The sequence below is a fragment of the Streptomyces sp. NPDC127117 genome (assembly GCF_042677325.1).
Lineage (GTDB): Bacteria > Actinomycetota > Actinomycetes > Streptomycetales > Streptomycetaceae > Streptomyces.
In genome coordinates, this window is sequence record NZ_JBHXTM010000038.1 from 15,341 (window position 1) to 73,011 (window position 57,671).

The following is a 57,671-nucleotide window of genomic DNA, read 5'->3' on the forward strand; positions in this document are numbered from 1 at the left end:
CCCAGGGGCCCCTGGCCTAGGGGATTGGGGCGCCGGGGGGGGGCAACGTGGGGCTGACTGGGCAAGCCGTACCAGGCGGGGGGGCCCTAACCGGTTGGTTTCCCCCCCCCGCCTCTTCGTATGTCTTCGCCTCTTCGATGTCTTCCGGGCCCGTCTTCCGGCACCCGTACGGCGCCGTGACCCGCCGGTGGCGTTCCGGCCTCAGATACGGACCTGAACGGCGCGGGCCAGCCGGTCGTGCAGGCCGCGGCCGTCGCGGTCCCAGACCAGGGCCGGGATCGCCAGGCACAGCAGCACGCTCCGGACGATCACCCGCCCGAGCGTCAGCCGGCCACCGCTCTCGGCGACGACCCTGATGCCCAGGATTCGCTTGCCCGGCGTACAGCCGATGGTCCCGACGGTGAGCACGCTCAGTACGAGGAAGATGCCCACGGCCCAGTTGCCGGCCGCCTGCTGGTCACCGTGGGCGAACAGCCCGTATGCGATCAGGAGGCACAGGGCCCAGTCGATGAAGATCGCGCCGAAGCGCCGGCCGAGCGGCGCCACCGAACCCGGCCCGTTCTCGGGCAGGCCGAGTCGCTTGCCCCGGTAGCCGAAGTCGGCCCCCATCTCCTCGGCGGCCGCGCGCGGCCCGGAGAGCCACGATCCGATTGCTTGCCTGTTGTCCACCCGAACACGGTACTGCGCCCGCCGGGACGGGCTGCCGGGCGGGGGCCGCTACGGGCCCCCGGAGCGGCCGGGACACGGGTTCTCAACCGGCCACGAGGTGCCCGTCACACCCGGCTCGGTTAACTTCTGCGAAACAAATGGGTCATGCTTGAGAAATCCGGTCTGCCTATGGTCGGGTCCAGCGTGTGCCACCGCACTGGCCGCACCACGAGCTACAACCCCGTCCCTCCCGGGCCGGGAGTAGGAGGAGTTGGATGTTCCAGAACGCCGACGACGCGAAGAAGTACATCGCCGACAATGACGTCAAGTTCATCGATGTCCGGTTCTGTGACCTGCCCGGTGTGATGCAGCACGTCACCGTCCCGGCGGCGACCTTCGACCCGGCCGACGAGCTTGCCTTCGACGGCTCGTCGATCCGCGGCTTCCAGGCCATCCACGAGTCCGACATGGCGCTGCGCGCGGACCTGTCGACCGCCCGTGTCGACCCCTTCCGGCGCGACAAGACCGTCAACATCAACTTCTTCATCCACGACCCGATCACCGGCGAGCAGTACAGCCGTGACCCGCGGAACGTGGCCAAGAAGGCCGAGGCGTACCTCGCCTCCACCGGCATCGCCGACACCGCGTACTTCGGCCCCGAGGCCGAGTTCTACGTCTTCGACAACGTCCGTTTCCAGACGTCGGCGAACGAGAGCTTCTACCACATCGACTCCGAGGCAGGCGCCTGGAACACCGGTGCGGTCGAGAACAACCGCGGCTACAAGGTCCGCTACAAGGGCGGCTACTTCCCGGTCCCGCCGGTCGACCACTTCGCCGACCTGCGTGCCGAGATGTCCCTGGAGCTGGAGAACAGCGGCCTCCAGATCGAGCGCCAGCACCACGAGGTCGGCACCGCCGGCCAGGCCGAGATCAACTACAAGTTCAACACGCTGCTCGCCGCGGCCGACGACCTGATGCTCTTCAAGTACATCGTGAAGAACGTCGCCTGGCGCAACGGCAAGACCGCGACCTTCATGCCGAAGCCGATCTTCGGCGACAACGGCTCGGGCATGCACGTCCACCAGTCCCTGTGGGCCGGCGGCGACCCGCTGTTCTACGACGAGCAGGGTTACGCGGGCCTGTCGGACATGGCCCGCTACTACATCGGCGGCATCCTCAAGCACGCCCCGTCGCTGCTGGCGTTCACCAACCCGACGGTGAACTCCTACCACCGTCTGGTCCCGGGCTTCGAGGCCCCGGTCAACATGGTGTACTCGCAGCGCAACCGTTCGGCCGCGATGCGCATCCCGATCACGGGCTCCAACCCGAAGGCCAAGCGCGTCGAGTTCCGCGCCCCGGACCCGTCGTCCAACCCGTACCTGGCCTTCTCCGCGCTGCTGATGGCCGGCCTCGACGGCATCAAGAACAAGATCGAGCCCGCCGAGCCGATCGACAAGGACCTGTACGAGCTGGCTCCCGAGGAGCACGCGAACGTCCAGCAGGTCCCGACCTCCCTCCCGGCCGTCCTGGACGCGCTGGAGGCGGACAACGAGTACCTCCAGGCCGGCGGCGTCTTCACGTCCGACCTGATCGAGACCTGGATCGACTACAAGCGAACCAACGAGATCGCCCCGATCCAGCTGCGTCCGCACCCGCACGAGTTCGAGCTGTACTTCGACCTCTAAAGGACGGGGTCGGGCGACCTGGACCCTGGAGCGAAGCTCCGGAAACTGGCCGTGACCTGCGAGGGCCGCTACCCCATGACTGGGGTGGCGGCCCTCGCCGTGCCTGTGGGGCTGGGGCTACAGCTGCTGCTGTTGCTGCTGTTGCTGCTGCTGGCCCTGCTGCTGCTGTTGCTGCTGTTGCTGCTGTTGCTGTTGCTGTTGCTGCTGCTGTTGCTGCTGTTGCTGTTGTTGCTGCTGTTGGCCCTGCTGTTGCTGCTGCTGCTGTTGCTGCTGTTGCTGCTGCTGCTGTTGCTGCTGTTGCTGTTGCTGCTGTTGCTGCTGCTGTTGCTGTTGCTGCTGCTGCTGCTGCTGTTGCTGTTGCTGCTGTTGCTGTTGCTGCTGTTGCTGTTGTTGCTGTACCAGCCGCTGCTGCGGCACCAGGAACGTGGTGGTCCTACACGGGCACGCCCGCTGCGCGGCATTGAAGCCTGCCGTGAACGACGGGTCGACATTTACCTGAGGTGCTTTCGCTGGAGCCGATGCCACCACGGCAGTTGGAGGCGTGGCACCGAATGCTTCCCCGGCGTATCCCGCGGGGAGCGCCAGAGCGGCGATCAGCACCGGGCTGAGCCTGACGAGGAATCGCTTTCCGCGCATGATTTCGTCCCTTCGACTGCTGGACCGAAACATGGTCGCTCGTTGATGAACGGCCGTCTCCAGCAGGATCACACGCAGCACAGCACGTATCAAGAAACCAACTATCCTAGGAGTGTGACTACCTGACACGTCAGCCGAAAGGGTAGACATTCCCCCGCGCGGCCTCTGAATGCCCAGAATTCTGATGCGACAGTCCGGTTCACTCCTAGCCTTTGGGCTGATGAGAATGAAGAAGCCAATCTTGCGGAACATCGGTGTCGCAACGGCAGCCACCTTCTGTTTGACTGCCGGCGTACTGACCACATCAGCGAGTGACTCCGTTGCCACGCCACGGAATTCGCAAGCCACGCCGTCGGAACTCAAGTGCTATACGACCACCGGAAATCCGGACGAGGTCGTGTGCTACCGGGTTTCGAAGCGGGTCCTGAACGCGGGGGACGGCCGACTCACGTTCGTGCCCTTCCTCATTCAGGTGCCCACGCCCTCCGATCCCCCGACGCCGTCCGTCGTGAACGTTCTGCCGTCGTGAGGTTTTCTCGTCGTCGAGCGTCGTCGAGCGCGTAACCCGCATCGTGCCGCGGGTTACGCGCTCGTGGTGGCGGCATGTTGACCGCCGGACAGTCCCGTCAGCCAGTGGCAGCACCGCCGATGCCTGCACCACCGGTCACGTCACCGGCACCAGCACCACCGGTGGCCTCGCCACCGATGCCTGCACCACCGGTCACATCACCGGCACCAGTACCACCAGTGGCCTCGCCACCAGTACCCGCACCACCGGTCACATCACCGGCACCAGTACCACCAGTGGCCTCGCCACCAGTACCCGCACCACCAGTCACATCACCGGCACCAGTACCACCAGTGGCGGCACCACCAGTACCCGCACCACCGGTCACATCACCGGCACCAGTACCACCGGTCGCGGCACCACCAGTACCCGCACCACCGGTCACATCACCGGGCGCAGGAGTACCAGGCACCGGAGTACCAGGCACCGGAGTACCGGGCACAGGAGTACCGGGCACAGGAGTGCCAGGCACCGGAGTACCGGGCACAGGAGTACCGGGCACCGGAGTACCGGGCACCGGATTATTCGTAGCCGTACCGCCGGTGGCGTTACCGCCGGTGGCGTTGACGTTAAGCAGCAGGTTCTGGATCTGCTGCTGTTGCTGCTGTTGTTGCTGTCGCTGCTGCTGTTGTTGCTGCTGCTGCTGTTGCAGCCGCTGCGGCGCGAACCCGGGCCTGCACTCCGCCTTGAACCCGACGCCGTAGCCCGCTATGAACGCCGACTGCTGGTTCAGCGGGAACTGCGGCAGATAGCTGCTGGCCCTGTTCACGCACAGCCGGCCGTCGGCCTGGCCGCGAACCACGCCGACGCCGAATCCGGGATCTCCAGGTCCGACCAAGGGTGCTTTCGAGGGTGCTGCAGACACAGCAGCTGTCGGTGTTGAAGCACCCAACGCGTCTCCGGCGAGACCCACGGGTACCGCCAGGGAGGCGATGAGCACTGGGCTGAGTCGGACTAGGTACCGCTTGCCACGCATGATTTTCTCCCTTCGGCCACTGGAACGGAAGGGCATTCGTTCAGGAAGGTGTTCCTTCCCAGCGCCTGGTAACGGCCGGACGCCACTTCCAGCAGCAGCTTCACACGTGACTCAGCACACAACCAGAAAGCGACTATCCTAGGAGTGGAAGTCCCCCGGTAATGGCCATCCGTAATAGTCGTCCAGCAGAGGGATCGGCGGATGAATTACGACCAACGGCGAGCGGAGCTCGCGGACTTCCTCAGAACACGACGGGTGGCTCTTCAACCGGAAGAAGTCGGCCTGCCGACAAGGACGTCGCGACGCACCCCGGGCCTCCGGCGCGAGGACGTCGCCGACCTGGCCGGCATCAGTGCCTGCTGGTACACGCGGCTGGAGCAGGCGCGGGACATCCGGGTCTCGGACCATGTGCTCAATTCGCTGGCCGAGGCCCTGCGTCTCAATGCCGAAGAACGTGGTCACCTGCTGGCGCTGGCGAGCGAGGACGCGCGTTCCAGTGCACACGTCCCCACGGACGGTGTTCCTCCGGCTCTCCAGCGCATTCTGGACAGCCAGCATCCGCATCCGGCATTCGCCCTCGGTCCTCGTTTCAACATTCTTGCCTGGAATCAGGCACGGACCGATGTCTACGGCGATCTGAACGAGATTCCCGCCGAGCACCGCCATATACTGTGGCTTTTCTTCGGCGGTTACATGCGTGAGCTGATCCAGAACTGGGAGCAGTGCGCCCGATCCGTGCTGGCCGAGTTCCGCGCGGCCACCGGACTGTACGTCCACGAGCCCTGGTTCACCTCGCTGGTCCGCGAACTGAGCCGGAACAGCACGGAGTTCCGCAGTTGGTGGCGGCAGCACGAGATCGAGGGACACCATGTGGCCGCCCGGGAGCTGAGACACCCGTCCGTCGGCCGCATGGTCCTGGAGGAGTGTGCGCTCATCGTCGACGACTGCTCTGACCGGCGGATCGTCCTGGAGATTCCCCAGCCCGGCACCGGCACCGAGAACAAGCTGGCGGAGCTGTCCTGCCGCTCCCGCTCCCGGGCCCAGTCCCAGTGGGCGCGGAACGCGCCGATGCGGGCTCCGACGCACGGGCCGCAACGGCCGGCCTCGTGGGAGCAGCGCCGCCACCGCTTCTGACAGCGGTCAGTGGCGCAGCGCCGCGCCCACGTCGGCCTTGACGTCGCCGGACAGCTTGCGGTTGCTGCGGGCCGTGGCGTCCTTGGACGAACCGGCACCGACGTCGTCGACCGTCACCACCGTCGTGTCGAGCAGATTGCCGTTCCCGTCACGGAAGTTGACCTGTACCGCGTACGACTTCTTCGAGTCGGCGCTGTTGGTCACGGTGACCTTCGCGGTGGCGCGGCCGTCGCTGTCGGTGCTCGGTTTGCCCAGTTCGACATCGCCCTTGGCGTTCACGCCGTTCTTGAAGTTCTTCATCTTCTCGCCCGCGGCGGCCGTCGCCGAGGCCACCACATCGGATCCCCTGGATGCCACCGATGCCGCGGCGGACGCGGCCTTGGAGGCCGTGCTGGAGGCGCTGCCGCCGTCGTCGGAACAGGCCACGGCGGTCGACATCACGGCCGTCGTCAGCAGTACGGCCCACAGGCCTCGCGCGGTTCTCGTCGTCATCGTGCCTCCCAGCACTCGCCCCTCGCCAGTCAAAGGGGCCGCGGCCCGGCCCGCATGCTGTGTACGCCGGACGGGTGGGTGGCCCGGTGGGCCCCCGGGACACCGAAAGGGGCCGGCGCCGGGTCGCGGCATGGCGGAGGGCGGACGAGGCTGAGAGGCATGAGCGATCAGGACCCGGGTGGCGCCCCCGAGGCGTTGCGGCACCGTCGGCGGCGGCTGTGGCCGTGGGTGCTGCTCCTGGCCGTGCTCGTGCCGGCCGGTGCTGCCGCCGTGGCCGTCGAGGTGGTCTCCGGTGAGCTGTCCAGGGAAGGGGAACGGCCGCTGCGGATCACGTACGAGGTCACCGGCACCGCCGAGGATGTCACCATCACCTATCCCACCTGGCAGAACGGCTATCTCTCGACCGCGCGGCTGACTCCGCGGACCCTGCCGTGGGCCGGGGAGACGCGGACCAGGGGCTTCATGAGCGGCGGCTCCTTCGCCGTCACCATCGGCGCAGCGGGCGGCGAGGTCGCCTGTGCCGTGACGGTGGACGACGGGACCGTCCGGACCGCCACGGCCTCCGGCGCCTTCGCCACGGCCACCTGCGACGGGTTCTGATCCGGCCCGACGCGACCCGGCCCGAGGCGACCCGGACGTGCGCGCGTGGCCGTGCCCCCTGCCCCGTAGGGCTCGGGGGCACAGCCATCGGCTGCGTCGGCCGTCAGCGGCCGTAGCGGATCAGGGCGCGGACCATGCGGCAGGTGGTGTCGGACGGCGGGTGGATTCCGACGCGCTCCGCGGTCGTGCGTATCTTGTCGTTGGTCGCGGTCGAGGGGTAGTAGACGCCCGTGTCGAGCAGGGCGATCGCCAGGCGCATGGCCTTCAGGCGGCGGTTGTGGGAGACGTACCACTCGCGGGGCCGGCCCGCGGGGAGCGGCTTCTTCTGCAGGGGCTTGTGGAGCGGCTTGGTCGTGACTGCGGCAACGGCCATGGGCAACCTCCTGGCACGATCGTGGAACCCTCACGAACTGCCTCCATTTTACTGCCCGGCACTGACAATCGCCGCTGGCCAGAAGGGCTTTCGGGGATCCCTCGCGTACCTTTGGCCCCATGGAGATCTGGATCAATCCCGCGTGTTCGAAGTGCCGCAGCGCGGTGCAGCTGCTCGACGCGGAGGGCGCCGAGTACACCGTCCGCCGCTACCTGGAGGATGTGCCCTCGCCGGACGAGATCCGGGCCGTGCTCGACCGGCTCCGGCTGGAGCCGTGGGACATCACCCGGACGCAGGAGGCCGACGCCAAGGAGCTCGGCCTCAAGGAGTGGCCGCGCGAGGCCGGTTCGCGTGAGCGGTGGATCTCGGCCCTCGCCGAGCACCCCAAGCTCATCCAGCGGCCGATCATCACCGCGGACGACGGGACCGCCGTCGTGGGGCGCACGGACGAGGCGGTACGCGACGCGCTGGGGCGTTGAGCATCCGCGGGCGGCCCGCGCGACAGCCCGTACGACGGCCCGTCACCCGATGAGGTCCCCGCTTTCGGCCTCGCCGGGGTCCGCACCTGGATCCGCGATGAAGTCCGCGATCCCGCGGTTCAGTTCGGCGGCCGTCGGTCCGTACAGCGGCAGCGTGTGGTGCGTCGCTCCGGGGATCGTCGCCGTCGTCACGCGCGGGAGCAGCCGGGCCGCCGCGGCGGCGACGCGGGCCGGGTCATGGGCCCGGCCGCGTCCGGCGAGCAGGACCAGGGCCGGTACGTCGAGTCCGCGCAGGGCCTCGGGCGTGGGGCGGGGACCGGTGACCGGGCGGCCGGACGGGAAGCCGGCGGCCGCGTCCCGCAGCCGCAGCCAGGCCGGGTCGAGCGCGGCGCCGCCCGTCTCCCACTCCAGGAAGGCCCGCGTCTGCTTCGCGCTCGGCCGGAGCAGCATCGGCAGGGCGCGCAGCAGGTAGCCGGGCCGGAAGCCGGCGAAGCACTGCGTCGGGTCCACCAGGACCAGCTTCCGGACGCGGTGGGGCGCGTGCAGGGCGTGGTGCAGGGCGATCCAGGCCCCGTAGGAGTGCCCGCCCAGCGCGGTGCGGTCGGCGCCCAGTCCGTCCAGTACCCCGTCGAGCCATGCCGTCAGGTCCGTCACCGTACGGATCGGGCGCTCCCCCGCGACGCTGCGGCCCGGCTCGCCGATCAGGTCGACGGCGTGGACGCGGTGTGCCCGGCCCAGGTGGGCCGCCTGGGCGTACCAGACGGTGGAGGTGGCGCCTCCGCCGGCCAGCAGCACCAGGGGCGGGGCGTCCCCGGGGCCGCAGCTGTTGACGTGAGTGGTGCCGTACGGGGTGGTGACCTGGGAGTACGTCGTTCCGGCGGGCCAGTTGGCCGCCAGGACCTCCTCGTACGCCTCATCGAACGACGTGGCTGTCATGGATGCCTCCCCGGTCGTGACCGCTCCTGTCAGCCCCTGGATATTATCTCGCTCAGCGAGATAATGGACTCGCCGAGGCGGAAGGAGCGTCGATGAGTGAGCAGGGTCCGGAGCTGGAGACCGTCCATCTGCTGCGCAAGGTGACCGTCGAATTCGGGCTGCGCCAGGCCGAGTTCGCGGCCCTTCACCAGATGCACAGCACCGATGTCCGCGCCCTGATCTGTCTGCTGGACGCCGAGCGGGCGGGCACGGACGCCACCGCCGGGTGGCTCGGCGCACAGCTCGGGCTCAACTCCGCGGGCACCACCGCCGTCATCGACCGGCTGGAACGGCTCGGCCACCTCACCCGCGCCCGCGACCCGCGCGACCGGCGGCGCGTGCTGCTGGCGGTCGACGAGCGGGCGGTGGAGCTGGGGTGGTCGTTCTTCGGGCCCCTGATCGACTCCACGGTGGCGGTTCTGCGCGACTTCGACGAGAAGGAGGCGGCAGCCGTCCGGCGCTTCCTGTACGCCGCGCACGAAGCGGTCACCTCGATCCCCTGACCACCTCGTGGCGATCGGCCGGCCCCGGCGTCCGGCGCCGCCCGGCCTTCGGGCCGCTACTTGCCCGCCTGCTTCTCCGCCTCCGCCAGCAGCTCCGTCAGACGCAGCCCGAACCGTACGTCGCACGGGTGCGGATCCCCCGTACGCACCGAATGGATCAGGGCGTCGACCGCCGCCCGGAACGCGCCGGTCGCGTCGCTCCAGCGCGGCAGGGCGGCCGTCCCCTGTTCGCCCCTCAGCTCGATCTCCGTACCGACCGCGCCCACGGGTGCTCCCAGTGCGAGCGTCACCGTGCTGGACGCACCGGAGGTGTGGCGGAGGATGAGGTGGGTGGTGTCGGACGGGCCGCGGGCCGCGGTCAGTCCGGTCACATCGCCCAGCACCGGGATCAGGACCGACAGGACGTGCGGGCCGACGTCCCACAGACCGCCCTTGTCGCGGCGCCACTGCGAGGCGTACTCGTTGGTCGCGCCGGGGGCGAACAGCGCACCGATCCACTCGGCCCGGGCGGTGAACCAGCCGTCCAGGGCGGCCTGTTCGGCGATCCATGCCGACGTCTCGGCCGCGAACCGCAGGGTACAGAAGACGACGGAGGCGACCCCGGTCTGCTCTGCGGCCCGGACGACCTCGCGGGCTCCCGCGACGGTGGTCGCGACCGGTTTGTCCAGCAGCAGATGACGGCCGGTGGCCGCGGCGCGGGCGGCGAGCGGGGCCTGGACGTCCGGCGGCAGGGCGAACGCGACGGCGTCACTGGCGGCGAAGAGCTCGTCGATGCCCGCCTCACCGGTGTATGCCTCGGTGCCGTGCGCGGCGGCCAGCTCCTGAGCGGCCTCGGGGCGGCGGCCCCACACGCCGCTCAGTACGACGCCGGGGTGGGCGGCGAGGGCGGGGGCCTGGGTGTTCCGTGCCCAGGGGCCGGTACCGACGAGGCCGATGCGCATGGGGGTCGCGGGAAGTGTCGTCATGGGGCCAGTCTGCCGGTTTCGCCCGGGCGATCCGGTATTGAGTTGGCGGAGAGTGACCTTCATGGTTACGTTTGCGGGGCCGGCCGCGGGACTCCGGCGCGACTTCCGGGACTTGCCTATGAAGCAATAATTTCGCTGTTCGCGCCCCCATTCCCCGGCCGGCGCTCCGCCCCCGCGTGCGGCGGAGCGCGACACCCACGGGGGAAACCATGACCACCAGCACCGGGACCGACGCCGGCCTCGTCGCGGCCGAGGACGTACTCCTGTTCGTCAACGCGGCGATCACCGCGACCGGGCAGCGCGAGTTCCGCTCGACCGCGTACCAGCAGCAGCTCTCGCTGGACTTCCTCCATGAGTACGTACGGGTCAACTACCGCCGGGTGTACGCCGCCTCGCTCGCCCTCGACATCAACGACCACAACGCGGCGCGCATCGTCCGGGGCCTGCTGGAGCACGCGGCCGACGCGAGCGCCGGGGAGAAGCGCACCGAGGGCCGGCTGATCGCCGCCCGGCTGGAGAAGCTGCCGCCGCAGCGCGTGTACCGGCTGTTCCGGGAGCTGCGCGTGGCCAAGGTGAACAACCGGCGCACCCGCGCGATCATGCGGGACTGGCTGACCGCCCGGCCCGATCCGGCGCACGACGCGGTGAAGTACCGCTCCGGCCTGAAGACCGCGGCCCGCCACGCCCACCTCGGGCTCGACGGTTCCGGCGAGCTCGGGGACTTCCTGTTCCGGCCCCGGCACCGGCCGGGTTACCGGCATCAACTGCTCGACGCCTGGCGGCGCGCCCACTACGCGCAGGGGGCGGCCGAGGAGCTGCCGTTCACGGTCGCCGAGGGCTTCGCCGCCCGGCGCGGGGTGAAGCGCGAGGTGTTCCTGGAGCGGATGGCGCCGCGGATGACGCGGCTGGAGCGGCTGCGGACCCTGACGCAGCGCACCGGCGCCGGCGATGCGCCGCTGCCCGCCGATGTGGACCTGACCGTGATGCCGCTGACCCGGCTCGCCCTGTTCGTGCTGTCGCTCGGCTTCGAGGCGCGGCGGCGCCACCGCGAGGAGCTGACCCGTGCGCTGCGCACGGCGGCCCGTCGCGCGGCGGGCCCGCATGCCGGGAGCTGGGGCCGGGTCGCCGCCGTACTGGACGACAGCTACTCCTCGTCCGGGTCGGGCGAGAAGCGGCGCCGCCCGCTCGCCGTGGCGCTGGCCTGCCACTTCCTGCTGGAGGCGCTGGCCGCGCCGGGTTCGTACACCGCGCTGTGGACTTCGGACCGTACCGATCCGCTGCTGGTCAGGCCGTGGGGGCCGACCCCGCTCGGCTTCCGTGTGCTGGACGCCCTGGAGCACGGCCCCGACCGGCTGGTCATCGTCTCGGACGGCTGGGACAACGCACCGCCCGGACTCGCGGGCGAGGTGCTCCGGGTCTGGCGGGCCCGGCTCGACCCGGACCGGCGTACCGCGGTGGTCCATGTGAACCCCGTATACGACGCGGACGCCTTCGATGTGCGGCGGCTCTCGCCGAGCGTGCCCACGGCGGGAATCCGGGACGCGGAGGACCTGCCGGCGCTGGTGGAGCTCGCGGGGTTCGCCGAGGGACGTACGGGAGCGGCGGCGCTGTACGCCTATCTGGACCGGCAGGTGGCGCGGTTCGTGGGCGACGGAGGGGCGGGAGCAACATCGTGAACAGGCTCGAACTGACCGGGCTCACCACCCGCCCCGCCCAGGTGTGGGGCGGCATCCGGCTGGTGCCGCTGGTGCGCGAGCGGCCGGTCGAGGGGCTGCGGCTGCACGAGGAGCTCTACACGGACCACGGGCACGGCATCGTGGACATCGGGCCGCGCACGCACTACACCTCGGTCATCCCGCACGGCTTCGTCGCCGACTGGTCCGGCGAGGGCGAGCAGTCCGTCGCGTACGGTACGCAGCTCGGCGCCACGGCCGGGGGCCGGCCGCCTCGGACCGCGCGGCTCCAGCGCCACCGTCACCACCGGATGGCGAAGCGCCGGCCGGGCGACCGGCTGCGTTTCCTGCCGCTGCACCTCGCGCTGGAGGGCTATCTCTCACTGCACTTCGGCGGCCCGGCCATCGCCTGGGAGGAGTGGTCGCGCCAGGCGCTGCGCGACGGGCTGTCGCCACGCGCCGAGGACGCGTACATGGGGTGGTCGGTGCGCGGGCTCGGCGCGGCGCTCCGGGTCTTCGAGATCCATCCGAACCAGTGCGGAGTGATGGTGTACGCGGCCGACGCGCTCGCCGCCGCGTTCGTCGTGCCGCACCCGGACGACTACCGGCTGCTGCACCCGTCGCTGGTCGAGGACCTGTACGGCGAGCTGATCCACCAGTACGCGCTGTACGGCGCTCCCGTGCCGGAGTTCGCGGCACGGATACCCGACGGTCCGCACCTCGGGACGCTCGCCGGGCTGCGGGCGGCGGCGCGGGCCCAGGAGCGCGAGTGGGCCGAGGCGCACGACACCCTGTTCGCGGGCGAACTGCTGGACAGCTCGTACGCCTTCGACCGGGTGTACCGGATGGGCCCGTTCACGCTGTGGCGGTTCCTGCCGCCGTTCCTGCCGGGCGGGGCCGGGCAGCACATCGGTGAGACGATCACCGACCACAAGGGGCGGGTCGCGTACCTGAAGACGTTCCGGCTGTCCGAGGCCCAGATCAGGCGCGGCCATCTGCTGCACCGGCTCGCCGACGCGGACTGGCGGCTGCCGCGGGCGGCCGAGGCACTGGGCACCACCGAGGAGGAAGTGGTGCGCCGGATCCGGGCGGCGGGCTTCGAGTCGCTGCTCAGGGCCCGTGCCTGAGACCGGCCGCAACGGACGGAACCTCGGTAACACGGGGTTCACATTCGGGCAACGGACGGGAAATCGCGTCTTGCGAAGCTGCGCTGCGTAGACCGGACCGCAGCACCGCAGCACCCGCAAAGGATGGCTTCCGTGACGTTCAAGGCTGAGTACATCTGGATCGACGGCACCGAGCCGACCGCCAAGCTCCGCTCCAAGACGAAGATCATGGCCGGGAGCCCCGCACGGGACGTCGCGGAGCTGCCGATCTGGGGCTTCGACGGTTCGAGCACCAACCAGGCCCAGGGCCACGCCTCCGACCGGGTGCTGAAGCCGGTCTTCTCCTGCCCTGACCCGATCCGCGGCGGCGACGACATCCTGGTGCTGTGCGAGGTCTTCGACATCGACATGACGCCGCACGCGTCCAACACCCGGGCCGCGCTGCGCCCGGTGGCCGAGCGGTTCGAGGGCCAGCAGCCGATCTTCGGCATCGAGCAGGAGTACACCTTTTTCGACGGCCACCGGCCGCTCGGCTTCCCCGAGGGCGGCTTCCCGGCCGCGCAGGGCGGCTACTACTGCGGGGTCGGCGCCGACGAGATCTTCGGCCGCGAGATCGTCGAGAAGCACCTCGACAACTGCCTGAAGGCGGGTCTCGGCATCTCCGGCATCAACGCCGAGGTCATGCCCGGCCAGTGGGAGTTCCAGGTCGGCCCGCTGTCCCCGCTGGAGGTCTCCGACCAGCTGTGGGTCGCCCGCTGGCTGCTGTACCGCACCGCCGAGGACTTCAACGTCTCCGCGACCCTGGACCCGAAGCCGGTGAAGGGCGACTGGAACGGCGCGGGCGCGCACACCAACTTCTCCACCGAGGCGATGCGCAAGGGGTACGACGCGATCATCACGGCGTGCGAGTCGCTGGGCGAGGGCTCGAAGCCGATGGACCACGTCAAGAACTACGGCGCGGGCATCGACGACCGGCTGACCGGCCTGCACGAGACCGCCCCCTGGAACGAGTACAGCTACGGCGTCTCCGACCGCGGCGCCTCGGTCCGCATCCCGTGGCAGGTCGAGCAGGACCGGAAGGGCTACATCGAGGACCGCCGCCCGAACGCCAACGTCGACCCGTACGTCGTCACCCGCCTGATCGTCGACACCTGCTGCACCGCACTGGAGAAGGCCGGCCAGGTCTGATCCCGCTCCGCCGTCCGTACAGGGGGCGCCCACCCGGCTGGGGTGGGCGCCCCCTCGTCGTGGCGTCACGCGGTGACCGCCGCACCGCTTCCCCGGCCCCGGGCCGTTGTCAGTGGGCCGTGTCAGGGTTGGCGCATGCTCGAAATCAAGGTGGAGACCGAGAACTCCGAGACGTACACCCGCATTTCGGAGCGGGCGCTGAGCGACCTGGTGCACCGGATCGGCTTGAAGGGCGACCGGTTCCTGGTCGTGCAGCGCATACCCGACATCCCGGGGACCTTCGTGCAGGTCTGGTTCGATCACGGTGACGGATACCAGCTGGAGCGCCGCTCCGGTGGCCCCGCCACACACCACCGGGCCGTGATCGGCTCGCCGGAGCGGGTCGCCGGGCTGATGACCCGCTGGGCACGCCAGGAGCCGGAGTGGGACGCGGGCGTGGAGTGGGAGAGCGCCGGGATGCCGGAGGCGGAGCCCGTGCCGGAGATCCCGGCGGAGATCCGGGCGCAGCTGGAGGAGCGGATACGGGTGCTGCTCCGCTGCGGGTACGGGACGGTCCAGGAGCTCTCCCGGGCGGCCGAGGACCACCTGGTGAAGGACGGCATGCATCCGGTGACGGACGCACAGGCGCGGCAGCTGGTCGAGCGGCTGTGGCTGGAGCGGGTCGAGGAGCAGCGGCAGTGGCCGGAGGTGACCGACGCGGACCGGCTGACGCGGGCGTTCGCCCGGCTGGACCAGGGCGGGATCACGGCGAGGGAGCATTTCACCTGCTGCCGGTCGTGCGGTCTCGCCGAGATCCGGGGCGCCGGGCGGCAGGATGCGCGCGGCTTCGTCTTCTTCCACACTCAGGGCACCGAGAGTGCCGCGTCGGGGCACGGTCTGACGCTGTACTACGGCGGGTTCGGCGAGGCGGCGGACGAGACCGCCTTCGTGGGCCGGGAGGTCGTCGAGGCGCTGGGCGATGCGGGGCTGACGGTGGAGTGGGACGGGTCGCCGGACCGGGCGATCGAGCTGACCGGTCTGGACTGGCGCAAGCGGCTGGTGGGTTGAGCCGGTCGCGGGGCGATGCGGAGAACGGCCCGCCGGTTGCGGGGCCGTACGAGACGCCCTGGTGAGGAAGGTAACGCAAAGGGTCCGTATCGACGGGTGGAAGAGGTCTGCTCCGGCGTCCGGTTCTCTGGTTCAATGGGGACATGGCCAGCTTCCAGCACACCTCGACAGGTCGCAGCGACCTCGAACCGTTCTGGCCGTCCCGTCAGCACCATGACTTCGACCGGGTGTGTTGTCGCGCGTTGAACGCGCAGGCCCTCTAAAGCCGCTCACCCCGGCCTTCGGCCCGCGCGCAAGCAAGTCCGTCCACCGACGACTCCTTCGCGCGAAAGAGCTGACCCTCATGGCGAACACCCGTACCTTCTCCGCCGCGACCGCTGCCACCTCAGCGCCCTCGGCGACCGCTGCGGCCACCACCTCCGCCCGCTCCCTCCCGCCCAACCGCCACCGGCTGCGTGCCGTCGACCCCGACGAGGTCGTCCAGCTCGCCGATGTGGCCGAGTTCCTGCCGCCGGGTGCCACCTGGCTGCCCGCACCCCAGCACACCGTTCCGGCGCTGCCGGGCCGGCCCCCGATGGTCGGCTACCTGGTGCTCGTCCCGGCCGACCAGCAGCCCGCCGTCAACGCGGCCACCGCCGCGGCCGCCCAGTTCGTGGTGCCGGCGCCGGTGGCGGACCCGGCCGCGGGGCCGGTGCTCATCGACCCCGTGCAGCGCACCGCCGCGGTGGACGGGAACACGCTCGACCTCACCTACCTGGAGTTCGAGCTGCTCGCCCATCTGGTCGCGCACCCGCACCGGGTGCACACCCGCGACCAGTTGGTGACCACCGTCTGGGGCTACGGGCACGTGGGCGACGGGCGCACCGTCGATGTCCACATCGCCCGGCTGCGCCGCAAGCTGGGCGCCGAGCACCGCCGTTCGATCCAGACGGTGCGGCGCGTCGGCTACAAGTACACGCCCTGACGTGTCGGAAGTCGTGTGAAGCGGCCCTGGTCCGGCGCGTTCCGGACCAGGGCCGCTCCATGTGCCGGGCGGGCCGGCCCGGTCAGCCGGGTCGCCCGGACCCCACCGGCTCCCGCTCCGGCCCGTCGTGCTCCAGGCTCGGCAGCCGGGTCAGGGCGCGCGGGGTGCGCCAGTTCCGCTCGCCCAGCAGGGCCATCACCGAGGGCAGCAGAACCATCCGTACGACCGTGGCGTCCAGCAGCACCGCGACGGCGAGGCCGACGCCCATCTGCTGCATGTCCTGCATCGACAGCGTCCCGAAGACCGCGAAGACCGCGACCATGATCACGGCGGCGCCGGTCACCGCGCCCGCCGTCCGCCGGACGCCCTCGTCGATCGCGGCCCGGGTGGTCAGTCCCCGGTCGCGGGCCTCGCGGATCCGGGAGACCACGAACACGTGGTAGTCCATGGAGAGTCCGAACAGGACGACCAGGACGAAGAGCGGCATCCAGGACTCGATCGCGCCGACCCCCTCCGAGCCGATCAGCGAAGCTCCCCAGCCGTGCTGGAAGACGGCGACCATCACCCCGTAGGCGGCGGCCACGGAGAGCAGATTGAGCACGATCGACGTCACGGCGATGACGTACGAGCGGAAGCAGAACAGCATCAGCAGGAAGGTCACCGCCGTGATGAAGGCGAAGACGGGGACGATGCCGCGCTTGAGCTGTTCGTTGAAGTCGACGGAGCCCGCGGTCTCCCCGGTCACGTACACCTGGGCACCGGTGGCGTCGAACGCGGCGGGCAGCCGCTCCTCGCGGAGTTCCGAGAGCGAGGCCCGCCCGTGCGGGAGCGGTACCTCGATCTCGGCGACGTTCTGCGCCTTGTGGACGGTCACCCGCTCGAAGCCGTCGAGCGCCTTGCGCAGCGCGGGGGCCTCGATGTCGTCGGCCTTGACCACCACGCGGGCCGGATCGGGGCCGCCGGGGAAGCTCTCGCTGATCTCCCGGTAGGCGACCGAGAGCTGTGACTGGGAGCCGAACTGCTTCTCCAGGCCCAGCTCTTCGGTCCTCATGCCGACGGCGGGCGCGGCCAGGGCCAGCAGGACGACGACCGAGGCGACCGCGAAGGTCTTCGGCCTGGACAGCACCGGCCTGAGCACCCTGCCGGCGATCCCGCCGCCGGTGCGGGCGCGCCGGCTCCCTCGCCGGCCGAGGAAGGGCAGCCGCCCCGCTTCGACCCGGTCGCCCAGCCAGGACAGCAGCGCGGGCAGCACCGTCACCGAGCCCAGCACGGCGACGAGGACCACGATGATGGTGGCGAGCGCGAAGCCCTTGAACAGCATCAGGCCGGACAGGAACATGCCGGCCATCGCGACCGTCACGGTGAGCCCGGAGACCAGCACCGCCCGGCCGCTGGTCGCCGCCGCGATCCGCAGGGCCGTCTCCGCGTCGTGTCCCGCCGCCCGCTCGTCGCGCTCGCGCCGCAGATAGAACAGGCAGTAGTCGACGCCGACGGCGAAGCCCATCAGGAACATCACCGAGTACGTGGTCTGGAACAGGTGCAGCCGGTGGCTGGCGAGCGAGAGCAGACCGAAGGCGGCCATGCACGCGGTGAGCGCCAGGCCGACCGGGAGGAGCGCCGCGACGACGGCGCCGAAGGCGACCAGCAGAATGCCGAGGGCCAGGGGGACGGCGGTGAATTCGGCCTTCTTGAAGTCCTCGGAGAGCAGGTCGCCGAGCCATTTCCCGGCGCTGGCCTCGCCGAACTGGTGGATGGTGACGTCCGGGTGGCCGGCCCGGACTCCGTCCACCGCGTCGAGCACGGGCTGCACCCGGTCCGGAGCCGTCGCCGCGTCCCCCTTCAGTTCGAAGGTGATCAGTGCGTCCTTGCCGTCCCGGGAGGGGACCGGTGCTGCCGGGTCCGCCACCTCGCCGGTCCTGCCGAGGGCCGCGGAGAGCTCGCGGGCGGCGCCCTTCCAGTCCCCCGCCCTCGGGGCGGACACCATGACCAGCTCGCCTGCGGGCTGCCCGAGTCCGGCGTCGTCGAGGATCTGCTCGGCCCGCGCCGAATCACCCGCACCGTTCTCCGAGTCGGACATCTCGACCAGTCCGGACGCTCCGCCGATGCCTGTGGCGAGCACGACGAAGAGCAGCCAGCCGAGAATGGCGGTCCTGCGGTGGTGCGCGCTCCACATACCGATGCGTGCCGCGAGGTTGCGCCTCATGGCGTGTTCGCCCCCAGAAGTCAGATGTAGCCGGAAGTACGCGGCTCCGGACACGGCGCCGCGGGTGGACGCCGATGAATCTAGGAACGCGGGGCCGCCCGCCCCAGCCGTCAAAACCCCCTCCCCCGGAGCCGTAGGGCGAGGTCGGCGGGGTGGTGCTGGGTACACCCCGCCCGGGTGGTGAAACGGCTGACGCCCGAGGTCACCACCGGGTGAGACTGTCTGCGGAGCGGGTCCGGCAGGAGGATCCGACGAGGGGAGACGGGCCGGGATGAACGCGATACAGGGACGGACAAGGGCCGCGATGCTGGCCGCCGGGCGCGGACTCGTGCTGTCGGTCGCGAGCCTGGTCACTTCGATCACGCTCTTCGTATGGGCCGTGCTCTCGATCGCCTTCATCCCGCTGGGCGTCGGCCTGTTCACCACCCCTTACGTACTGGAGCTGGTCCGCAAGCACGCCAACCGGCGCCGGTTGCTCGCGGTCACCTGGTCCGACGTCCGCATACCGGTCCCCTACCGCCCCTTCCCGAAGGATCTGCGTACCGGGTTCACCGGGCAGGTGGAGCGGACCACGCTGATGCTGAAGGATCCGGCGACCTGGCGCGACATCGAGTGGCTGCTGGTCGACATGACAGCCGGCTATGTGGTCGCGACCCTGGCCGCCGCGCTGTTCATCTATCCGCTGGAGGGTCTCGTGCTGGCGGCCGGGCTGTGGCGGGTCTTCACCGACGACGGCTACTGGTACGGCTTCGTCCGGGTCTCCAGCCAGGCGACGGGCCTGGCCGCCGCCGCGCTCGGTGCGGCGCTGTTCGCGACCGGGGTGCTGGTCAGCGAGCGGCTGCTGCGGCTGCACTTCGTGATCGCCCGCGCGATGCTGGCCCCCACCCAGGACGAGGAGCTGGTCCGGCGCATCGACCGGCTGACCGAGACCCGGCACGAGGCCGTGGACACCGCCGCCTCCGAACTGCGGCGCATCGAGCGGGATCTGCACGACGGCGCGCAGGCCCGGCTGGTCGCGATGGGTATGAGTCTGGGCACCGTGGAGGCGCTGATCGAGAAGGACCCGGCGCAGGCGAAGAAGCTGCTGGCCATGGCCCGGGAGTCGTCGGCCGAGGCGCTCACGGAGCTGCGCGACCTGGTCCGGGGCATCCACCCGCCGGTCCTCGCCGAGCGCGGACTCGGGGACGCGGTGAGGGCGTTGGCGCTGCGGCTGCCGTTCGAGTCGGAGGTCGGGGCGGAGCTGGGCGGCCGGATGGACGCCGCGGTCGAGTCGGCGGCGTACTTCGCGGTGAGCGAGACGCTGACCAACGCCGCCAAGCATTCGGGGGCGGACCGCGTCTGGGTGGACATCCACCACGAGGACGCCATGCTGCGGATCTCCGTCACCGACAACGGCCGGGGCGGTGCGACGGTCGGCGGCGGATCCGGACTGAGCGGAATCGAACGCCGACTCGGTACATTCGACGGCATCATGGCCGTCAGCAGCCCCGCGGGCGGTCCCACCATGGTGACCATGGAGATCCCTTGCGAGTTGTCCTAGCCGAAGATCTCTTCCTGCTGCGCGACGGCCTGGTCCGCCTGCTGGAGGCGTACGACTTCGAGATCGCGGCAGCCGTCGAGAGCGGGCCCGAACTGACCCGCGCCTTCGCCGAGTCGGAGCCGGACGTCGCGATCGTCGATGTCCGGCTTCCGCCGTCCCACACGGACGAGGGCCTGCAGTGCGCGCTGGCGGCCCGGCAGGCGAAGCCGGGGCTGCCGGTGCTCGTGCTCTCCCAGCACGTGGAGCAGTTGTACGCGCGCGAGCTGCTGGCGGACGGCAACGGCGGCATCGGCTATCTGCTCAAGGACCGGGTCTTCGACGCCGAGCAGTTCGTCGACGCGGTGCGCAGGGTGGCGGCGGGCGGCACCGCGATGGACCCGCAGGTGATCTCGCAGTTGCTGTCGCGACGCTCGCAGGACAGGCCGATGAGCATGCTCACCCCGCGCGAGCTGGAGGTCATGGAGCTGATGGCGCAGGGCCGTTCGAACGTGGCGATCGCCTCGCAGCTGGTGGTCACGGAGCGGGCGGTGGCCAAGCACACCTCGAACATCTTCGGGAAGCTCTCGCTGCCGCCGTCCGACGACGACAACCGCCGGGTCCTCGCGGTCCTCGCCTATCTGGACCGGGGCTGAGCGGCACCCCGGCCGCGCGGCCCCCGGGGCGACGGGGCCGCGCGACCATGGGGTCACGGCGTGGTGCTCAGGTGCAGCGTCGTCGCCCCCAGGTGCGGGGCGGCCCGGGACTCCAGCACCTTCACCCGCACCGAGGTGGCGGTGAGAGGCGAGGCCAGGGACAGGATGCGGCGGTGGCCGATGGTGGTGCCCTCGGCGATCCGCTGCCAGCTCCCGCCGATGCGGGCCTCGACGGCGAACCTCTCCACCCGCTGCCCGTGCCGGATGTCCTCGCGGACGGCGATCCGGTCGAAGGTGTACGGGGCTGGGCCCTGCTTGCGCACATCGGTGCCGTAGATGCGGCGTACGTCGGAGCCGAAGGCGGTCAGTGACGCGATGTCGGCGTCGTCGATCCGGCCGTCCTTGTTCGGCGGGACGTTGAGCAGCAGGGAGGCGTTGCGGCCGACGCTCTTCTCGTACAGGTCCATCAGCTGGGCGGGCGTCTTGGGCTTCTCGTTCCGGTGGTGGAACCAGCCGGGCCTGATCGAGACGTCCGCCTCGGCCGGGTACCACTGCAGATAGTTGACCGTCGGGTCGAGGATTCTGTCGCGGGAGCCGATGTCGGGATCGGTCGAGTCGTTGGGGAGGCTGCCGAGTCCCGTCCACGGGTCCGTGATGTGCGGGGTGACGCTCCACTCGGTCTCGCGGGCGATGCCGTTCTCGTTGCCGACCCAGCGCACGCCCTGCGGGCCCTGGAAGACGACGGTGTTCGGCGAGAGGGCCTTCACCATGTCGAACCACTGCTTGACGTCGTACTTCTGGGTGATGCCGGAGCCGGACCAGGGGTTGGCGCCGTCCAGCCAGAGTTCCTCGATCGGGCCGTACTGGGTGAACAGTTCGTAGAGCTGGTTGAGGTAGTACGTGTCGTAGTCGTCGGCCTTCACCCGGAAGGTGGGCAGCCGGCCGCTCCTGACGGCGGCGGCGCGGTCGTCGCCGGGGACGAGGGTGGGGATCGTGCGCTCGGTGACCGGGCTGCCGTTGCCGAAGCGGCCGGCTCCGGCCGGGGCGCGGTCGCCGTCCTCCAGGGCCATGCGCTCGGGCAGGCTGAGCGGTTTGCCCTCGGCCTGCTTCGCGCGGATCTCGTCGACCCAGCGGGCGTGCCAGGCGTGCGGGAGTTCGGCGCCGTCGGAGGGCGAGAGATAGAGCCCGACCTTGAGGCCCGCCTTACGGGCGGCCTTCACATAGGCGCCGACGACATCGGGGCTGCCGGGGCTGAGCGCGACCGAGTGGTCGGTGTAGCGGCTCGGGTAGAGCACGAAGCCGTCGTGGTGCTTGGCGGTGAGCATGACCTGTTCGACACCGGCGGCCTTGTAGGCGCGCATCCACTGGTCGGCGTCGATGGCCTTGGGGGCGAAGAGCTTCTCGTCCTCCGTTCCCGAGCCCCACTCGCGGCCGGTGAAGGTGTTCATCCCGAAGTGCGTGAAGGCGGTGACCTCCCGCTGCTGCCAGGCCAGTTGGCCGGGCGTGGGCACGATGTTCGCGGCCTTCTCGATGATCCGGTCGGGGCTGTCGCAGGACTCCACCGTCATCTGCGAGGCGGGCTTCACCGGCGCGGTGCACGGCGTGCCCGGTGGCGCCGGCCGCTGGTGCGCGGGCTGCTGCGCGGTCGCCTGTACGGGGACGAGCGCGGCGGCCGCCGCCAGTGCGAGCGCACTGAGCACACGGGTGCGTCGTGCCATGGTTCCCTCCCGTTCCCGACCAGCATTGGTCGGATCTCTTGGGTGCCGACGTGGGCATGCTGCCGCACACATGGACCAACGGGAAGGGTGCGTACGAGATACGTCCTATCTCTCGTACGCAAAGTCCAAGCGCGCCCCGGTGGCGGGCTCAGTCGTTGAACCAGCCCGGCACATCGAGCCGGAAGGCGCCCTCGGGCACCATCGCACGCAGATCCGCCTCCATCGCGCGCACCCGGTCGGCGCCGAGCGCCTCGACCCAGCGGGCGCGCAGCCGGTCGAACCCCTCGGCGGACTTGACCAGGACGTCCACGCCCCGCGCGGTCAGCCGGACCAGCTTGCGCCGGCCGTCGCGGGGGTCGTCGACGCGCTCCACGTACCCGAGCCCTTCGAGCCTCTCCACGGTCTTGCCGGCGGCCTGCTTGGAGACCCCGAGCCGCCGGCCGATCTCACTGGCCGTCGCCCCGTCGCGGCCGACGGCCTGGAGCGCGTAGCCGTACGCCGGGCGGACCTCGGCGTGTCCGCGTTCGGCCAGGTCGCGGTGCAACTCGTCGATGATCGACCGGAATCCGGCGAACAGCAGCAAGGGCAGCTCGAAGCCCGCCGCGTCCGCCCCGGACGCCTCCCCCCGTCGCTCAGCCATTGCAGAACTCGACAACCTGGTTTACCTTTTCGTCAATCACGTTGTCGATTTTAGTCCCTCCAGCCATCAGGAGAGGTCAGTCATGCCCGTTTTCGCGTTCCCCGACCACACCCTCGAATCCGCCCCCGACGCCGCCCGCCGCACCATGGCGGCGGTGGCGGAGAAGCAGGGCCATCTGCCCTCCGCCGTCGCCCGGCTCGCCACCTCGCCGGAGCTGCTCGACGGCTTCCTGAGGAGCAGCGCCCTCTTCGAGTCCACCACCCTGGACCCGCTCTCCCGCGAGGTCGTGATCATGACGATGGCGACCGGCAACGACTGCCACATCTGCGTGGCGATGCACACCGCGAAACTCACCGCGCTCGGCGCGGACCCCGGACTGATCGCCGCCCTGCGCGAGCAGCGGGCGCTGCCGGACGAACGGCTGGAGGGGGTACGGGAGTTCACCCTCACCGTGCTCGCGACGGCCGGCGCCGTGGACGATGCGGCCCTCCGAGCGTTCCTGGCGCACGGATACACCGCCCGCAACGCTCTGGAGGTCGTCCTCGGCATCGGCACGTACACCATGTCCACGCTGGCCAACCGGATGACCGGGGCGCCCGTCGACCCGCAACTGGCCGCCTTCGCCTGACCGCCGCCGCGCGCCCGGTCACCCCGGCGTGCGGCCGAACAGCTGGTTCGGCACGAACCCGCCGTACGCCCCGTTGCCCGCCCCCTCACCCGTCATTAACGTGCGCACCGCACATACCTGTTGTCGCATGCACCACCATGAACAACACCGAGGAGTGCGGAACATGACGGAACCCACCCTGCCCTTCAGCTCCTCCCGGCCGACCAGACGTGCGCTGCTGGGCACCGCCACGGCCATCGGCGCCGCCGCCGTGGTCGGTGCCGCCGCCCCCGCGCACGCCACCGCCGCGCCGTCCGCCCCCGGCCCGGACCTCGCACCCGCGCACCAGGCGCTCCGGCGTCTGCTGCCGGACCACGCGGACCAGTTCCGTCTCCGCGCCCTCCCCCGGGGCGACGGCGCGCAGGCTCCCGACCGCTTCCGTGTCACCGGGACCACCGGGCGGATCGAGATCGCGGCCACCACCCCGGCCGCCGCCCTGACCGGGGCGCACTGGTACCTCAAGTACAGCTGCGACGCGGTCATTTCGTGGGCCGGCGGCCGCACCGCGCTGCCCCGCCGGCTGCCCGCGCCCCGCACCCCCGTCGAGCGCTCCGCGACGGTCCCCCACCGGTTCGCCCTCAACGACACCCACGACGGCTACACCGCCCCGTACGCCGACTGGCCGCGCTGGGAGCGGATGCTCGACGTCCTGGCCCTGCACGGCTGCAACGAGGTCCTGGTCACCGCCGGTCAGGAGGCGGTCTACCACCGGCTGCTCCAGGACTTCGGCTACAGCGACACCGAGGCCCGCACCTGGCTGCCCGCCCCGTCCCACCAGCCGTGGTGGCTGCTCCAGAACATGAGCGGATACGGCGGCCCGCTCGGCCCCGAGCTGATCGCCCGGCGGGCCGGCCTGGGACGCCGCATCGCCGACCGGATGCGGGAGCTGGGCATGGCGCCGGTGTTCCCCGGCTACTTCGGAACGGTCCCGGACGGCTTCACGGACCGCAACCCGGGCGCCCGCACCGTCCCGCAGGGCACCTGGAACGGGCTGCGCCGGCCCGACTGGCTCGACCCGCGCACCCCCGTCTTCGCCGAGATGGCCGCGGCCTTCTACCGGCACCAGGAGGAACTGTTCGGCCCGGCGGACCACTTCAAGATGGATCTGCTGCACGAGGGCGGCACCGCGGGTGACGTCCCGGTGCCCGACGCCGCCCGTGCCGTCGAGTCGGCGCTGCGGACCGCGCGCCCCGGCGCGACCTGGGTGATCCTCGGCTGGCAGGCCAATCCCCGGCCCTCGATGCTGGAGGCGATCGACACCGGCCGGCTGCTGATCGTCGACGGCCTCTCCGATCTGGACACCGTCACCGACCGGGAGAAGGACTGGGGCGGAGCTCCGTACGCCTTCGGCACCATCCCGAACTTCGGCGGCCGTACGACGATCGGGGCCAATACCGACCGCTGGACGCAGAAGTTCACGGCCTGGCGCGACAGACCGGGCAGCGCCCTGGCCGGCACGGCGTACATGCCGGAGGCGGCCGAGCGCGATCCGGCGGCGTTCGAGCTGTTCAGCGAGCTGGCCTGGCGCAGCGAGAAGGTGGACCGCGAGGGGTGGTTCCGGGCGTACCCGAGGTTCCGCTACGGCGGCCGCGACCGCTCGGCGGAGGCGGCGTTCGCCGCGCTGGCCGCCACGGCGTACCGACTGACGAGCACCGACGGCCGCCCCGTCGACTCCCTCTTCTCCCGCAGGCCGAGCATCACCGCCTCGACCGGCTTCGCCTTCGACCCGGCCGGTTTCGACCGGGCGTTCGCGGCGCTCCTCGACGTACGCCCGTCCCTGCGCGACTCGGACACCTACCGCTACGACCTCACGGATCTGGCCCGGCAGGCGCTCGCCGGCCGGTCCCGGATCCTGCTGCCGCAGCTGCGGGCCGCGCAGGCCGACAAGGACGTGGCACGGTTCCGGGCGCTCGCCGCGCTCTGGCTGAAGCTGATGCGGCTGACGGACACCATGTCGGGCTGCCACCGGGCCTTCCTGCTGGGGCCGTGGCTGGAGGACGCCAAGCGGTCGGCGACGAGTCCGGCGGAGGCGGTGCGGCTGGAGTGGACGGCGCGCACCCTGATCACCACCTGGGCGGACCGGACGGCCGCCGACAACCTCAGCAACTACGCCAACCGCGACTGGCACGGGCTGATGAACGGGGTCCATCTCCCGCAGTGGCAGGCGTACTTGGACGAGCTGACCGACGCGCTCGCGGAGGGCCGGGCCGCGAAGCCGTTCGACTGGTACCCGGGCGAGGAGGAGTGGACCCGGCGGACGGACGCCCATCCGGTACGGGCGACGGGCGATGCCCACCGCACCGCGCGGCGGGTGTTCGAGACCCTGTCCACCGCCCCGTACCAGGGCACCGTCACGGTCCTGGCCGATCCGGTGGCGTTCACCCCGGGCAGCACCGGCACGGTGACGGCCGCCTTCCGCAATCTCAACGGCCTGCGGTCCACCGGCCGGATCGACTTCGCGCTCACCGGCCTGGACGCCACCGCGACGGGTGGAACCTTCCTCGACGAGGTCGCGGCCGGCGGCTCCGGTTCGGTGGACTGGCGGGTCACCGCCCCGTCCGAGCCGCTGACCGCGCCGCTGCGGCCGATGCCGTACGAGCTGAGCACCGCGTACGGGCCGCGCGGCGAGGACCGGGTGAGCGATCTTCGGCGCGGCGCGGTGTACCTGGCGGCGCCGCTGGAGCCGGGCTGGCGCACGTACACGGCGAACGCGGCGGTCTTCGGGCAGCTGGACGGGAAGTTCGCGATCAACGGAGCGGGCCAGGACCTGTGGAAGGGCACCAGCCAGTTCGGCACCGCGTACCGGGAGGGGGCGTGGTCCGACGGTGCGGAGGTGACCGTGCGGGTCGACGCGCAGGAGAACACCGGGGGCTGGGCGCGCTCGGGGCTCGTGGTGCGCAACAGCCTCGCGGCGCCGGGCTCCGCCGGGTTCCTGAACCTGGCGGTGACACCGTCCAACGGTGTGGTGCTCTCGTACGACACGAACGGCGACGGCACCCTGGACGCGTACCGGCGGATCACCGGGATCAAGGCCCCGGTGCTGCTGCGGCTGACCCGGACCGGCGACGGGTGCACGGGTTCCTGCTCCACCGACGGCGGGACGACCTGGCGGACGGTGGCCACGGTCGCCGTGCCGGGGACGGCGGCGGCCCAGGACGTGGGGATCTTCATGAGCGCGACGAACGGCGGGAGCGGGCTGCGCGGCACGGTCGAGTTCAGCGGGTGGCAACTCCGTTGAGGGTACGGCCCGTCGCGGTGCGCCGCGACGGGCCGGGGTGACCATCGCACGATTCGCTCGTTCTGCTGAACGTGCGTCCACTGCCAGAAGTACCTTCCACAGCCGTCCCGGCCGACGGGGAGCAGGCCGGGGCGGCGCTCGTCGAGCACTATCCCCGGCTGGTCCGGCTCGGCTATCTCGTGCTGCCGCCGTCGCTCGGCAGCCACCGCCGGGTGCTGAAGGCGCACGCGCTGGCCCAGCGGTGCCTGCTGTCCGGGCGCCGGGCGGGGGCCGGGGCCGGCATCCCGGTGCCGCGCAGACCCGGCGGCGCCGCGGCGGTGGATCCGTCGTACGCGCACGCACGGCGCCGGGTGCTGCGCGCGGCCCTGGCGGCGGGCCGTCCGCGTCTCGGGTCCGGGCGCGCCCGGCTGCCGTCGCTCCTCCCGCTCGTGTGGGGGCTGCGGCTGTTCCCGCACTCCGGCGGATCGGACGGACTCGCCCTGGAGAACGCCCTGTCGGCGCTCTCCGGTCCCGGCCGCGCCGCCCACGCCCTGCGCGGCCTGGAGGGGCTGGCCGACGCGGAGGTCCGGCGGGCGCTCGCGGGCGCCGGGGTCGCGGACCCGTACGCGGCGCTCGCGGAGGCGGCAAGTGTTCCGGCGCCGTACGCGCTCCTCGGCTCCCCGGAATTCGACCCCTGCTCGCTCCAGGCCCGGCCGCCGGATCTGCTGCGCCGCCGCCGGTACGCGAAGGCGGCGCTGGCGGCCGTCGCGGCACTGCTGGTGTGCGGGGCGCTGCTGGGGCTGCCGGGCCAGGGCTGGGGGCGCGGCGCTCCGACCGGGGCGCAGTACACCCGGGCCGCCGTCGCCGAACAGGCCCTGGATCCGGACCGGGTGAGCCGGGTGTCCGCGACGTTCTGGCAGCGTTCACCGCGTACCGACTTCACCTCCTGGCCCACCCGTGGCGACCGTGCCGGGGACACCGGGCTGCTGCGCCGGGCGCTCTCCGTCTGGGCTCACCCGGACGGCACGGTGCGTACCTCGACGACCCCGGACACCCCCGTCGGGCCTCCGATGGGTGCGCCGCAACTGCTGTACGCGGGCGAGGTGGACGGGGTGGCGGTGGTGCTGTTCCACGACGGGCTGCGCGTCGTGCGGTACGCGGAGCCGCTGGACGCCGGCCGGGACGAGGGTGTCGCGCTCGACTTCGCCCGGGTCGACGGCGCGGACCGGGCGTCGGCCGCCGCGCTCATCGTGGCGCGGGCGGGCGACCGGATCCGCTACCTCACCGCGCCCTGGGTGACGGCGGTTTCGGTGCGGGACCTGCTGGCGCCGGGCGGCGCCCCACACCCGCTGCGGCGCGGCCCCGACGGGGTGACCGCCGCGCTGACCAGCCCGGCGACGGCCCGCGACTGCCGTGCCTGGGAGGTGGTCGAGGTCCGCGACGGCCGGTCGGCCCGGCTGATGGCGGACCTCGGCGAACTGGCCCCGGCCCGGCTCACCTCGGGCCCGCCGTCCGCGCCGCACGATGTCACCGGGCGGGCCGAGCGGGACAGCTGGGCGCGGACCGCCTGTCTGCTGCCGGCGGTGCGCTCGCACGGGGTGCGGTCGGTGAACTCCTGGCAGTACGCCGTGCAGTCGCTGCCCGAGGACAACGGCTCCGCGCGCTGGCTCTGCACCCGGGCGGAGACCTGGCGGGGTACCGGCAGCCGGGTCCTCGCCCAGTTCCAGGCCCCGTCGGCGCCGGCCGCCGCGACGGGCGGGCCGCCCGGAGCGGTCGCGGCCAGGGCCGAGGACTCCCCGGCCTGCGGGGCGCGTGATCCCCGGGTGCTGGCCGGGGTGCTGTGGAAGTCGCAGGGCGGGCGCTGGTACGTACTGGCGGCGGGCAGTGCGCAGTTCGCCTCGCTGACCGCGTCGGGCGGGGTGGCGGCGCGCTCCGACGGCCGACTGCTCGCCGCACCGGCGCGGGCGGGCGACCGCGCGCGGCTGAACGGGACGCTGATGGACGGCAGTCGGGCGGGCGCGCTGCGCTGACGGCCCGTTCTCCCGGGCGTCAGGAATTCGCCGCACGCCTCTGTTCCGGCGGCTTACCTCTCAGTACATTGACAATATGTCTAACACGCAGCCGGCGCCGGTCGCCTCGGAGCGGACGCCTCTCAAGGCCCGCAAGGTCTCCTTCGCCTGGGAGAAAACTCCCCTGCACTGGGTTCCGGGCGACCCGTTCACCACGCACACCATCAATGTGCTCCACCTCCTGCTGCCCGCCGGAGAACGCTGGTTCATCCACGTGTACCGGCAGGTGCTGCCGTACATCCACGACGAGCAGCTGCGCCAGGACGTCATCGGCTTCATCGGCCAGGAGGCCGTGCATTCCCAGGCGCACGACGACGTCCTGCCCCGCCTGAAGGAGCTCGGTCTCGACCCGACGCCGTACACCGCGCAGGTCGACTGGTTCTTCGAGAAGCTGCTCGGCGACCGGACGCTGCCGCCCGGCCGGGCGCGCAAGTGGTGGCTGATGGAGCGGGTGGCGCTGATCGCGGCGATCGAGCACTACACCGCATTTCTCGGCGACTGGGTGCTGAACGCCGACGAGCTGGACCGGCGCGGCGCCGATCCGATGATGCTGGACCTGCTGCGCTGGCACGGCGCGGAGGAGGTCGAGCACCGCTCGGTCGCGTTCGAGGTGTTCATGCATGTCGACGGCGGCTACCCGCGCCGGGCCCGCACCTGGGCCACGGCGTTCAGCGCGCTGGTCTTCCTCTGGCAGCGCGGCATCCGCTTCTTCATGGAGAACGATCCGAGCCTGCTGAACGGGAAGGGCTCGTTCAAGGACTTCTACCTCGGCGGCAGGCGCGGCACCCTGCCCGCCACCGGTGATCTGCTGCGCTCGGTACCCCGCTATCTGAGCCGGGACTACCACCCCTCACAGGAGGGCAGCACGGCCCAGGCCATCGACTATCTCGCCCACTCGCCCGCGGCCACCGCCGCCGAGGCCCGTATGACGGGAACCAGCTGACCATGCCGCTCCCCCTGCCCCGCCTGCGCACCGTCGTCCTGGTCGCGGGCGCCGCACTGCTGGCCAAGCGCGCCCTGCACCGCCGGATCCAGGACTCCCCGCTGTGGCCGCTGCCGGCCCTGGAGGAACCGGTCTCGGGCCGGTCCGGGCGACGGACCACGGCCACCCGCCGGCTGCTGATAACCGAGCGGACCGCCCCGGCCGAGGGCGTCGTACAGCTCCGTCTCGAAGGCTCCGCCCTACCGCCGTGGCAGCCCGGCGCGCACCTGGATCTCCTGCTGCCCTCCGGCCTGGTCCGCCAGTACTCGCTGTGCGGCGATCCGGCCGACCCCGACACGTACACCATCGCGACGCGGCTGGTCGAGGACGGCCGGGGCGGCTCCCGCGAGGTCCACGCGCAGCTCCACGAGGGCGAGGAGGTGGAGATCCGCGACCCGCGCAACCGTTTCCCGCTCGCCGACGCCCCGGCGTACCTGTTCGTCGCGGGCGGCATCGGCATCACCCCGATCCTGCCGATGCTGCGGTCCGTCGCCGCCTCGGGCGCCGACTGGCGCCTGCTGTACGGCGGACGGACCCGCGCCTCGATGCCGTTCCTGGACGAGATCGAGAAGCTGGGCGCGGAGGGCGGCCGGGTGACGGTGGTCGCCGAGGACGAGGCGGGCCACCCGGACGCCGCGGCGGCCCTGGCGGAGACGGCGCAGGGCACGGCCGTCTACTGCTGCGGCCCCGAACCCCTGATGGACGCCGTCGCAGCCGCCCTCCCGCCCGGCCGCACCCTCCATCTGGAGCGCTTCACGGCGGCGACCGGCTCGTCGGCCGGCTCCGGCCCGTTCGAGGTCGAGCTGCGCCGCTCCGGCCGCACGGTCCGGGTGGCGGCGGACCAGTCGGTGCTGGCGGCGGTGCGCGAGGAGCTGCCGTACGTCTCGTACTCCTGCGAGCAGGGCTTCTGCGGGACGTGCCAACAGCGCGTCCTGGAGGGCGAGATCGACCACCGCGACGAACTCCTGACGGACTCGGAGCGGGACGGCTCGATGCTGATCTGTGTGTCCCGGTGCCGGGGCGAGCGGCTGGTGCTGGATCTGTAGGAACGGCGGGGCGGCGAGGTCGGGGCCGCCCGCCGCCCCTGCCCCGCCGCCCCACTCGGTACGCTGTTCACCATGACGACCGGGGTGCGGCGCAGGATGGGCGTCGAGGAGCGCAGACAGCAATTGATCGGTGTCGCGCTGGAGTTGTTCAGTCACCGAGCCCCTGACGAGGTGTCGATCGATGAGATCGCGGCCGCCGCGGGCATCTCGCGGCCGTTGGTCTACCACTACTTCCCGGGGAAGCAGAGCCTGTACGAGGCCGCGCTGCGCCGGGCCGCCGACGAGCTGGCGGCCCGGTTCGTGGAACCCCGCGAGGGTCCGCTGGGCACCAGGCTGCTGCGGGTGATGGGGCGGTTCTTCGACTTCGTCGAAGAGCACGGCCCGGGGTTTTCGGCGCTGATGCGGGGCGGCCCCGCGGCGGGGTCCTCGACGGCGAACGCGATGATAGACGGGGTGCGGCAGGCCGCCTGCGAGCAGATCCTGTCCCATCTGGGGGTCGAGGATCCGCCGGCCCGGCTGGAGCTGGTCGTGCGTTCCTGGGTGTCGCTGGCCGAGTCGACGGCGCTGATCTGGCTGGACGGACGACGGATTCCGCGCGAGGAGCTGGAGGTGCAGCTGGTGCACGACTTCGCCGCGCTGGCCGCGGTGAGCGCCGCGTACGACGCGGAGATGGCGGGCATCGTGCTGCGGGTGCTCGGCCAGGAGCCGGCGGACGGTCCCTTCGGGGAGCTGCTGGACCGCCTCTCCGCGCTGGCGCCCGCCGTACCCGCCGTTCCCGCGCAGCGGCTGCCGTAGCGGCTCAGCGCTTGTCGTAGGACGGGTCCAGATCGCGGGTCTCCGCCGACGCGTGGACGGTGACGTCGGGGCCGGGTGCGAGGTGTGCCGCGGCCAACTCCAGTACGGAGGAGGTCAGTCGGGCCTTGGTCTCCGGGCTGCGGCCGGGCAGCATCGCGATCGATATGTGCAGGACCGCGTCACCGGCGGCCGTGTCGCCGGCCACGAAGTCCTGCACGCGCCGGAAGCGGGTCTTGCAGGCGGCGATCTTCGTGGTGACCGTCTCGGCGACCAGCGGGTGCAGGGCGAGCGCGAAGCCGCGGCGGTCGAAGCTGTCGTCGAGCTCGGCTGAGTAGTCGACGGTGATCTGCGGCATCTTGCGCTCCTCGTTGCGGGGCCGAGGGGACGGCCCGTTGTCGGACCTCACACTTACGCTGATCGACGTGTCCGTGCAAGGTGTGCCGGCCGCGCCCTACATGAGCAGTTCGCCCTGGAGTGCGGCCGCCAGGCCGACCTCCGCGTTGTCGGCCCGGCCCCGTTCGAAGGCCCGCTGGTAGGCGGCGTCGCCGACGGCCTCGCGGGCCTGGCGTTCGCATGCCTCGCGCAGCGGGCCCAGTTCGGGGGTGCCGCGTTGTGGCTGGCCGACCATGCGCCAGTACACCTGTCCGGTGCCGTAGACCCGGGCCGCCCGGGCGCCCGCGCCCTGGGCGGCGATCGCCGCGGCCAGGATGTCCAGGCCCAGCGCGATGCCGAAGCGGTCGCGCATGCGGTGCTTGCCCGCGAGCATCGAGCGGGCGTGGGCGGCGGAGGTTTCGGCGTCGCCCTGCAGCAGGGCGATCAGGGCGAGCTGGTAGTCGACGTAGCTGCGGGTCCAGCACTCGTCCTGGGCCACGCAGACCGCGCGCAGGACCGCGGCGGCCTCCGCCGCCTCGTCCAGCCGCCCGAGGCCGGTCAGCGCGAAGACCGTGATGAGCCGGCAGCGCAGCCGGTAGGCCTTTTCGAGCGGGGTGGCGCTTCCGGTCGAGCGCAGGACCCGGTCGACCTCGCGCAGGCCCGCCTCGGGGCGGCCGGTCATCAGATGGGTGAGGCCGCACAGATAGGCGGCGGCGAGGATGCCCTCGTCGGTGCCGTCGCGCGTGGCTTCCCTGGTGCACTCCCGGCCCACCCGGCGGGCAGCCGGGTAGTCGCCCTGGAGCATGACGGTGATGCCCAGCACCCACAGGGCTCGGGTGCGGTGGGGGCCCTCGGCCGGTCCGGCGGCCAGGGCGCGCCGGGCGTACTCGCGGGTCTGCGGGAGATGGCCGCAGCAGCACCAGAAGAAGCCGATCCGTCCCGCCATCTCCTGGGCGGCCGCGGTGTCGTGGGCCAGCAGGTGGTCCAGGGCGGCGCAGAGGTCAGCGTGCGCTTCGGCGATGCGGTGGTACCAGCTGATCTGGTCGTCGCCGGTCCAGCCGGCGTGGGCGTTGCGGGCCAGGCCGAGGAAGCAGGCGGCGTGCCGGTCGGCGGCGGCGCGTTCCTCGCCGAGTTCGGCGAGCCACATCCGCCCGTACTCGCGGATGGTGTCGAGCATGCGGTGCCGTACGCCGTCCCGGCCGACGACGGACTTGGCGACCAGGCCCTTCAGCGCCCTGGTCACACCGGCCGGGGTGAGCGGTCCCCCGGCGCAGACCTCGCGGGCCGCGGCCTCGTCGAAGTCGCCGCGCAGCACGGTCAGCCGGGCCCACAGCAGCCGCTCCAGCGGGGTGCACAGCTCATGGCTCCAGCCGATGGCGGTGCGCAGGGTGCGGTGGCGGGGCGGCCAGATCGAGGCGTCGGCGGGTACGTCGAAGCGGGTTCTGATCCGGGCGGCGACCTGCTGGACGGTGTCCCGGCCGAGGGCCCCGGCCGCGAGTTCGACGGCGAGCGGAATGCCTTCGACGCGGCGGCAGATCTCGGCGGCTGCCTCCGCGTTGCCCGGCTCGTCGAGGGACAGCTCGGGGGCCGCGGCGGATGCCCGGTCCCGGAACAGCGTCAGCGCGTCGGCCGCGCCCTCGACGGGCAGCGGGTCCACCTCGACGACGTGTTCGCCCTTGATGCTCAGGGGCTGGCGGCTGGTGGCGAGCACGGTGAGGCCGGGCGATGTCGTGAGGATCTCGCCGAGCAGGTGTGCGCAGGCGGGGCGCAGATGTTCGCACGAGTCGAGGATCAGCAGCATTTCCTTGTCGACGAGCCATTCGCACAGGGCGTCGATGGGCATGCGCAGGGTGTGGTCGGAGAGCCCGACGGCGTCGGAGACGGTCGCGATGAGCAGTCCGTCGTCGTGCAGCGGTGACAGGTCGGCCCACCACGCGCCGTCGCGGTGTCCGGCCGCCGCCTGCCGGGCGGCGCGGACCGCGAGCCGGGTCTTGCCGACGCCACCGCTGCCGGTGAGCGTGGTCAGCCGGTGCGTGGCGAGGGTGTGTTCGAGCCGGGCAAGTTCGGCTTTCCGTCCGACAAAGCTCGTTGTCTCCTCGGGGATGTTGCTCGCCATGGTCACCGTCGCTGAAACAGGTGGACCGGCCGGTCCCGGACCCTGGTTCCGGTACGGCGCAGGCATGCGGGGACGCCTGCGCCGTCCGGAGAGGGGCCGGGACCGGCCGGGGGGTGGGAGGGCGCGCCGGGGGTGCGGTGCTGCGGCATTCCCCGGCGGCTGCTGCCTCCCAACGTATCCCTGTCCGGGCTCAACTCAGGGAGAACACCGCCACCGTACGTCCCGGGACGGTGAATCTTCCCGAACTCCTGTCATATGTGGACTTCTTGACAGTAAGATCCGCGCCCGCAGCCTGGACGGGGTGCAGCGCGTACTGCTTCCCGGCCAGTTCGGCGACCGTCTGGGTTTCTGTGCCGGGGGCCGCGTTGAGGACGACCACCAGCTTCCCGAGCCGCATGGTGATCACCCCGGGCGTCTCGTCCTTCCCGGAGAGCGGGAAGGACAGGGCGGACTGCACCTGCCCGGTCGTGGCGAGGGAGAAGTCCTGCTCGGTGGAGCGGATGGTGAGCAGATCCCGGTACGCGGCGGACGCGCCGTCGATCTGTGCGCAGCCGGGATTCGGCGCGGCATCGGCCAGCAGCGGCTTCGCGTAGGACCACTTGGACTCGTTGTCGGCGGCCGGCGGCAGCCCGCGGCCGAAGCCGTTGCCGTCGCGGCAGTCCCAGTGCAGGGCGTTGAACCAGTCGCCGCTGTCGTACGAGTTGCGGTCCAGGGACTTGGAGCGCAGCAGGTCGGTGCCCGCCTGGGAGAGCGAGGGCCCCTGCGAGAGGGTGGCCGTCGCCATCGCCAGGACCTGCATGCGGGCCCGGTCGGCCGCCGGGGTGCCCGCCGGGAGCTTGAAGGCGAGCGCGTCGTACAGCGATTCGTTGTCGTGGGCGTCCGCGTAGGCGAGGGCGTCGCCGGGGGCGGCGGCGTATCCGGCGGGGGCTCCGTTGTAGTCGACGCCGGAGCCCTTGACCGTGCGGCCCGAGGAGTCGGTGAAGGTGTAGTCGGCGAGGTTGCCGGTGAGGCCGACCTTGATCAGGTCCTGGTAGTGGAGCAGCCGGGCCTTCTGTTCGGCCTTCGTCCCGTTGGCGGCCGAGGTGTTGGGGTCGGTGTAGAGGCCGGTGGCGAAGCCCTGTACGCCCGGGTCCTCGTCGAAGGGGCTGCCGCCGCGGACGGCGTCGCGGGACCGGTCGGAGAAGGTGGCGATGCCGGTTCCGGCCATGTTCTTCTGGGTGGCCTGGACGAAGCGGGCGTCGTCGGCGATCTCACCGAAGTTCCAGCCCTCCCCGTACAGGATGATCTTCTTCCCGTCGATGCCGTCCTTCGCCACGGTCAGCGCGTCGAGCGCCTTGCGGACCGCGAGGATGTTCGCCCTGGGGTGGTGGCCCATCAGGTCGAAGCGGAAGCCGTCGACCTTGTACTCCTTGGCCCAGGTGACCACCGAGTCGACGACCAGCTTGCCCATCATGGTGTTCTCGGGGGCGGTGTTGGCGCAGCAGGTGGAGGTGGCGACGGTGCCGTCGTCCAGCAGCCGCTGGTAGTAGCCGGGCACGATCCGGTCGAGTACGGACTTGTCGTCCTGGCCGGAGGCGACGGTGTGGTTGTAGACGACGTCCATGACGGTCCTCAGCCCCGCGCCGTTGAGCCCCTGCACCATCTGCCGGAACTCGACGGTGCGCCGGGTGCCGTCGGGGTCGGAGGCGTACGAGCCCTCGGGGACGGTGTAGTGCAGCGGGTCATAGCCCCAGTTGAACCCGTCCTTCGCGGCGGCCTTCGCCACGCAGGCCTGCTGTTCCTCGGAGTCGGGGGCATACACGGAGAGGTCACAGGCCGGCTTCTGCTGAGCGGACTTCTTCTCGGGGATGGTGCCGATGTCGAAGGCGGGCAGCAGATGTACGTAGCTGGTCCCGGAGTCCGCGAGCCGCTTGAGGTGCTTCATCCCGTCGGAGCGGGTGTCGGTGAAGGCGAGGTATTCGCCGGGGTGGGCCGAGGTGCGGTCCGCGATCGAGAAGTCGCGGATGTGCAGCTCCTGGATCTGGGCGTCGCGCAGCGGTACGGCGGCGGGTTTCCGCAGCCCGGACCAGCCCTTCGGCGCGAGGGCCGGGTCGTCCAGGTCGACGACGAGGCTGCGGGCGGAGTCGGTGGTCAGGGCGGTGGAGTACGGGTCGGTGACCTTGTTGGTGACCATCTTCCGGACGGTGGGCGCCCAGACGTCGACCGCGTAACGGTAGGGCTTGCCGGTCCACTTCGCGGTGCCGGTGACGGACCAGACGCCGGTGCGGTCGTCGCGCCGCATCGGGACGCTGCGGCCGTCGAGTTCGAGGGCGACGGTACGGGCGGTGGGCGCCCAGACGGACAGGGTGGGCCGGCCGTGGCGGTCGAAGACCGGGCCGAGCGAGGCGCCGGCCGCGTGTCTGCCGTACAGGTCGTCGAGCACGCCCGCGCTCTGTACGCCGGTGGCCGCGAGCAGGGCGCCGTTGGCGGCGCGCTGGGTGGCGATCAGCTGGCCGCGCAGCGCCTCAGGGACCCGGTCCCGGTCGCGGACGTCGACGGTGAACGCGGGGTGGTCCTTGAGGTGCGGGTACTTCGCCTTCTGCGCGTCGGTCAGCGCGGACGGGGTGAGCCGCAGCCATTGGCCCTCGTCGGAGAGCGCCCCGTCGACGACGGAGATGCCGCCGTTCTTCGCGTAGACGAGCTGCTGGCTGGTGGCCCCGGTGGCCTTCACCTTCCATACGACGGTGTCGGCGTCGATCCACTGCGCCTCGGCCTCGGTGAGGTCGGGTGTGGGTATGCCGCCGGTCTGCGGCAGCAGGTAGCCGGGGGTCGCGCCGAGCATCCAGACCTCGTGCCCGTAGGTGGCGAGGTCGAGCGACTGGTCGCTGGGGAGGTCCTTCTCGTCGCCCTTGTGCAGGATGTAGCTGAGCGAGGTGGCGCCGTCGGTGAGCGGCACCTCGAAGGTGACGCCGGAGGCGTCCTTCTTCACCGGCCGGAGCGGCCTGGCCCAGTCGGTGGGGTCCTCGGCGCCGGTCCAGGTGTGCAGCCCCCAGCCGTCGTAGTCGCCGTCGGGCCGGTAGTAGTGCAGGACGGCCTTGGTGGTGTCCTGCGGCGGGTAGGCGCCGTCGGGGGCCTTGTCGGCCTGGCCGTCCTGGCCCTGCTCGATCCAGACCTGTCCGGTCCTGGCGAGTTCGACGGTGCGCTGCGGCCCGTCGGCGGTGCCGTCCTTCTCGACGGTGTACGGGACGGTGGAGGCGCCCTCGTCGAGCTTCAGCCAGGCGAAGGCCCCGTAGGCGTCGCGCCCGGCGAACTGCGCTGTGCGGTCACCGGACTTGAGTGTCCAGCCCGTGTAGTCGCCGTCCGCGCGTCTGTAGTGGACGACCGCGTGGTCGCGCTCGACGGCCACCGGCTTCTCGGGGGCGGGAGCCTGTCCGGCGGTGGTCCCGGCGAGGGCGCTCGCGGTGCGTCCGGCGCGGTCGACGACGACCGCCTTGTAGCGCAGCGGGGTTCCGGCCGCCACCTTGCCGTCCAGGTGCTGGGTGACCTTGTACGGGGCGTGGTCGGCGGAACCGAGCGTGGCCCACTTCCCGTTGCCGGTCTGCGCGGCGAAGACGACCCGGTTCAGGCCGCCGCCGTCGATGTCGGCGGAGATCTCGACGGTGCCGGTGGCCCCGGCGGCGGGCGCCTTCAGGGTGATGGCCGGCTTGGCGGCCGGGGCACCCATCGGCTTCTCGGCGCGCAGCACGAGGCTGGAGAGCGCGGGGACGGTGACGGTGACCTTCTTGTCGGAGCCGCTCCGAACGACACCCGAACCGCCGTACAGCGTCCGGAAGTTCATGCCGGCGGATGCGGTGGGCAGCTCGACGGTCCGCGGTCCGGTGCCGTTGTTGGTGGCGACGAGGTACTCGTTCGGCTTCCGGGGGTCCGTGCGGGAGAACGCGTAGACGGACCCTTCCGCGTGGCGCTCGGTCTGGACGCCGTCGCGCAGGGCCGGGTTCTTCCGGGTGAGTTCGGAGAGCGCGGCGATGTTCCGGTACAGGGGATGGCCGGGGTCGTACGCGTCGGTGGCGTGGGTACGGTCGGTGCCCAGTTCGTCGTCGTCGAGGTAGTCGGCGGTCTTCGAGGCGAACATGGTCTGGCGGGCGTCCTTGTCGCCGCCCGCGCCGGTGAAGCCCTGCTCGTCGCCGTAGTAGACGACGGGATTGCCCCGGCCCAGGAACATCAGCTCGTTGGCGAGCTCCGCGCGCCGGAGGAGTTCCGCGTCGTCGGCCTTCGGGTTGTCCTGCTTCAGGAAGGTGCCGATGCGGCCCATGTCGTGGTTGCCGAGGAAGGTCACCTGCTCGTAGGCGTTGGCCTTGTCGGTGGTGTAGCGGTAGTCGTCGCCGAAGACGGCGGCGAGCTTCGAGGCCGGGGCGCCCTGGGAGGCGTACTGGCGTGCCGCTTCCTGGAAGGGGAAGTCGAGCGTCGCGTCGAGCCGGCCCCGGGTGACGTAGGGCGAGGTGATGGCGGTGTCGGCGGAGTAGACCTCGCCGAACATGAAGAAGTCCTCGCGTCCGTGCTCGGCCGCGTAGGTGTCCAGGGCGGTCGCCCACCGGGTCCAGAAGTCCAGGTCGACGTGTTTGACGGTGTCGATCCGGAAGCCGTCGATGTCGAAGTCGCGGACCCACTTCTCGTAGATCCTCGCCATGCCGGTCACGACCTCGGGCCGCTCGGTCCACAGATCGTCCAGCCCGGAGAAGTCGCCGTACTCGGCGGACTCGCCGGCGAAGGTCGAGTCGCCCCGGTTGTGGTACATCGTCGGGTCGTTGAGCCAGGCCGGGACCTTGTCGTTCGCGGTGTTGCCCGGCGTGTACGGGAACGAGTCCGCGTCCACCTTCGCCAGGCCCTTGCTGTCGTCGAACGGGCGGCCGTTCTCGTCCAGGTACGGGTAGGCGCCCTTCGGCCGGTAGCCGTATGCCTTCTCGGCGTAGTCGACGGTGTCGGCGGTGTGGTTGGTGATGACGTCGAAGAAGACCTTCATGCCCTTGGCGTGGGCCTTGCCGATCAGCTTCGTCAGATCGGCGTTGGTCCCGAAGTGCGGGTCGACCCGGGTGAAGTCGGTGATCCAGTAGCCGTGGTAGCCGGCCGAGGCGCCCTTGCCGGTGCCCTGGACGGGGCGGTTCTTGAAGATCGGGGCGAGCCAGATGGCGGTGGTGCCGAGGCCCTTGATGTAGTCGAGCCGCTCTGTCAGGCCCTTGAGGTCGCCGCCCTGGTAGAAGCCCTTGTCCGTGGGGTCGTACCCGGTCTTCAGGCGCGAACCGGTGAGCCCGCCGCGGTTGTTGGACGTGTCGCCGTCGGCGAACCGGTCGGGCATGACGAAGTAGAACTGCTCGCGGGTCAGGTCGTGCCGCGCGGGTGCCTGGGCGAGCTTCGCGTCCGAGGGCGGGCCCGGGGGTCTCGGCGCGGCCGATGCGGTGGCCGCCGGGACGACAGGGAGGAGCGCCGCGCAGAGTGCGGCGACGGCTCCCCGCCTGAGGGTGGAACGGGACACGGGCTGGGTCTCCTTGTGTACGGGTGGGGGGCTCGGCCGGTGCGGGACGGGTGCACCGGGAGGGGATGTGTCGGGGCGATCCCCGCAGGGTGACGCAGCAGGTGAGCGCCTTGACCGCGGTGTGCGGCGAGTCCGCGTCACCCGAGGAGACGCCCCGGTGCGGCCCCGGGCCCCGGGTCACCAGGCGGTCCGGGGCCGCACGTGGCGGGTCAGGCGGTCGCGCAGTTCCGGGCGTTCACCTGGAGAGCCACCGCCGTGTTCGCGCCCAGGGTCGCGGTGAACCGGCCGGAGCCGTTCACCGTGACGCCGTTGCCGGACTGGATGTCGCAGTAGTCACCGGCGGGCAGCGAGGTCTGGAACGTACGGGTCAGCGCGGAGCCCTCGTGGTTGATCGCGACGTACGCCTTGGCGCCGCGGCCGAACGCGATCCGGTCGCCTCCGTCGTCCCACCAGTCGGTGACGGCCTCGCCGCGCGCGGTGTTGCGGAAGCCGACCATGGAGGAGATCTCGCGCCAGGCGTGCTGGCACTTCCAGCCGTCGCTGTAACAGGCGTTCACCGTGCCGCCGTTGGGCGGGCCCGCGTCCTTGTCGGACCACTCGTAGCCGGAGTGGACGTCGGGCGAGCCGTACGGCCAGGCCAGCATGAAGACATTGGCGAGGGTGTAGTTCGCGCCGTCCTTGTAGTTCAGCGTGTCGCCGCCGCGCTCGGTGTCGTGGTTGTCGACGAAGACCGCGGCCTTCGACGACGGCATGAAGCCCCAGCCCTCGCCGTAGTTCTTCAGATAGGCGAGGTTCTCGTTGTTGAAGACCTGCTTGAGGCCGCGGGCGTACCGGAATTCCTGGACGTCCCCGGTGCCGGTGTACTCGTCGGGCGAGACCGCCTCGCCCGCGCCGTATATCGCCTCCTGCTTCCAGTGGACGTTCGGGTCGCTCAGCCGTGACTTGATGTTCGCCAGGTCGGCGGCGGGCATGTGTTTGGCGGCGTCGATCCGGAAGCCGTCCACGCCCAGGGAGCGCAGGTCGTCCAGGTAGGCGGCGATCCGGCCGCGCACGTAGTCCTCGCCGGTGTCCAGGTCGGCGAGGCCGACGAGTTCGCAGTTCTGGACGTTGGCGCGGTCCTGGTAGTTGCTGATCTGCGCGGTGCAGTCGTCCATGTCGGCCGCGGAGTAGACGCCGGGGTAGTCGTATTTGGTGTACGAGGAGCCGCCGGTGCCGGTGCCCGATCCGGCCGACATGTGGTTGATGACGGAGTCCGCGACGACCTTGACGCCGGCCGCATGGCAGGTGTTGACCATGGCGGCGAAGGAGGCGCGGTCGCCGAGCCGTCCGGCGACCCTGTAGCTGACCGGCTGGTACGAGGTCCACCACTGGCCGCCCTGGATGTGCTCCTGGGGCGGCGAGACCTGTACGTAGCCGTAGCCGGCCGGGCCGAGGGAGTCCGTGCAGGCCCTGGCCACCGAGTCGAACTTCCACTCGAAGAGGACCGCGGTGACGTCCTTGTCGCCGGGGGCGGCGGCCTGAGCGGTCGTGGTGGGGGCCACGAGGGCGGCGGCGCCTGCTGCCAGGGCGAGCGCCGCGGACAGTGGTCTGCGTGCCATGTTTCCTCCTGCTGTGGGGGGAAATGCGGGTGACGGTGCAGCCTCACGTGGCAACGCGCCCTGCCCTCAAGGCTCCTGAAGGTTCTTGCTGCAAGAATGCAAACCTTGCCGCGGTGGAGACCGTACGAGCCCGTCAGGTTCCGGTCAACCCTTTGGACACGGCCCGCTCACATCCGCGAAACCCAGGAGTTTTCCCCCTGCAAGCACTTACGCAAAACATTGCAGCGCTGTTAAGTTTCTCCCGACTCCGGTCCGGTCGGCCGGGGGTTCCGGCGATCCCGGACCCCACGCGCCCGGCCGGCCGGGCCGGTCAAGGACAAGAGAGGCACCCGGGGTCGCTCACTCCCCGCAGGCCCATCCAGGGCCGACTCCCGGTGCCTCTCCTGTACGCCCGGCCCCGCGGGCCTCAGCAGCCCCGGAGTGCGGCGGTGGATCCCCGTACCACCAGCTCCGGCTGGAACACGTACTCCGTGCGCTGCACCGGGCTGCCGCCGATCTCTTCCAGCAGCGCGCCCACCGCCGCCGCGGCCATCGCCTGCACCGGCTGGCGCACCGTCGTCAGCGGCGGATCGGTGAACGCGATCAGCTGCGAGTCGTCGAAGCCCACCACCGACACGTCGCGCGGCACACCGAGCCCGCGCTCCCGGGCAGCACGCACCACTCCCAGCGCCATCAGGTCGCTGCCGCAGACGATGCCCGTGCACCCCTGGTCGAGCAGCGCACCGGCCGCGACCTGGCCGCCCTCGACGCTGAACAGCGTGGGACAGACGAGGAGTTCGGCCTCGGCGCGGTCCAGGCCCAGCAGGTTCACGACGGCGTCGACGAACCCCTCGCGCTTGCGGCGGGACGGCACATAGCGCTGCGGCCCGATCGCCAGACCGACCCTGCTGTGGCCGAGGTCGGCGAGGTGCCCGACGGCCATCCGCACGGCGGCGGCGTCGTCGGGCGATACGAACGGCGCGCTGATCCGTTCGTTGTAGCCGTTGATCAGGACGAACGGCACACCGCGCTCGGTGAGCGCGGCGTACCTGGCCGGGTCGGCCGACATGTCGGCGTGCAGCCCGGAGATGAAGACGATCCCGCCGACGCCGCGCTCCACCAGCTGCTCGACGAGTTCGTCCTCGGTGGCACCGCCGGGCATCTGGGTGCAGAGCACCGGGGTGTAGCCGTGACCGGCCAGCACCTGCTCGACGGACTGCGCGAACGCCGGGAAGATCGGGTTGGTGAGTTCGGGCGTCACCAGTCCGATCAGCCCGGCGCTGCGCTGCCGCAGCCGTACGGGACGTTCGTAGCCCAGGATGTCCAGCGCCGCGAGCACCCGCTGACGGGTGGTCTCCGAGACGCCCGGTTTCCCGTTGAGCACCCGGCTGACGGTCGCCTCGCTGACCGCTGCCTGGCCGGCGATGTCCGAGAGTCTCGGCGCACCGGCCCCAGGGCCTCTCTTCCGGATCTTGCCGGGTTCACGGGGGTCGGCACGCACATCCGCGGCGCTGTCGTCGGTCACCGACGCCCCGCGTCGGTTCCCTCCTCCGCCTTGCGGCTGCACGCACCGGACCCCGCTCCCTGATCCGGCCTGATCCGGAGGAGAGGCCCTGGGCGGAGGAACCGTCACACCGTCCACCACACCGTGGTGTCCGCGGGGAGCTCGATCTCGGCGCCGTCGGTGACGACCGGGCTGCTGGACAGCAGGACGGTGCCGCGCACGGGGATACGGACCGGGCGGCCCGTCGTGTTGACCGTGCAGACGAAGCCGGGGCGGGCGAAGATCAGCAGCCCCTCGGGGGCCTGGAGCCACTCCACCGAGCTTCCGGCGCCGAGCCCCGGGTGTGCCCGGCGGGCGGCGATCGCGGCCCGGTACAGCTCCAGGGTGGAGCCCGCCACACCGGTCTGCGCCTCCACGGAGAGCTCGCCCCAGCCCGCGGGCTGCGGCAGCCAGCTGCCGCCGTCACCGAAGCCGTACGAGCTGCCCTCGCGGGTCCACGGGATCGGCACCCGGCAGCCGTCGCGGAAGCCGTCCTGGCCCTCGGCGCGGAAGAACGACGGGTCCTGGCGGACCTCGTCGGGCAGGTCGGTGACGTCGGGCAGGCCGAGCTCCTCGCCCTGGTAGATGTAGGCGGAGCCGGGCAGTGCCAGCATCAGCAGGGTGGCGGCGCGGCCCCGGCGCAGGCCCAGCTCGCGGTCGCCGGGGGTGCGGATCTGGGTGCCGAGGCCGGGCGGGTTCGCGAACCGGGTGGTGTGCCGGGTCACGTCGTGGTTGGAGAGCACCCAGGTGGTGGGGGCGCCGACCGGGCGCATCGCGTCGAGCGAGGTGTCGATGACCTTGCGGAGCTCGGCGGCGTCCCAGGAGGTGGAGAGGTACTGGAAGTTGAACGCCTGGTGCATCTCGTCGGGGCGCACGTAGTTGGCGGTGCGCTCGACGGTGGGGGTCCATGCCTCGGCGACGGCGATCCGTTCGCCGGGGTACTCGTCGAGGATGGTGCGCCAGGAGCGGTAGATCTGGTGCACCCCGTCCTGGTCGAAGAAGGGCATGACGTCGTTGCCGAGCAGCTTGAGCTGGTCGTGGCTGCCGAGGTCGGGCAGGCCGGCGGCCTTGACGAGGCCGTGGGCGACGTCGACCCGGAAGCCGTCGACGCCCATGTCGAGCCAGTAGCGCAGGATGGAGCGGAACTCGTCGGCGACGGCCGGGTGTTCCCAGTTGAAGTCGGGCTGCTCGGGCGCGAAGAGGTGGAGGTACCAGTCGCCCGGGGTGCCGTCCGGGTCGGTGGTGCGGGTCCAGGCGGGGCCGCCGAAGACGGACTCCCAGTCGTTGGGCGGCAGTTCACCGTCCGTGCCCTTGCCGGGGCGGAAGTGGTAGCGCTCGCGCAGGGCGGAGCCGGGGCCCTCGGCGAGGGCGCGCCTGAACCACTCGTGCCGGTCCGAGGAGTGGTTGGGCACCAGGTCCACGATGATCCGCAGGCCCAGGTCGTGGGCGTCCCGGATCAGCCCGTCGGCGTCCAGCAGGGTGCCGAACATCGGGTCGATGGCACGGTAGTCGGCGACGTCGTAGCCCGCGTCGGCCTGCGGGGAGGCGTAGAAGGGGCTGAGCCAGACCGCGTCGACGCCGAGGCTCTTGAGGTGCGGGAGTCTGCCGCGTACGCCTGCGAGATCGCCCATGCCGTCGCCGTTGCCGTCGGCGAAGCTCCGCGGATAGACCTGGTAGATCACCGCGTCCCGCCACCAGCCGGTCTGGTGGGCCGGAGCGGCGCCGGACGTGCCGGTGGAGGGGGCAGCGAGGTGCTGGGTCATGTCGTCCCTGGGGTGTCTGGGTGGGGAGCGGCGCCGGAGCCGGGTCGGGATTCCGGCGACCGCCGTGACTGGTGCGTGCGGGTCGTGCTGCGGTCGTGGACCTCAGCCCTTGACGGCTCCGGCGGACATGCCGGTCACGAGGTGCTTCTGCGCGAACAGGAAGACCAGGGCCGCGGGTATCGCGATGAGCACGGACGCGGCGGTCATCGGACCCCACTGGGCTCCGTACTGGTTGACGAAGAGCTGGAGTCCGCCGGCGAGGGTGAGGTTGTCCTCCCCGACCATGAAGGCGGAGGCGTACGCCACCTCGCCCCACGCGGTGATGAAGGAGTAGAACGCGGTGACGGCGAGGCCGGGCTTGGCGAGCGGCAGGATCAGCCGCCAGAACGTGCCGAACGGGGTGAGGCCGTCGACCTGCCCGGACTCGTCGATCTCGCGCGGGATGGTGTCGAAGAAGCCCTTCATCATCCAGGCGCAGAACGGCACCGAGATGGTGAGGTAGGTGATGACGAGACCGGCGGGCTGATTCAGCAGCCCCATGCCCGCCATGATGTTGTAGATCGGCACGATGAGGACGGCGACCGGGAACATCTGGGTGACCAGCAGCGTCCACATCAGCCCGCGCTTGCCGGGGAAGCGGAAGCGGCTGACGGCGTAGCCGGTGGAGGCGGAGACGATGACGCCGAGGAGCGTGGTGAGTCCCGCGATGAGCAGCGAGTTGCCGAACCAGGTGAGGAACTTCGTGTTCTGGATCAGGTTCGTGTAGTTCTCGAACGTGGTCTCTTTGAAGAAGTCCGTGGTGGTCGCGAACGCGGCGGGCTTCAGCGAGGTGAGCAGGACCCACAGCACGGGGAAGACGGCGATCACGGACGCGACGATGAGCGTCAGGTGCAGGCCGGCGGAGGCCAGCGGCGAACGTTCCCCGCGCAGCCGGACCTTGGGCGCGGGGCGGCGCGCGGCGGGGGTGGGTGCGGTGGTGGTCACCAGTCGTCTCCCTGGGTGCGCAGGACTCGCCGGTAGACGGCGGCGAAGATCAGCAGGAGTACGAGGATCAGTACGCCCCAGGTGGAGGACTGCGCGAAGTCGCGCGGGCTGATCTCGAAGGAGAACTTGTACGCCTGGGTGACCAGGATCTGGGTGGCCTCACCGGGTCCGCCGCGGGTCAGCAGGTAGATCACCGGGAACATGTTGAAGGTCCAGATGGTGGAGAGCAGGATCACCGTGGTGGAGACCGGCCGCAGTCCGGGCAGCGTGATGTGGCGGAACCGCTGCCAGGCGGTGGCGCCGTCCATCTCTGCGGCCTCGTAGTGCTCGCTGGGGATCGACTGCAGTCCGCCGAGCAGGGCGACCATCATGAACGGCACGCCGAGCCAGACGTTGACGGCGATGACGGAGAACTTCGCCCAGGTGGGGTCGTTCAGCCACGGGATGCCGTCGATCCCGCCGCCGGAGAGGATCTTGTTGAGCAGCCCGCGGTCCTCGTTGTAGAGGAAGCGCCAGGCGAAGACGGAGACGAAGCCGGGGATGGCCCAGGGCAGGATGAGCGCCATCCGGTACGCGGAGCGGCCGGCGATCCGGCGGTTGAGGATGTTGGCGAGGGCCATGCCGAGGCAGAAGGTGATGGCCACGCAGGAGACCGTCCACACCAGGGTCCAGCCGAGCGTGCCGAGGAACTGTTCGCCGGTGAGCGCCTCGGTGTAGTTGTCCAGCCCCACGAACTTGTACGTGGCGGGCAGGTGGTTGACCCCGATGGACCGCGCGACGTTGCGCTCGTTGGCGTCGGTCAGCGACAGGTAGATGCCGCGGACCAGCGGGTATCCGATGATCACGCCGATCACGACGACGACCGGGGCGACCATGGTCCAGGCGTACCAGTGGGTCGAGAGGGCCCGCCGGAGCCTGCCCGGCGGCGGGGGTGTGCCAGTGCCGCGGCTCCGGCCGCGGGCGACGTCGTCGCCCGCGGCCTTCGCCACCGACTGGCCGGTGTGGACAGCCATCAGCCGGCCTGCCTTCCTGTTACTTCCAGCCCTTGAGGAGCTTGCGGTAGGAGTCGCCGGTCGTGCTGGTGGCCTTCTCCGGGGTGGCCTGGCCGGTGAGGACCTTGGTGTACTCGGTCACGAGCGGGGCGAAGAGGCTGCCGGTCTCGGGGATCCAGGGGCGCTCGACGGCGGTCTCGACGACGGGCTTGAAGAAGCCGACGATCTCGTTGTCGACGACGTCCTGCCGGGCGTAGGCGGAGGTGCGGGTCGGCAGGAGGCTCAGCTCCTTGGTGACCTTGGCCTGGGTCTCGGCCGACGTCATGTAGTCGACGAAGGCGTAGGAGGCGTCGAGGTTCTTGGAGCCCGCGTAGACGGCCAGGTTGTGGCCGCCCTGCGGGGCGCCCTGCGCGGCGGAGCCGGCCGGGACCGGGGCGATGCCCAGGTTGGCCTTGTCCTTGAACTCCTTGCCGGCGTAGGTGTCGGCGACGGCCCACGGGCCGTTGATCATCATGGCGACCTTGCCGTCCTTGAAGGACGCCTGCATGTTCTCCCAGCCGTCCGTGGCATCGGTCTTGGCGGCCCCGGAGTCGACGAGGTCCTTGACGACCTTCATCGCCTTGACGCCCGCGGGGTTGTCGATGGTGACGGACTTGGTGGAGGCGTCGACCATGTCGCCGCCCTCGCCGTACAGGAAGGAGAGGAACCAGTACGCGTCGTCGCCGCGCAGGTACATGCCGGTCTTGCCGGTCTTGTCCTTGATCTTCTTGGAGACGGTCTTCAGCTCGTCGACGGTCTTGGGGACCTCGACGCCGGCCTCCTTGAAGATCTTCTTGTTGTAGAAGATGCCCATGGAGTCGATGACCTGCGGCACCGCGTACGTCTTGTCCTTGTACTTGGTGGACGCGGCGGCCTGCTTGAGGAAGTCGTCCGGCTTCGTCAGCGCGGTGGTGCCGTCGAGCGGGGCGAGGTAGCCGAGGTCGGCGAACTCGGGGGTCCAGGCGACCTCGGAGCGGATGACGTCGGGGGCGTCGGAGCCGGACTGCGCCGCGTTCTTGAACTTGTTCTGCGCGTCGCCGAAGGGGACGTTGACGTACTTGACCTGGACCTTCGGGTGCTTCTTGGTGAAGTCCTCGGCGATCTTCCTGAAGACCTTGTCCTCACTGCCCGCGGTGGAGGTGTCCCACCACGTCACCGTGCCGGAGAGCTCGCCCGAGCTCTTGCCCGTGCCGTCGGACTCGCTGTCGCTGCCGCAGGCGGTCGCCGCGAGGGCCAGGGCCGCGACCAGGGCGGTGGCCGTTATGCCACGTCGCATCTGAACTCCTTCAACTGCCGTACCGCTCCGTCGCGGCGCCGGGTCGACGAGAACGTAACAAGGATGAAAGAACGCCGAAAGAGTTTGCGGAAGATTTCTGCAAGCGCCGACGATCGTTACATTCGCGTGTCCTCACGGTTGCCGTCAAGACCCTTGACGCCCGGCATCACAACCGGACAGTGGCAGGCCACAGCCCGCGGGCCATGCGGTGCGACGATCCGACCGGAGCCCGCAGACCCGGCTCGCAAGACCTTGCAAGATATTGCCGGTAAACCCTCGCGAACCGGCGCACGGAGGCAGTCGTCCGATTCATGCCCATGGTGGGCAATCCGACATACGCCCGGTACAGTCCACTTCCATGACCGCACGGCTTGCCGATATCGCAACTCAGGCGGGGGTCAGCGAAGCGACGGTCAGCCGTGTACTGAACGGCAAGCCCGGTGTTGCTGCGGCCACCCGTGAATCCGTTCTCGCCGCGCTCGACGTCCTCGGCTACGAACGGCCCGTACGGCTGCGCAGGCGCAGCGCGGGACTGGTCGGCCTGATCACGCCCGAGCTGGAGAACCCCATCTTCCCCGCCCTGGCCCAGGTCATCGGCCAGGCGCTGACGCGGCAGGGCTACACGCCGGTGCTCGCCACCCAGAGCCCCGGCGGCTCCACCGAGGACGAGTTGACCGAAATGCTGGTCGACCGCGGCGTCTCGGGCATCATCTTCGTCTCCGGGCTGCACGCCGACACCTCGGCCGATATGCAGCGCTACGAGCAACTGCGCGCCAAGGGTGTCCCGTTCGTCCTGGTCAACGGCTTCTCGCCCAAGGTCCAGGCGCCGTTCATCTCGCCGGACGACCGGGCCGCGATGCGGCTCGCGGTGACGCATCTGGTGTCACTGGGCCATCAGCGGATCGGGCTGGCGGTCGGCCCGAAGCGGTTCGTGCCGGTGCTGCGCAAGATCGAGGGCTTCCACGCCACCATGCGCGACCAGTTGGGCCTCGCTCCGGACGCGGTGGAGGAGCTGATCCAGCATTCGCTGTTCACTCTTGAGGGTGGACAGGCCGCGGCTTCGGCGCTGATGGAGCTGGGCTGCACGGCGGTGGTGTGCGCGAGCGACATGATGGCGCTCGGCGCGATCCGGGCCGCCCGGCGGCTGTCGATGCGGGTTCCGCGCGATCTGTCGGTGGTCGGTTACGACGACTCGCCGCTCATAGCGTTCACCGATCCGCCGCTGACCACGATCCGTCAGCCGGTGACGGCGATGGGCCAGGCCGCCGTTCGCACGCTGCTGGAGGAGATCGGCGGCACGCCCGCTCCGCACAGCGAGTTCGTCTTCATGCCCGAACTGGTCGTTCGCGGTTCAACGGCAGCCGGCCCCGGGCCCGCTCCGGCCGCCACCGCCTGACCGCTCAAGGATCCCACGCCCGCTCCCCGTACGCAGTTCCGGCACCCACGGATGTGCGGCCCGGCCCCGGCCGGAGGATGATCGGGCGGAAGGGCATTTTCTGGCAGACTCTGTGCCTATGGGTGAATTGAGCGTGACATCGAAGGAAGGCCGGTCGGAGGCCACCCCGTCACCCATCGTGGACGAGGCGGCCCCTGCGGCGAACGCGAAGCGGAGCACCGGGCGGCGTGACGGCGACCCGGCGGGAGCGCGTTTCCCGCTCCGCGCACCGCGTTCGTCGCGTTCCCCGCGCCGGCCGCGTCTCTGGTTCGAAATCCTGCTCGTCGCGGCCAGTTACTGGGTGTACTCGCTGGTCCGCAACGCCGTCCCGGAGCAGCGGACCGAGGCGCTGCGCAATGCCGACCGGATCTGGTCGGCCGAGAGGTACCTGGGCATCGCCGTGGAACAGACCGTCAACCACGCGGTGAATTCCGTGACATGGCTGATCGTCTCGATGAACTACTACTACGCGACGCTGCACTTCGTCGTCACCGTCTGTGTTCTGGTGTGGCTGTTCCGCCGTCACCCCGGCCGTTACGCGGCGGCCCGGCTGGCCCTGTTCGCGACCACGGGTGTGGCGCTGCTCGGCTACTACCTGTATCCGCTGGCCCCGCCCCGGCTGATGAACGGCGGCCACTTCATCGACACCGTGCTGGTCCACCACACCTGGGGTTCGATGGCCTCGGGCAACTTCAAGAACATGTCGAACCAGTACGCGGCGATGCCGTCGATGCACATCGGCTGGTCGCTCTGGTGCGGTCTGACCGTCTTCGCGCTGACCTCCGCGCCCTGGGCGCGTGTCCTGGCCCTGCTCTACCCGACGATCACCCTGGTCGTCATCGTGTCGACCGCCAACCACTTCTGGCTGGACGCGCTGGGCGGCATGGCGTGCCTGGCCTTCGGTTACGCCGTCTCGTACGCCTGGTACGGCTCGCTGCCGCACCATCTGCCCAGGCGGGTGCCGCCGCCGCGCGGCGGGGCCCGGCTGGCGGGGCTGGCCGCGGGTGCGCCGGTCCGGACCCGGCGCCCGGCGGCGGGCGCGGCGGCGGGCCGTCGCTGAGGACCCGGCCCGCCCGACGGCGCCTCAGCCCCGGTGCGTCACGCGTCCTCCGCACACCGTGAGCCGCACCGCCGCCTCGCCCAGCTCGTCCGCCGGCACCGTCACCGGATCCACCCCGAACGCCGTCAGATCGGCCCGGTACCCCACCGCGATCCGGCCCGCGACCCGCTGCTCCCCGGCGGCGACCGCCGCGTGCGAGGTGCAGCCCTCCAGCGCCATCAGCCCGGTCAGCGCCTGCCCGGCGGTGACCGGCTCGGTGTCGTACGCCCCGGGCAGCCGCCGCAGCCGGGCCGTGGCCAGCACCTGCCGTACGTCGTAGTGGGCGATCGGCCAGTCCGAGCCCAGCGCCAGGTACGCCCCGGCGTCGCGCAGGTCCCGGCAGCGCCAGGCCCGGCCGGCCCGCTCGTCACCCAGCCGCTTCGACCACTCGTCGCTGTGGTCGGCCCGGGTGTACGCGGTGTGGGTGGGCTGCATCGAGGCGATCACCCCCAGCTCGGCGAACCGGGCGGCCAGGCCGTCGGGCACGGTCTCGATGTGCTCGACGCGGTGGCGGAGCCGGCCGCTCTCCCCCAGCGCCCCGACCGTGTCCAGCACATGCCGCACGGCGGCGTCCCCGATGGCGTGGGTGGCGGTGCGCACCCCGGCGCGGTGGAGGTGGTGGACGGCGGCGGTGTACGCCTGCGGGTCCGGCCAGAACGCCTCGGTGCCCTCCCCGTGGCAGTCGGCGTGCTCCAGCCACGCGGTGCCGCCCTCGACGGTGCCGTCCATGAAGAACTTGACCCCGCCGACCCGCCAGAGCCGGCCCGCCTCGCTCTGCAGCCGTACCAGCTCCTCCAGGGCCTCCTCGTCGGCGCCCGGCATGCACCAGGGGGCCAGCCGCAGCCGTACCGGCAGGTCGGTCTCCGCCTCCACGGCGGCCAGCAGCCCGGGCACCGAACCGTCGGCCAGGTCCATCACGTGGGCCCCGGTGAGTCCGGTGGCGGCCATGCCGGAGAGCAGCTCCACGAGGCGGGTGCGGCGCTCCGCGTACGAGGGCCTGGGCAGCCGTTCCCCGACCAGGTCCATCGCGGCGTGCTCGATCAGATGCCCGGTGGGGCGCCCGTCGGGTTCGCAGACGACGGTGGAGCGCTGGACGAAGGTGCGCGGGCCGGTGATCCCGGCGCGTTCCAGGGCCGCCCCGCTGGCCAGGGCGGAGTGCCCGTCGTAGAGCCGGATGAAGGCGGGGGCGCCGCCGATGGCGTCCTCGATCAGTGCCCGGTCGACGGGGCGCCCGCGGAAGGCGTTGTGGTCCAGGCCCCAGGCGACGATCCAGCCCTCGGTCCGCTCGGCCCCGGCCAGAGCGGCGCGCAGCTGGTCGAGGTCGCGGACGGCGGTGAGGTCGGTGCCGGTGGCCATCTCCAGGCCCCAGACGGGGTGGCTGTGCGCGTCGACCAGACCGGGCGTGAGGGTGGCCCCGGACAGGTCGATGTGCTCAGTACCGTTGCCGCGCCACTCGCGCAGCCCGGCCTCGTCGCCGACAGCGGTGATCACCCCGTCCTTGACCGCCACGGCGGTGGCTTCCGGCCGGGCCGGGTCGAGGGTGCGGACACGGGCTCCGGTGAGGAGGAGGTCGGCTGCGGACACGGTGGGGCTCCTTAGACGGTGGTGGTGGCGGGGACGGTCTCGGGGTCCGGAGGCGGTGGCTCGGCGGCGAACCGGGCGTACACCTCGGGCTTGTCGCGCTTCAGCCGGTACGCGAGCGCCAGTCCGATCAGGAATACCGCGGGCACCAGTGAGACGAGCACGATGTTCACCCCGGTGGAGGCGCCGGAGAACAGATCGACATGGTCCGTCACCAGGACGATCGCGGCTGCCAGCAGCACGGCGGCGACGACCGGCGCGACGACTGTACGGAATCGGCCCTCGCCGTGCTCGAACCGGCGGAAGAACAGCGGCACGGCGATCGCGGCGAGCAGTTGGAGCAGCATCAGGCCGAGCATTCCCGGGGTGTTGACCCAGAGCAGCAGTTGCGCGTACGGGTCGGCTCCGGCCGCCGCGAAGGCGATGACGATCACGGCTCCGAGCGCGATCTGGGCGAGTCCGGCCACGTAGGGGGAACGGTGGCGGGGATGGACGCGTCCGAGCGCCTTCGGCAGCACCCCCTCCTCGGAGAGCGCGAGTCCGTACCGGTTGATGGCGTTGTGGAAGGCGAGCAGCGAGGCCAGGACGCTGGTGACGATCAGGATGTGCATCAGGTCAGCGGCCCAGGAGCCGACGTAGTGGGTGATGGCGGAGAAGAACAGCCCGCCCGGGTCGGTGGCCGCGGCCTCGACCACGTTCGCGTCGCCGAACGCCTGGATGACGGTCCAGACGACGAACGCGTAGAAGAGCCCGAGGAACGCGACGGCGATGTAGGTGGCGCGGGGGACGGTACGGTCCGGGTTCCGCGCCTCGCGCCGGTAGATGACCGTGGACTCGAAGCCTGTGAAGGCGGCGAACGCGCAGGCCAGCACGGCTGCCGTGCCGGGTACGAGGACATTGCCGGGGGTGAACGAGGCGGCCGAGATCCCGTCGGCCCCGCCGTCCAGCAGCACCCCGCCGGCGAGCAGTACGAGGATGCCGGTCTCGGCGACGAGCAGCACCCCGAGGACCTTGGCGCCGAAGTCGATGGAGCGGAAGCCGCCGTACCAGATGAGCAGCAGCCCGGCGAGGGAGATCGGCAGCCAGGGGATGTCGATGCCCCACAGGGCCTGGACGGTGTCGGCGGTGGTGGAGCCGAGCAGCCCGTAGACGCCGATCTCCATGCCGTTGTAGCCGAGCATCGCGATCAGGGCGGCGGCGATACCGACGGGGCGGCCCAGGCCCCGGGTGATGTACGCGTAGAACGCGCCGCCGCTGCGGACGTGGCGGCTCATGGTGGTGAACCCGATGGCGAAGATCGCGAGGGTCACACCGGCCAGCAGATAGCCGACGGGGGCCCCGATGCCGCCGAGCATGATGGCGATGGGGGCGACTCCGGCCATCACCGTGAGCGGGGCGGCGGCCGAGATGACGAAGAAGGCGATGTCGGCGGTGCCGAGGGTGCCTTTTCTGAGGGTTGGCGCATCCATGCGAAAGGGAAGCCCTTCTGCGACTGGCGGGGGGCAGGGACCGGCGACCAGAAACCTAAAGGCTTTCGGTTTGCGCAATGTAGCCTCACCCACGGGCATCCGGGAAGACCTCCCGACCTACACACGTCAGGAGAAACACGCATGGGACGGCCGCGCACACCGCTGCTGGACCGGGAGCGCATCACCACCACCGCGCTCGAACTCATCCACGAGAAAGGCGAGTTCAGCGTCCCGCAGATAGCCCGACGGCTCGGGGTACAGACCGGTTCGGTCTACCACCACGTGGACGGAAGGGGCGGGGTCGTCGAGCTCGTCCGGGAACGGGTGTGCGCCGCGATCGACTCCGCGGCCTTCGACGTGGAGCCCTGGGACGCGGCCATGACGGCGTGGGCCCGCTCCTACCGTGCCGCCTTCGCCGCCCACCCGCGCGCGATCCCCCTGCTGATGACGTCACCGGTGCGCGCCCCGAAGGTCCTGGAGCACTACGAGCGGGCGGTCCGGCTGCTGCTGGACGTCGGCTTCCCGATGGCCGAGGTGATGACGGTGATCACCGCGCTGGAGAACCTGGTCCTGGGTTCGGCGCTGGACCTGGCGGCCCCGGAGACGATGTGGGAGCTGCCGGACGACACCACGACGCCGCGCCTCGCCGAGGCGCTGGCCGCGGTGGGCACGGGCCGGGCGGACGCGGCGTTCGAACTGGCGCTGGGCGCGTTCATCGGGCACTGCCGGGCACTGCTGGACGCGAAGGAGCAGTAGCGGTTTCGGGGGGCGCGTCGGAGGGGCGCGTCGGGGGAGCGGCCTCGGCGCCGGTCGCGGCGCGCCGGTGGACACGGCCCCGGTCGCGGCACGTCGGCGGAAGCTGCCCCGGTCACGGCACGTCGGGGAAGCAGCCCCGGTCGCGGTCACGGCACGTCTGTGGACACGGTCCCGGTCACGGCAGGTCCGCGCGCACGGCCCCGGTCACGGCACGTCGGTGGAAGCGGGCCCCGGCCCCATCGCGGCACGTCGGTGGACACGGCCGCGGTCCCCATCGCGGCGCGCCGGCGGACACCGCCCCGGTCGCGGCGCGTCCGGGGAAGCTGCCGCAGCCCCGCTCGCGGCCCGTCTCACGCCCCGTAGAACCGCTCCTCCATCACCGCCCGCGCCCGCCGGGTGATCCGCCGGTAGTCGTCCAGCATGTCCCCGACGTGCCCCGGCTCGTATCCCAAGTACCGCCCGACCGCAGTGAGTTCACGCGGCCCCGACGGGAAGGTGTCGCCCGGACGGCCGCGTACCAGCATCACCGCGTTGCGCACCCGGGTCGCCAGCACCCATGCCTCGTCCAGCGTGGCCGCGTCCTCGCCGGAGATCAGCTCCGCCGCGCAGGCCGCGGCCAGCGCCTCACGGGTGCGGGTGGTCCGCAGCCCCGGTTCCACCCAGCCGTGCTGCATCTGCATCAGCTGGACGGTCCACTCGACATCGCTCAGCCCGCCGCGCCCCAGCTTGGTGTGGAGCGTCGGATCCGCGCCGCGCGGCAGCCGCTCGGACTCCATCCGGGCCTTCAGGCGCCGGATCTCACGGACCGCGTCCTCCCCCAGGCCCTCCATCGGGTAGCGCAGCGGATCGATCAACTCGATGAACTCACGGCCGAGTTCGGCGTCGCCCGCGACCGGCTCGGCGCGCAGCAGCGCCTGGCTCTCCCAGACCAGCGACCAGCGCCGGTAGTACGCCTCGTACGACGCCAGCGAACGCACCAGCGGTCCGCTCTTGCCCTCCGGCCGCAGGTCCGCGTCGATGATCAACGGCGGGTCGGCGGTGGGCAGTTGGAGCAGCCTGCGCATCTCGGCGACCACCGCGTTCGCGGCCCGGCCGGCCTCCTGCTCGTCGACGCCCTCGCGCGGCGAGTGGACGAACAGCACATCGGCGTCGGAGCCGTACCCCAGCTCGTGGCCGCCGAAGCGGCCCACGCCGATGACCGCGAAGCGGGTGGGGAGGGTGTCCCCCCACTGTTCGCGCACGGCGGCGCGCAGGGCGCCCGCGATCGTGACGGCGTTCAGATCGGTGACCGCGTTGCCGACGCGGTCGACCAGCGCCCCCGGGTCCTCCTCGGCGGGCCTGTCCTCCGTGCCGTACGAGCCGATGAGGTCGGCGGCCGTGGTCCGGAACAGCTCGCGCCGCCGCACACCGCGCACCACCGCGACCGCGGTCTCGGCGTCGCCCGCGCGCCCCACCGCGGCCAGCACCTCCTGCTCCAGGTTCTCCCGGGTGCGCGGCCGCAGCCCCTGCGGGTCGCCGAGCAGCGCCACCGCCTCCGGGGCCCGCAGCAGCAGGTCCGGGGCGAGCCGGCCGGCCGACAGCACCCGGGCGAGGTTCTCCGCCGCCGCGCCCTCGTCCCGCAGCAGCCGCAGGTACCAGGGGGTCTTGCCGAGGGCGTCGGACACCTTGCGGAAGCCGAGCAGCCCGGCGTCCGGGTCGGCGGAGTCCGCGAACCAGCCGAGCAGCACCGGCAGCAGGGTGCGCTGGATGGCGGCCTTGCGGGACACCCCGGACGACAGCGCCTCCAGGTGCCGGAGCGCGGCGGCCGGATCGGCGTAGCCGAGCGCTTCGAGCCGGTGCGCGGCCGCCTTCGCGCTGAGCCGGGTCTCCCCCGGTGCGAGCTGGGCGACGGCGTCGAGCAGCGGCCGGTAGAACAGCTTCTCGTGCAGCCGCCGCACCACGGAGGCGTGCCGCTTCCACGCCTGGTTGAGTTCGGTGATCGGGTCCGTGCGCATCCCGAGGGAGCGGCCGATCCGCCGCAGGTCCGGCGCGTCCTCCGGGACGAGGTGGGTGCGGCGCAGCCGGTAGAGCTGGATGCGGTGCTCCATGGCGCGCAGGAAGCGGTAGGCGTCGTCCAGTTGCGCGGCGTCCACCCGGCCCACGTAGCCGCCCTCGGCGAGCGCGCGCAGCGCCTCCAGCGTGGTGCCGCTGCGCAGGGTGGTGTCGCTGCGACCGTGCACCAGCTGCAGGAGCTGTACGGCGAATTCGACGTCCCGCAGGCCGCCGGGGCCGAGCTTGATCTCGCGGTCGACTCGGTCGGCGGGGATGTTGTCGACGACACGGCGGCGCATCTTCTGGACGTCGGGCACGAAGTTCTCGCGGTCCGCGGCCTGCCACACGAGCGGTGAGACCGCCTCGACGTACTCCGCACCGAGTTCGGGATCGCCGGCCACCGGCCGGGCCTTGAGCAGCGCCTGGAACTCCCAGGTCTTGGCCCAGCGCTGGTAGTACGCGAGGTGCGAGGAGAGGGTCCGTACGAGGGGGCCGTTGCGGCCCTCGGGGCGAAGGTTGGCGTCGACGGGCCAGATGGTGCCCTCGACGGTCGTGTCGGAGCAGATCCGCATCATGTGCGCGGCCAGCCTCGTGGCGGCCTGCACGGCCTCGCTCTCCTCGTAACCGTCGACCGGTTCCGCGACGAAGATGACATCGACGTCGGAGACGTAGTTCAGCTCGTGTCCGCCGCACTTGCCCATCGCGATGACGGCGAGCCGGCACCGGGCGGCGTCGGCGGGCGCCGCCGTACGGGCGATGGCGAGCGCCGCCCGCAGGGTCGCGGTGGCCAGGTCGGCCAGTTCGGCGGCGGCCTCGGCGACGTCCGTCGTCCCGCACACGTCACGGGCCGCTATCGACAGCAGACACCGGCGGTAGGAGACACGCAGCGAGTCCGGGTCGTCGGCCCCGGCGAGCCCCTGCTCGAACTCGGCCACGCCGGGGTGGAGGTCGGCGGCCTCGTAGGTGACCAGGGCCTGCCAGTCGCGGGGGTGGCGGGCGAGGTGGTCGCCGAGCGCCTCGGAGGCGCCGAGCACCCCGAGCAGCCGGTCCCGCAATGGTTTGGCGGTGACGAGGGTGTCCAGCAGGATCTGCCGCTCGGCCGCCTCCTCCGCCTCCACCAGCCGGACCAGCCCGTGCAGGGCCAGATCCGGGTCGGCGGTGGCGCCGAGGGCTTCGAGGAGCACCGGGTCGGAGCGTACGGAGGACAGATCGGGCAGGTCCAGCAGCCGCTCGGCCGAGGAGGGGTCGGTGAAGCCGTGCCGCAGCAGTCGGGTGAACGTGCTGCTCCTGCGCCCCGGCACCGTCGTCATTCGTGCTCTCCCGCTCGCCGCCCACACACCATCCAGCGTCCCGAGCCTAGCCTCGCTCCGGGCGATCCGGAGCGGGTGTGCGGTCCGCGCTTCGCGGGCACGATCATTTCCAGGAGCAGACCGGGAGGCCCGTATGTCCGGATTCGAACCCTACGCCGAGCTGGACGGCGACTACAGCGACAAGAACGCGACGGCCTGCCCGTGGTCGACGGCGAGGGACCTGCTGACCGGGGCGGAACTGTACTGGCTGTCCACGGTCCGCCCGGACGGCCGCCCGCACGTCACTCCGCTGATCGGG

44 protein-coding genes and 1 pseudogene (1 of these 45 cut by a window edge) are annotated in these 57,671 nt (G+C 71.4%); 23 read left to right on the top strand and 22 right to left on the bottom strand.

Annotated elements, in window-relative coordinates; all coding sequences use genetic code 11:
• Nucleotides 1–201 precede the first annotated feature (201 nt).
• A complete protein-coding gene (locus ACFVH0_RS28160; protein WP_385824634.1) occupies nt 202–669 on the bottom strand; it encodes an RDD family protein in 468 nt (155 codons plus the stop codon).
• Between the two features lie 254 nt (nt 670–923).
• Here ACFVH0_RS28160 and glnA point away from each other — a divergent pair, with 254 nt between their 5' ends.
• A complete protein-coding gene (gene glnA, locus ACFVH0_RS28165) occupies nt 924–2,333 on the top strand; it encodes a type I glutamate--ammonia ligase (protein WP_093543302.1) in 1,410 nt (469 codons plus the stop codon).
• A 51-nt stretch (nt 2,334–2,384) separates the two neighbouring features.
• Nucleotides 2,385–3,095 carry a hypothetical protein gene (locus ACFVH0_RS28170; RefSeq protein ID WP_385824636.1) on the top strand — a complete coding sequence of 237 codons (711 nt, stop codon included), beginning with the start codon at nt 2,385–2,387 and terminating at the stop codon, nt 3,093–3,095.
• Between the two features lie 500 nt (nt 3,096–3,595).
• On the opposite strand, the gene ACFVH0_RS28175 is transcribed toward ACFVH0_RS28170, so the two are convergent.
• Nucleotides 3,596–4,306: a hypothetical protein gene (locus ACFVH0_RS28175; RefSeq protein ID WP_385824638.1), complete on the bottom strand. Its 711-nt coding sequence runs from the start codon at nt 4,304–4,306 to the stop codon at nt 3,596–3,598.
• Between the two features lie 408 nt (nt 4,307–4,714).
• Here ACFVH0_RS28175 and ACFVH0_RS28180 point away from each other — a divergent pair, with 408 nt between their 5' ends.
• Nucleotides 4,715–5,647 (top strand): helix-turn-helix transcriptional regulator, encoded by a 933-nt coding sequence (locus tag ACFVH0_RS28180; protein WP_385824639.1) that lies wholly within the window; start codon nt 4,715–4,717, stop codon nt 5,645–5,647.
• Between the two features lie 6 nt (nt 5,648–5,653).
• On the opposite strand, the gene ACFVH0_RS28185 is transcribed toward ACFVH0_RS28180, so the two are convergent.
• Nucleotides 5,654–6,139 (bottom strand): FxLYD domain-containing protein, encoded by a 486-nt coding sequence (locus ACFVH0_RS28185; protein ID WP_385824641.1) that lies wholly within the window; start codon nt 6,137–6,139, stop codon nt 5,654–5,656.
• Between the two features lie 159 nt (nt 6,140–6,298).
• Here ACFVH0_RS28185 and ACFVH0_RS28190 point away from each other — a divergent pair, with 159 nt between their 5' ends.
• Nucleotides 6,299–6,739, top strand: a complete 441-nt coding sequence (locus ACFVH0_RS28190; RefSeq protein WP_385824643.1) for a hypothetical protein — start codon at nt 6,299–6,301, stop codon at nt 6,737–6,739.
• A gap of 103 nt (nt 6,740–6,842) precedes the next feature.
• Here the strand turns inward: ACFVH0_RS28190 and ACFVH0_RS28195 are convergent, their stop codons facing one another.
• Nucleotides 6,843–7,112 carry a hypothetical protein gene (locus ACFVH0_RS28195; protein ID WP_385824645.1) on the bottom strand — a complete coding sequence of 90 codons (270 nt, stop codon included), beginning with the start codon at nt 7,110–7,112 and terminating at the stop codon, nt 6,843–6,845.
• A 119-nt stretch (nt 7,113–7,231) separates the two neighbouring features.
• Here ACFVH0_RS28195 and ACFVH0_RS28200 point away from each other — a divergent pair, with 119 nt between their 5' ends.
• Nucleotides 7,232–7,591 carry an arsenate reductase family protein gene (locus ACFVH0_RS28200; RefSeq protein WP_385824647.1) on the top strand — a complete coding sequence of 120 codons (360 nt, stop codon included), beginning with the start codon at nt 7,232–7,234 and terminating at the stop codon, nt 7,589–7,591.
• 42 nt (nt 7,592–7,633) lie between these two features.
• On the opposite strand, the gene ACFVH0_RS28205 is transcribed toward ACFVH0_RS28200, so the two are convergent.
• Nucleotides 7,634–8,527 carry an alpha/beta fold hydrolase gene (locus ACFVH0_RS28205; protein WP_385824650.1) on the bottom strand — a complete coding sequence of 298 codons (894 nt, stop codon included), beginning with the start codon at nt 8,525–8,527 and terminating at the stop codon, nt 7,634–7,636.
• Between the two features lie 92 nt (nt 8,528–8,619).
• Here ACFVH0_RS28205 and ACFVH0_RS28210 point away from each other — a divergent pair, with 92 nt between their 5' ends.
• The gene (locus ACFVH0_RS28210; protein WP_385824652.1) at nt 8,620–9,069 is read left to right on the top strand and encodes a MarR family transcriptional regulator; all 450 of its coding nucleotides are present in this window, start codon (nt 8,620–8,622) and stop codon (nt 9,067–9,069) included.
• 56 nt (nt 9,070–9,125) lie between these two features.
• Here ACFVH0_RS28210 and ACFVH0_RS28215 read toward each other — a convergent pair whose 3' ends face one another.
• Nucleotides 9,126–10,034, bottom strand: a complete 909-nt coding sequence (locus tag ACFVH0_RS28215; RefSeq protein ID WP_385824654.1) for a Gfo/Idh/MocA family protein — start codon at nt 10,032–10,034, stop codon at nt 9,126–9,128.
• A 209-nt stretch (nt 10,035–10,243) separates the two neighbouring features.
• Here ACFVH0_RS28215 and ACFVH0_RS28220 point away from each other — a divergent pair, with 209 nt between their 5' ends.
• The 3 genes from ACFVH0_RS28220 (at nt 10,244) to glnII (ending at nt 14,001) form a co-directional block, all read left to right on the top strand.
• Nucleotides 10,244–11,710: a hypothetical protein gene (locus ACFVH0_RS28220; protein ID WP_385824656.1), complete on the top strand. Its 1,467-nt coding sequence runs from the start codon at nt 10,244–10,246 to the stop codon at nt 11,708–11,710.
• Nucleotides 11,707–12,834, top strand: coding sequence for a hypothetical protein (locus ACFVH0_RS28225; protein ID WP_385824658.1), 1,128 nt, complete (start codon nt 11,707–11,709; stop codon nt 12,832–12,834). Before ACFVH0_RS28220 ends, ACFVH0_RS28225 begins: the two co-directional genes overlap by 4 nt.
• Nucleotides 12,835–12,966: 132 nt before the next feature.
• Nucleotides 12,967–14,001: a glutamine synthetase gene (glnII, locus tag ACFVH0_RS28230; protein ID WP_385824659.1), complete on the top strand. Its 1,035-nt coding sequence runs from the start codon at nt 12,967–12,969 to the stop codon at nt 13,999–14,001.
• Here glnII and ACFVH0_RS28235 read toward each other — a convergent pair.
• On the bottom strand, nt 13,943–14,086 hold the full coding sequence (locus ACFVH0_RS28235; RefSeq protein ID WP_385824661.1) for a phage DNA packaging protein J: 144 nt from the start codon (nt 14,084–14,086) through the stop codon (nt 13,943–13,945). The genes glnII and ACFVH0_RS28235 overlap by 59 nt on opposite strands.
• Before the next feature lie 50 nt (nt 14,087–14,136).
• On the opposite strand from ACFVH0_RS28235, the gene ACFVH0_RS28240 reads away from it, so the two are divergent.
• Together ACFVH0_RS28240 and ACFVH0_RS28245 are read left to right on the top strand one after the other, a co-directional pair.
• Nucleotides 14,137–15,048, top strand: coding sequence for a DUF6891 domain-containing protein (locus ACFVH0_RS28240; RefSeq protein WP_385824663.1), 912 nt, complete (start codon nt 14,137–14,139; stop codon nt 15,046–15,048).
• Between the two features lie 343 nt (nt 15,049–15,391).
• Entirely contained in the window at nt 15,392–16,012 is a 621-nt protein-coding gene (locus ACFVH0_RS28245; RefSeq protein ID WP_385824665.1) for a winged helix-turn-helix domain-containing protein, read from the top strand.
• An 82-nt stretch (nt 16,013–16,094) separates the two neighbouring features.
• On the opposite strand, the gene ACFVH0_RS28250 is transcribed toward ACFVH0_RS28245, so the two are convergent.
• A complete protein-coding gene (locus ACFVH0_RS28250) occupies nt 16,095–18,185 on the bottom strand; it encodes an MMPL family transporter (protein ID WP_385824735.1) in 2,091 nt (696 codons plus the stop codon).
• Nucleotides 18,186–18,486: 301 nt separating this feature from the next.
• On the opposite strand from ACFVH0_RS28250, the gene ACFVH0_RS28255 reads away from it, so the two are divergent.
• Both ACFVH0_RS28255 and ACFVH0_RS28260 read left to right on the top strand, forming a co-directional pair.
• Nucleotides 18,487–19,755 (top strand): sensor histidine kinase, encoded by a 1,269-nt coding sequence (locus tag ACFVH0_RS28255; protein WP_385824667.1) that lies wholly within the window; start codon nt 18,487–18,489, stop codon nt 19,753–19,755.
• A complete protein-coding gene (locus ACFVH0_RS28260; protein ID WP_385824669.1) occupies nt 19,740–20,387 on the top strand; it encodes a LuxR C-terminal-related transcriptional regulator in 648 nt (215 codons plus the stop codon). Before ACFVH0_RS28255 ends, ACFVH0_RS28260 begins: the two co-directional genes overlap by 16 nt.
• A gap of 53 nt (nt 20,388–20,440) precedes the next feature.
• Here ACFVH0_RS28260 and ACFVH0_RS28265 read toward each other — a convergent pair whose 3' ends face one another.
• Together ACFVH0_RS28265 and ACFVH0_RS28270 are read right to left on the bottom strand one after the other, a co-directional pair.
• On the bottom strand, nt 20,441–22,105 hold the full coding sequence (locus ACFVH0_RS28265; RefSeq protein WP_385824671.1) for an alpha-L-fucosidase: 1,665 nt from the start codon (nt 22,103–22,105) through the stop codon (nt 20,441–20,443).
• A gap of 148 nt (nt 22,106–22,253) precedes the next feature.
• Nucleotides 22,254–22,745 (bottom strand): MarR family winged helix-turn-helix transcriptional regulator, encoded by a 492-nt coding sequence (locus ACFVH0_RS28270; protein WP_385824673.1) that lies wholly within the window; start codon nt 22,743–22,745, stop codon nt 22,254–22,256.
• 82 nt (nt 22,746–22,827) lie between these two features.
• On the opposite strand from ACFVH0_RS28270, the gene ACFVH0_RS28275 reads away from it, so the two are divergent.
• From ACFVH0_RS28275 to ACFVH0_RS28300, 6 genes are all read left to right on the top strand, one after another.
• Nucleotides 22,828–23,373 (top strand): carboxymuconolactone decarboxylase family protein, encoded by a 546-nt coding sequence (locus tag ACFVH0_RS28275; protein ID WP_385824675.1) that lies wholly within the window; start codon nt 22,828–22,830, stop codon nt 23,371–23,373.
• 163 nt (nt 23,374–23,536) lie between these two features.
• Nucleotides 23,537–26,650 carry an alpha-N-acetylglucosaminidase gene (locus ACFVH0_RS28280; RefSeq protein WP_385824677.1) on the top strand — a complete coding sequence of 1,038 codons (3,114 nt, stop codon included), beginning with the start codon at nt 23,537–23,539 and terminating at the stop codon, nt 26,648–26,650.
• 71 nt (nt 26,651–26,721) lie between these two features.
• A complete protein-coding gene (locus ACFVH0_RS28285; protein ID WP_385824679.1) occupies nt 26,722–28,659 on the top strand; it encodes a hypothetical protein in 1,938 nt (645 codons plus the stop codon).
• Nucleotides 28,660–28,735: 76 nt separating this feature from the next.
• Entirely contained in the window at nt 28,736–29,641 is a 906-nt protein-coding gene (locus ACFVH0_RS28290; protein WP_385824681.1) for a metal-dependent hydrolase, read from the top strand.
• A 2-nt stretch (nt 29,642–29,643) separates the two neighbouring features.
• A complete protein-coding gene (locus ACFVH0_RS28295) occupies nt 29,644–30,726 on the top strand; it encodes a PDR/VanB family oxidoreductase (RefSeq protein ID WP_385824683.1) in 1,083 nt (360 codons plus the stop codon).
• A 72-nt stretch (nt 30,727–30,798) separates the two neighbouring features.
• Entirely contained in the window at nt 30,799–31,521 is a 723-nt protein-coding gene (locus tag ACFVH0_RS28300; RefSeq protein WP_385824684.1) for a TetR/AcrR family transcriptional regulator, read from the top strand.
• Between the two features lie 4 nt (nt 31,522–31,525).
• Here the strand turns inward: ACFVH0_RS28300 and ACFVH0_RS28305 are convergent, their stop codons facing one another.
• The 9 genes and pseudogenes from ACFVH0_RS28305 to ACFVH0_RS28345 form a co-directional block, all read right to left on the bottom strand.
• Nucleotides 31,526–31,876 (bottom strand): 5-carboxymethyl-2-hydroxymuconate Delta-isomerase, encoded by a 351-nt coding sequence (locus tag ACFVH0_RS28305; protein ID WP_385824686.1) that lies wholly within the window; start codon nt 31,874–31,876, stop codon nt 31,526–31,528.
• Between the two features lie 96 nt (nt 31,877–31,972).
• Complete coding sequence (locus tag ACFVH0_RS28310; RefSeq protein ID WP_385824688.1) at nt 31,973–34,009, bottom strand: ATP-binding protein; 2,037 nt, start codon at nt 34,007–34,009, stop codon at nt 31,973–31,975.
• A gap of 190 nt (nt 34,010–34,199) precedes the next feature.
• Nucleotides 34,200–39,518, bottom strand: coding sequence for a pullulanase-type alpha-1,6-glucosidase (gene pulA / locus ACFVH0_RS28315; protein ID WP_385824690.1), 5,319 nt, complete (start codon nt 39,516–39,518; stop codon nt 34,200–34,202).
• 221 nt (nt 39,519–39,739) lie between these two features.
• A pseudogene (locus tag ACFVH0_RS28320) lies at nt 39,740–41,116 on the bottom strand (alpha-amylase family protein); the annotation flags it as partial.
• A 406-nt stretch (nt 41,117–41,522) separates the two neighbouring features.
• Entirely contained in the window at nt 41,523–42,566 is a 1,044-nt protein-coding gene (locus ACFVH0_RS28325; protein WP_385824737.1) for a LacI family DNA-binding transcriptional regulator, read from the bottom strand.
• 158 nt (nt 42,567–42,724) lie between these two features.
• On the bottom strand, nt 42,725–44,401 hold the full coding sequence (locus ACFVH0_RS28330) for a glycoside hydrolase family 13 protein (protein WP_385824692.1): 1,677 nt from the start codon (nt 44,399–44,401) through the stop codon (nt 42,725–42,727).
• A gap of 102 nt (nt 44,402–44,503) precedes the next feature.
• Nucleotides 44,504–45,385 (bottom strand): sugar ABC transporter permease, encoded by an 882-nt coding sequence (locus tag ACFVH0_RS28335; RefSeq protein ID WP_385824694.1) that lies wholly within the window; start codon nt 45,383–45,385, stop codon nt 44,504–44,506.
• The gene (locus ACFVH0_RS28340; protein ID WP_385824696.1) at nt 45,382–46,398 is read right to left on the bottom strand and encodes a carbohydrate ABC transporter permease; all 1,017 of its coding nucleotides are present in this window, start codon (nt 46,396–46,398) and stop codon (nt 45,382–45,384) included. Before ACFVH0_RS28340 ends, ACFVH0_RS28335 begins: the two co-directional genes overlap by 4 nt.
• 19 nt (nt 46,399–46,417) lie before the next feature.
• Complete coding sequence (locus tag ACFVH0_RS28345; RefSeq protein ID WP_385824698.1) at nt 46,418–47,692, bottom strand: extracellular solute-binding protein; 1,275 nt, start codon at nt 47,690–47,692, stop codon at nt 46,418–46,420.
• Nucleotides 47,693–48,050: 358 nt separating this feature from the next.
• Here ACFVH0_RS28345 and ACFVH0_RS28350 point away from each other — a divergent pair, with 358 nt between their 5' ends.
• Together ACFVH0_RS28350 and ACFVH0_RS28355 are read left to right on the top strand one after the other, a co-directional pair.
• Nucleotides 48,051–49,088, top strand: a complete 1,038-nt coding sequence (locus ACFVH0_RS28350) for a LacI family DNA-binding transcriptional regulator (protein ID WP_385824701.1) — start codon at nt 48,051–48,053, stop codon at nt 49,086–49,088.
• Nucleotides 49,089–49,266: 178 nt separating this feature from the next.
• Nucleotides 49,267–50,187: a phosphatase PAP2 family protein gene (locus tag ACFVH0_RS28355; RefSeq protein WP_385824739.1), complete on the top strand. Its 921-nt coding sequence runs from the start codon at nt 49,267–49,269 to the stop codon at nt 50,185–50,187.
• Nucleotides 50,188–50,211: 24 nt separating this feature from the next.
• Here the strand turns inward: ACFVH0_RS28355 and ACFVH0_RS28360 are convergent, their stop codons facing one another.
• Together ACFVH0_RS28360 and ACFVH0_RS28365 are read right to left on the bottom strand one after the other, a co-directional pair.
• Nucleotides 50,212–51,810 (bottom strand): amidohydrolase, encoded by a 1,599-nt coding sequence (locus ACFVH0_RS28360; protein ID WP_385824703.1) that lies wholly within the window; start codon nt 51,808–51,810, stop codon nt 50,212–50,214.
• Nucleotides 51,811–51,821: 11 nt separating this feature from the next.
• Nucleotides 51,822–53,276, bottom strand: coding sequence for an APC family permease (locus tag ACFVH0_RS28365; RefSeq protein ID WP_385824705.1), 1,455 nt, complete (start codon nt 53,274–53,276; stop codon nt 51,822–51,824).
• 141 nt (nt 53,277–53,417) lie between these two features.
• On the opposite strand from ACFVH0_RS28365, the gene ACFVH0_RS28370 reads away from it, so the two are divergent.
• A complete protein-coding gene (locus ACFVH0_RS28370; protein WP_385824707.1) occupies nt 53,418–54,032 on the top strand; it encodes a TetR/AcrR family transcriptional regulator in 615 nt (204 codons plus the stop codon).
• 350 nt (nt 54,033–54,382) lie between these two features.
• On the opposite strand, the gene ACFVH0_RS28375 is transcribed toward ACFVH0_RS28370, so the two are convergent.
• Nucleotides 54,383–57,373 carry a bifunctional [glutamine synthetase] adenylyltransferase/[glutamine synthetase]-adenylyl-L-tyrosine phosphorylase gene (locus ACFVH0_RS28375; protein WP_385824709.1) on the bottom strand — a complete coding sequence of 997 codons (2,991 nt, stop codon included), beginning with the start codon at nt 57,371–57,373 and terminating at the stop codon, nt 54,383–54,385.
• A gap of 133 nt (nt 57,374–57,506) precedes the next feature.
• On the opposite strand from ACFVH0_RS28375, the gene ACFVH0_RS28380 reads away from it, so the two are divergent.
• On the top strand, nt 57,507–57,671 hold the beginning of the coding sequence (locus tag ACFVH0_RS28380; RefSeq protein ID WP_385824711.1) for a pyridoxamine 5'-phosphate oxidase family protein. It continues 348 nt past the right edge of the window; the window shows 165 of its 513 coding nt (coding positions 1–165); the start codon lies at nt 57,507–57,509; its stop codon lies off the right edge, out of view.

Excerpts from the sequence above, each read along its gene's own strand:
- glnA (WP_093543302.1), top strand. The coding sequence starts at position 924 with ATGTTCCAGAACGCCGACGACGCGAAGAAGTACATCGCCGACAATGAC.
- ACFVH0_RS28180 (WP_385824639.1), top strand. The coding sequence starts at position 4,715 with ATGAATTACGACCAACGGCGAGCGGAGCTCGCGGACTTCCTCAGAACA.
- ACFVH0_RS28185 (WP_385824641.1), bottom strand. The coding sequence starts at position 6,139 with ATGACGACGAGAACCGCGCGAGGCCTGTGGGCCGTACTGCTGACGACG.
- ACFVH0_RS28190 (WP_385824643.1), top strand. The coding sequence starts at position 6,299 with ATGAGCGATCAGGACCCGGGTGGCGCCCCCGAGGCGTTGCGGCACCGT.
- ACFVH0_RS28195 (WP_385824645.1), bottom strand. The coding sequence starts at position 7,112 with ATGGCCGTTGCCGCAGTCACGACCAAGCCGCTCCACAAGCCCCTGCAG.
- ACFVH0_RS28200 (WP_385824647.1), top strand. The coding sequence starts at position 7,232 with ATGGAGATCTGGATCAATCCCGCGTGTTCGAAGTGCCGCAGCGCGGTG.
- ACFVH0_RS28205 (WP_385824650.1), bottom strand. The coding sequence starts at position 8,527 with ATGACAGCCACGTCGTTCGATGAGGCGTACGAGGAGGTCCTGGCGGCC.
- ACFVH0_RS28210 (WP_385824652.1), top strand. The coding sequence starts at position 8,620 with ATGAGTGAGCAGGGTCCGGAGCTGGAGACCGTCCATCTGCTGCGCAAG.
- ACFVH0_RS28215 (WP_385824654.1), bottom strand. The coding sequence starts at position 10,034 with ATGACGACACTTCCCGCGACCCCCATGCGCATCGGCCTCGTCGGTACC.
- ACFVH0_RS28220 (WP_385824656.1), top strand. The coding sequence starts at position 10,244 with ATGACCACCAGCACCGGGACCGACGCCGGCCTCGTCGCGGCCGAGGAC.
- ACFVH0_RS28240 (WP_385824663.1), top strand. The coding sequence starts at position 14,137 with ATGCTCGAAATCAAGGTGGAGACCGAGAACTCCGAGACGTACACCCGC.
- ACFVH0_RS28245 (WP_385824665.1), top strand. The coding sequence starts at position 15,392 with ATGGCGAACACCCGTACCTTCTCCGCCGCGACCGCTGCCACCTCAGCG.
- ACFVH0_RS28250 (WP_385824735.1), bottom strand. The coding sequence starts at position 18,185 with ATGTGGAGCGCGCACCACCGCAGGACCGCCATTCTCGGCTGGCTGCTC.
- ACFVH0_RS28255 (WP_385824667.1), top strand. The coding sequence starts at position 18,487 with ATGAACGCGATACAGGGACGGACAAGGGCCGCGATGCTGGCCGCCGGG.
- ACFVH0_RS28265 (WP_385824671.1), bottom strand. The coding sequence starts at position 22,105 with ATGGCACGACGCACCCGTGTGCTCAGTGCGCTCGCACTGGCGGCGGCC.
- ACFVH0_RS28270 (WP_385824673.1), bottom strand. The coding sequence starts at position 22,745 with ATGGCTGAGCGACGGGGGGAGGCGTCCGGGGCGGACGCGGCGGGCTTC.
- ACFVH0_RS28275 (WP_385824675.1), top strand. The coding sequence starts at position 22,828 with ATGCCCGTTTTCGCGTTCCCCGACCACACCCTCGAATCCGCCCCCGAC.
- ACFVH0_RS28280 (WP_385824677.1), top strand. The coding sequence starts at position 23,537 with ATGACGGAACCCACCCTGCCCTTCAGCTCCTCCCGGCCGACCAGACGT.
- ACFVH0_RS28290 (WP_385824681.1), top strand. The coding sequence starts at position 28,736 with ATGTCTAACACGCAGCCGGCGCCGGTCGCCTCGGAGCGGACGCCTCTC.
- ACFVH0_RS28295 (WP_385824683.1), top strand. The coding sequence starts at position 29,644 with ATGCCGCTCCCCCTGCCCCGCCTGCGCACCGTCGTCCTGGTCGCGGGC.
- ACFVH0_RS28300 (WP_385824684.1), top strand. The coding sequence starts at position 30,799 with ATGACGACCGGGGTGCGGCGCAGGATGGGCGTCGAGGAGCGCAGACAG.
- ACFVH0_RS28305 (WP_385824686.1), bottom strand. The coding sequence starts at position 31,876 with ATGCCGCAGATCACCGTCGACTACTCAGCCGAGCTCGACGACAGCTTC.
- ACFVH0_RS28310 (WP_385824688.1), bottom strand. The coding sequence starts at position 34,009 with ATGGCGAGCAACATCCCCGAGGAGACAACGAGCTTTGTCGGACGGAAA.
- ACFVH0_RS28330 (WP_385824692.1), bottom strand. The coding sequence starts at position 44,401 with ATGACCCAGCACCTCGCTGCCCCCTCCACCGGCACGTCCGGCGCCGCT.
- ACFVH0_RS28340 (WP_385824696.1), bottom strand. The coding sequence starts at position 46,398 with ATGGCTGTCCACACCGGCCAGTCGGTGGCGAAGGCCGCGGGCGACGAC.
- ACFVH0_RS28345 (WP_385824698.1), bottom strand. The coding sequence starts at position 47,692 with ATGCGACGTGGCATAACGGCCACCGCCCTGGTCGCGGCCCTGGCCCTC.
- ACFVH0_RS28350 (WP_385824701.1), top strand. The coding sequence starts at position 48,051 with ATGACCGCACGGCTTGCCGATATCGCAACTCAGGCGGGGGTCAGCGAA.
- ACFVH0_RS28365 (WP_385824705.1), bottom strand. The coding sequence starts at position 53,276 with ATGGATGCGCCAACCCTCAGAAAAGGCACCCTCGGCACCGCCGACATC.
- ACFVH0_RS28370 (WP_385824707.1), top strand. The coding sequence starts at position 53,418 with ATGGGACGGCCGCGCACACCGCTGCTGGACCGGGAGCGCATCACCACC.
- ACFVH0_RS28375 (WP_385824709.1), bottom strand. The coding sequence starts at position 57,373 with ATGACGACGGTGCCGGGGCGCAGGAGCAGCACGTTCACCCGACTGCTG.